Annotated in this window: 48 protein-coding genes, 3 tRNA genes and 3 pseudogenes; 24 read left to right on the forward strand and 30 right to left on the reverse strand. The window is 58.8% G+C overall.

What is annotated here, in order from left to right:
• Positions 1-48 precede the first annotated feature (48 nt).
• From K5E40_RS28330 to K5E40_RS35795, 5 genes and pseudogenes are all read left to right on the forward strand, one after another.
• Positions 49-125: transfer RNA gene (locus tag K5E40_RS28330), tRNA-Pro, on the forward strand.
• A gap of 5 nt (positions 126-130) precedes the next feature.
• A tRNA-Lys gene (locus K5E40_RS28335) sits at positions 131-206 on the forward strand.
• 98 nt (positions 207-304) lie between these two features.
• Positions 305-381 (forward strand) — tRNA-Pro (locus tag K5E40_RS28340).
• Positions 382-544: 163 nt separating this feature from the next.
• Positions 545-1,315, forward strand: a pseudogene (locus tag K5E40_RS35790) (MCP four helix bundle domain-containing protein); the annotation flags it as partial.
• A 129-nt stretch (positions 1,316-1,444) separates the two neighbouring features.
• A pseudogene (locus K5E40_RS35795) lies at positions 1,445-2,170 on the forward strand (methyl-accepting chemotaxis protein); the annotation flags it as partial.
• Between the two features lie 166 nt (positions 2,171-2,336).
• Here K5E40_RS35795 and K5E40_RS28350 read toward each other — a convergent pair.
• The 4 genes from K5E40_RS28350 to K5E40_RS28365 form a co-directional block, all read right to left on the reverse strand.
• Positions 2,337-3,635 carry an NAD(P)/FAD-dependent oxidoreductase gene (locus tag K5E40_RS28350; protein WP_221733554.1) on the reverse strand — a complete coding sequence of 433 codons (1,299 nt, stop codon included), beginning with the start codon at positions 3,633-3,635 and terminating at the stop codon, positions 2,337-2,339.
• A 63-nt stretch (positions 3,636-3,698) separates the two neighbouring features.
• Complete coding sequence (locus K5E40_RS28355; RefSeq protein WP_007909875.1) at positions 3,699-3,872, reverse strand: DUF3094 domain-containing protein; 174 nt, start codon at positions 3,870-3,872, stop codon at positions 3,699-3,701.
• A gap of 51 nt (positions 3,873-3,923) precedes the next feature.
• Positions 3,924-4,451, reverse strand: a complete 528-nt coding sequence (locus tag K5E40_RS28360) for an MOSC domain-containing protein (RefSeq protein WP_221733555.1) — start codon at positions 4,449-4,451, stop codon at positions 3,924-3,926.
• The gene (locus K5E40_RS28365; protein WP_003228301.1) at positions 4,448-5,074 is read right to left on the reverse strand and encodes a DUF1780 domain-containing protein; all 627 of its coding nucleotides are present in this window, start codon (positions 5,072-5,074) and stop codon (positions 4,448-4,450) included. Before K5E40_RS28365 ends, K5E40_RS28360 begins: the two co-directional genes overlap by 4 nt.
• A 130-nt stretch (positions 5,075-5,204) precedes the next feature.
• Here K5E40_RS28365 and K5E40_RS28370 point away from each other — a divergent pair, with 130 nt between their 5' ends.
• From K5E40_RS28370 to K5E40_RS28380, 3 genes are all read left to right on the forward strand, one after another.
• Entirely contained in the window at positions 5,205-5,672 is a 468-nt protein-coding gene (locus tag K5E40_RS28370) for an FAD/FMN-containing dehydrogenase (RefSeq protein ID WP_221733556.1), read from the forward strand.
• Positions 5,669-6,358, forward strand: a complete 690-nt coding sequence (locus tag K5E40_RS28375) for an energy-coupling factor ABC transporter permease (protein WP_221733557.1) — start codon at positions 5,669-5,671, stop codon at positions 6,356-6,358. The genes K5E40_RS28370 and K5E40_RS28375 overlap by 4 nt, the downstream gene beginning before the upstream one ends.
• Positions 6,359-6,423: 65 nt before the next feature.
• On the forward strand, positions 6,424-6,639 hold the full coding sequence (locus tag K5E40_RS28380) for a hypothetical protein (RefSeq protein WP_221733558.1): 216 nt from the start codon (positions 6,424-6,426) through the stop codon (positions 6,637-6,639).
• Positions 6,640-6,645: 6 nt separating this feature from the next.
• On the opposite strand, the gene yacG is transcribed toward K5E40_RS28380, so the two are convergent.
• The 5 genes from yacG to pilB are packed head-to-tail and all read right to left on the reverse strand — an operon-like array spanning position 6,646 to position 11,257.
• On the reverse strand, positions 6,646-6,846 hold the full coding sequence (yacG, locus tag K5E40_RS28385) for a DNA gyrase inhibitor YacG (RefSeq protein WP_221733559.1): 201 nt from the start codon (positions 6,844-6,846) through the stop codon (positions 6,646-6,648).
• Positions 6,843-7,466 carry a dephospho-CoA kinase gene (coaE, locus tag K5E40_RS28390; RefSeq protein WP_221733560.1) on the reverse strand — a complete coding sequence of 208 codons (624 nt, stop codon included), beginning with the start codon at positions 7,464-7,466 and terminating at the stop codon, positions 6,843-6,845. Before coaE ends, yacG begins: the two co-directional genes overlap by 4 nt.
• Positions 7,463-8,335: an A24 family peptidase gene (locus K5E40_RS28395; RefSeq protein WP_221733561.1), complete on the reverse strand. Its 873-nt coding sequence runs from the start codon at positions 8,333-8,335 to the stop codon at positions 7,463-7,465. The genes coaE and K5E40_RS28395 overlap by 4 nt, the downstream gene beginning before the upstream one ends.
• Position 8,336: 1 nt before the next feature.
• Positions 8,337-9,554: a type II secretion system F family protein gene (locus K5E40_RS28400; protein WP_221733562.1), complete on the reverse strand. Its 1,218-nt coding sequence runs from the start codon at positions 9,552-9,554 to the stop codon at positions 8,337-8,339.
• Positions 9,555-9,556: 2 nt separating this feature from the next.
• Positions 9,557-11,257 (reverse strand): type IV-A pilus assembly ATPase PilB, encoded by a 1,701-nt coding sequence (pilB, locus tag K5E40_RS28405; protein ID WP_221733563.1) that lies wholly within the window; start codon positions 11,255-11,257, stop codon positions 9,557-9,559.
• A 226-nt stretch (positions 11,258-11,483) separates the two neighbouring features.
• On the opposite strand from pilB, the gene K5E40_RS28410 reads away from it, so the two are divergent.
• Both K5E40_RS28410 and K5E40_RS28415 read left to right on the forward strand, forming a co-directional pair.
• Positions 11,484-11,924 carry a pilin gene (locus tag K5E40_RS28410; RefSeq protein WP_221733564.1) on the forward strand — a complete coding sequence of 147 codons (441 nt, stop codon included), beginning with the start codon at positions 11,484-11,486 and terminating at the stop codon, positions 11,922-11,924.
• Positions 11,925-12,221: 297 nt separating this feature from the next.
• Complete coding sequence (locus K5E40_RS28415; protein WP_221733565.1) at positions 12,222-12,578, forward strand: BON domain-containing protein; 357 nt, start codon at positions 12,222-12,224, stop codon at positions 12,576-12,578.
• A 179-nt stretch (positions 12,579-12,757) separates the two neighbouring features.
• Here the strand turns inward: K5E40_RS28415 and K5E40_RS28420 are convergent, their stop codons facing one another.
• The 15 genes from K5E40_RS28420 to dksA all read right to left on the reverse strand — a co-directional run bounded on the left by K5E40_RS28420 (position 12,758) and on the right by dksA (position 33,105).
• Positions 12,758-13,054, reverse strand: a complete 297-nt coding sequence (locus K5E40_RS28420; RefSeq protein WP_221733566.1) for a DUF2845 domain-containing protein — start codon at positions 13,052-13,054, stop codon at positions 12,758-12,760.
• Positions 13,054-16,005 (reverse strand): DUF748 domain-containing protein, encoded by a 2,952-nt coding sequence (locus tag K5E40_RS28425; protein WP_221733567.1) that lies wholly within the window; start codon positions 16,003-16,005, stop codon positions 13,054-13,056. Before K5E40_RS28425 ends, K5E40_RS28420 begins: the two co-directional genes overlap by 1 nt.
• 94 nt (positions 16,006-16,099) lie before the next feature.
• Positions 16,100-17,116 carry a class I SAM-dependent rRNA methyltransferase gene (locus K5E40_RS28430; RefSeq protein WP_221733568.1) on the reverse strand — a complete coding sequence of 339 codons (1,017 nt, stop codon included), beginning with the start codon at positions 17,114-17,116 and terminating at the stop codon, positions 16,100-16,102.
• Positions 17,117-17,211: 95 nt separating this feature from the next.
• Positions 17,212-18,081, reverse strand: a complete 870-nt coding sequence (locus K5E40_RS28435) for an oxygenase MpaB family protein (RefSeq protein WP_221733569.1) — start codon at positions 18,079-18,081, stop codon at positions 17,212-17,214.
• Positions 18,082-18,132: 51 nt separating this feature from the next.
• Positions 18,133-20,070: an acetate--CoA ligase gene (gene acs, locus K5E40_RS28440; RefSeq protein ID WP_221733570.1), complete on the reverse strand. Its 1,938-nt coding sequence runs from the start codon at positions 20,068-20,070 to the stop codon at positions 18,133-18,135.
• Positions 20,071-20,221: 151 nt separating this feature from the next.
• On the reverse strand, positions 20,222-21,886 hold the full coding sequence (gene pgi / locus K5E40_RS28445; RefSeq protein ID WP_221733571.1) for a glucose-6-phosphate isomerase: 1,665 nt from the start codon (positions 21,884-21,886) through the stop codon (positions 20,222-20,224).
• Between the two features lie 344 nt (positions 21,887-22,230).
• The gene (gene panC / locus K5E40_RS28450) at positions 22,231-23,091 is read right to left on the reverse strand and encodes a pantoate--beta-alanine ligase (protein ID WP_221733572.1); all 861 of its coding nucleotides are present in this window, start codon (positions 23,089-23,091) and stop codon (positions 22,231-22,233) included.
• A complete protein-coding gene (panB, locus tag K5E40_RS28455; protein WP_221733573.1) occupies positions 23,088-23,888 on the reverse strand; it encodes a 3-methyl-2-oxobutanoate hydroxymethyltransferase in 801 nt (266 codons plus the stop codon). The genes panC and panB overlap by 4 nt, the downstream gene beginning before the upstream one ends.
• Before the next feature lie 399 nt (positions 23,889-24,287).
• Positions 24,288-24,773 carry a 2-amino-4-hydroxy-6-hydroxymethyldihydropteridine diphosphokinase gene (gene folK / locus K5E40_RS28460; protein WP_221733574.1) on the reverse strand — a complete coding sequence of 162 codons (486 nt, stop codon included), beginning with the start codon at positions 24,771-24,773 and terminating at the stop codon, positions 24,288-24,290.
• A 2-nt stretch (positions 24,774-24,775) separates the two neighbouring features.
• The gene (locus tag K5E40_RS28465) at positions 24,776-26,176 is read right to left on the reverse strand and encodes a polynucleotide adenylyltransferase PcnB (protein ID WP_221733575.1); all 1,401 of its coding nucleotides are present in this window, start codon (positions 26,174-26,176) and stop codon (positions 24,776-24,778) included.
• Positions 26,177-26,909: 733 nt separating this feature from the next.
• A complete protein-coding gene (locus K5E40_RS28470) occupies positions 26,910-28,346 on the reverse strand; it encodes a sigma-54 dependent transcriptional regulator (RefSeq protein WP_221733576.1) in 1,437 nt (478 codons plus the stop codon).
• A gap of 22 nt (positions 28,347-28,368) precedes the next feature.
• On the reverse strand, positions 28,369-31,323 hold the full coding sequence (locus K5E40_RS28475; RefSeq protein WP_221733577.1) for a sensor histidine kinase: 2,955 nt from the start codon (positions 31,321-31,323) through the stop codon (positions 28,369-28,371).
• Complete coding sequence (locus K5E40_RS28480) at positions 31,307-31,483, reverse strand: hypothetical protein (RefSeq protein ID WP_003176118.1); 177 nt, start codon at positions 31,481-31,483, stop codon at positions 31,307-31,309. The genes K5E40_RS28475 and K5E40_RS28480 overlap by 17 nt, the downstream gene beginning before the upstream one ends.
• Positions 31,484-31,560: 77 nt before the next feature.
• Positions 31,561-32,457: a tRNA glutamyl-Q(34) synthetase GluQRS gene (gluQRS, locus tag K5E40_RS28485; protein WP_221733578.1), complete on the reverse strand. Its 897-nt coding sequence runs from the start codon at positions 32,455-32,457 to the stop codon at positions 31,561-31,563.
• 204 nt (positions 32,458-32,661) lie between these two features.
• The gene (dksA, locus tag K5E40_RS28490; RefSeq protein WP_221733579.1) at positions 32,662-33,105 is read right to left on the reverse strand and encodes an RNA polymerase-binding protein DksA; all 444 of its coding nucleotides are present in this window, start codon (positions 33,103-33,105) and stop codon (positions 32,662-32,664) included.
• 334 nt (positions 33,106-33,439) lie between these two features.
• Between dksA and K5E40_RS28495 the strand changes: the two genes are divergently transcribed.
• On the forward strand, positions 33,440-34,612 hold the full coding sequence (locus K5E40_RS28495) for a pyridoxal phosphate-dependent aminotransferase (RefSeq protein ID WP_221733580.1): 1,173 nt from the start codon (positions 33,440-33,442) through the stop codon (positions 34,610-34,612).
• Positions 34,612-35,325, forward strand: coding sequence for a DNA/RNA nuclease SfsA (gene sfsA / locus K5E40_RS28500; protein ID WP_221733581.1), 714 nt, complete (start codon positions 34,612-34,614; stop codon positions 35,323-35,325). The genes K5E40_RS28495 and sfsA overlap by 1 nt, the downstream gene beginning before the upstream one ends.
• Here the strand turns inward: sfsA and K5E40_RS28505 are convergent.
• Positions 35,322-35,639, reverse strand: a complete 318-nt coding sequence (locus K5E40_RS28505; RefSeq protein WP_221733582.1) for a Rieske (2Fe-2S) protein — start codon at positions 35,637-35,639, stop codon at positions 35,322-35,324. The genes sfsA and K5E40_RS28505 overlap by 4 nt on opposite strands.
• 282 nt (positions 35,640-35,921) lie before the next feature.
• Between K5E40_RS28505 and K5E40_RS28510 the strand changes: the two are divergent.
• The 3 genes and pseudogenes from K5E40_RS28510 to K5E40_RS28520 all read left to right on the forward strand — a co-directional run bounded on the left by K5E40_RS28510 (position 35,922) and on the right by K5E40_RS28520 (position 38,540).
• A pseudogene (locus K5E40_RS28510) lies at positions 35,922-36,900 on the forward strand (FecCD family ABC transporter permease).
• The gene (locus K5E40_RS28515) at positions 36,900-37,667 is read left to right on the forward strand and encodes a heme ABC transporter ATP-binding protein (RefSeq protein ID WP_221733583.1); all 768 of its coding nucleotides are present in this window, start codon (positions 36,900-36,902) and stop codon (positions 37,665-37,667) included. The pseudogene K5E40_RS28510 and the gene K5E40_RS28515 overlap by 1 nt, the downstream one beginning before the upstream one ends.
• A gap of 21 nt (positions 37,668-37,688) precedes the next feature.
• A complete protein-coding gene (locus K5E40_RS28520; protein WP_221733584.1) occupies positions 37,689-38,540 on the forward strand; it encodes a ChaN family lipoprotein in 852 nt (283 codons plus the stop codon).
• A gap of 232 nt (positions 38,541-38,772) precedes the next feature.
• Here K5E40_RS28520 and K5E40_RS28525 read toward each other — a convergent pair whose 3' ends face one another.
• The 4 genes from K5E40_RS28525 to K5E40_RS28540 all read right to left on the reverse strand — a co-directional run bounded on the left by K5E40_RS28525 (position 38,773) and on the right by K5E40_RS28540 (position 42,135).
• The gene (locus K5E40_RS28525) at positions 38,773-39,567 is read right to left on the reverse strand and encodes a Crp/Fnr family transcriptional regulator (RefSeq protein ID WP_221733585.1); all 795 of its coding nucleotides are present in this window, start codon (positions 39,565-39,567) and stop codon (positions 38,773-38,775) included.
• A 16-nt stretch (positions 39,568-39,583) separates the two neighbouring features.
• Positions 39,584-39,856 carry a TfoX/Sxy family protein gene (locus K5E40_RS28530; protein WP_003228231.1) on the reverse strand — a complete coding sequence of 91 codons (273 nt, stop codon included), beginning with the start codon at positions 39,854-39,856 and terminating at the stop codon, positions 39,584-39,586.
• Between the two features lie 286 nt (positions 39,857-40,142).
• On the reverse strand, positions 40,143-40,487 hold the full coding sequence (locus K5E40_RS28535; protein ID WP_221733586.1) for a pentapeptide repeat-containing protein: 345 nt from the start codon (positions 40,485-40,487) through the stop codon (positions 40,143-40,145).
• A 91-nt stretch (positions 40,488-40,578) separates the two neighbouring features.
• The gene (locus tag K5E40_RS28540) at positions 40,579-42,135 is read right to left on the reverse strand and encodes a bifunctional aminoglycoside phosphotransferase/ATP-binding protein (protein ID WP_221733587.1); all 1,557 of its coding nucleotides are present in this window, start codon (positions 42,133-42,135) and stop codon (positions 40,579-40,581) included.
• Between the two features lie 118 nt (positions 42,136-42,253).
• Between K5E40_RS28540 and mrcB the strand changes: the two genes are divergently transcribed.
• From mrcB to K5E40_RS28555, 3 genes are read left to right on the forward strand one after another with little or no spacing between them, the layout of a single operon-like run.
• Positions 42,254-44,578: a penicillin-binding protein 1B gene (mrcB, locus tag K5E40_RS28545; RefSeq protein WP_221733588.1), complete on the forward strand. Its 2,325-nt coding sequence runs from the start codon at positions 42,254-42,256 to the stop codon at positions 44,576-44,578.
• 16 nt (positions 44,579-44,594) lie between these two features.
• Positions 44,595-45,344, forward strand: a complete 750-nt coding sequence (locus K5E40_RS28550; protein ID WP_221733589.1) for a hypothetical protein — start codon at positions 44,595-44,597, stop codon at positions 45,342-45,344.
• Entirely contained in the window at positions 45,344-45,679 is a 336-nt protein-coding gene (locus K5E40_RS28555; RefSeq protein ID WP_221733590.1) for a YqcC family protein, read from the forward strand. Before K5E40_RS28550 ends, K5E40_RS28555 begins: the two co-directional genes overlap by 1 nt.
• 18 nt (positions 45,680-45,697) lie before the next feature.
• On the opposite strand, the gene K5E40_RS28560 is transcribed toward K5E40_RS28555, so the two are convergent.
• On the reverse strand, positions 45,698-46,114 hold the full coding sequence (locus K5E40_RS28560; RefSeq protein ID WP_221733591.1) for a DUF4124 domain-containing protein: 417 nt from the start codon (positions 46,112-46,114) through the stop codon (positions 45,698-45,700).
• A gap of 399 nt (positions 46,115-46,513) precedes the next feature.
• On the opposite strand from K5E40_RS28560, the gene K5E40_RS28565 reads away from it, so the two are divergent.
• From K5E40_RS28565 to msrQ, 6 genes are all read left to right on the forward strand, one after another.
• Entirely contained in the window at positions 46,514-48,238 is a 1,725-nt protein-coding gene (locus K5E40_RS28565; RefSeq protein WP_221733592.1) for an acetolactate synthase 3 large subunit, read from the forward strand.
• Positions 48,239-48,240: 2 nt separating this feature from the next.
• On the forward strand, positions 48,241-48,732 hold the full coding sequence (ilvN, locus tag K5E40_RS28570) for an acetolactate synthase small subunit (RefSeq protein ID WP_003176102.1): 492 nt from the start codon (positions 48,241-48,243) through the stop codon (positions 48,730-48,732).
• Positions 48,733-48,779: 47 nt separating this feature from the next.
• Entirely contained in the window at positions 48,780-49,796 is a 1,017-nt protein-coding gene (gene ilvC, locus K5E40_RS28575) for a ketol-acid reductoisomerase (protein WP_053123857.1), read from the forward strand.
• A gap of 145 nt (positions 49,797-49,941) precedes the next feature.
• Complete coding sequence (gene pssA / locus K5E40_RS28580) at positions 49,942-50,799, forward strand: CDP-diacylglycerol--serine O-phosphatidyltransferase (RefSeq protein ID WP_053123855.1); 858 nt, start codon at positions 49,942-49,944, stop codon at positions 50,797-50,799.
• A 63-nt stretch (positions 50,800-50,862) separates the two neighbouring features.
• Positions 50,863-51,876 carry a protein-methionine-sulfoxide reductase catalytic subunit MsrP gene (gene msrP / locus K5E40_RS28585; RefSeq protein ID WP_221733593.1) on the forward strand — a complete coding sequence of 338 codons (1,014 nt, stop codon included), beginning with the start codon at positions 50,863-50,865 and terminating at the stop codon, positions 51,874-51,876.
• Positions 51,876-52,499 (forward strand): protein-methionine-sulfoxide reductase heme-binding subunit MsrQ, encoded by a 624-nt coding sequence (msrQ, locus tag K5E40_RS28590; RefSeq protein ID WP_221733594.1) that lies wholly within the window; start codon positions 51,876-51,878, stop codon positions 52,497-52,499. The genes msrP and msrQ overlap by 1 nt, the downstream gene beginning before the upstream one ends.
• The last annotated feature ends 259 nt before the right edge of the window (positions 52,500-52,758 follow it).

Here is a 52,758-nt window from a genome sequence, read left to right on the forward strand (position 1 = left end):
ATCATTGGGTCCCAGGTTCGAGTCCTGGTCACGGAGCCAATTTCAAACCGGGGTATAGCGCAGTCCGGTAGCGCGCCTGCTTTGGGAGCAGGATGTCAGGAGTTCGAATCCCCTTACCCCGACCATTTTTGGGTCGTTAGCTCAGTTGGTAGAGCAGTTGGCTTTTAACCAATTGGTCGTAGGTTCGAATCCCACACGACCCACCATTTTTGAAACCAGTTAGCGCTGGGATCGAATCTTAAGATCAGAGGCCAAAAGCGCTGATCGAAGAAGGCGATCTTTGAAAGGATCGCCTTTTTTTTACCGGGGTATAGCGCAGTCCGGTAGCGCGCCTGCTTTGGGAGCAGGATGTCAGGAGTTCGAATCCCCTTACCCCGACCATATTAAAAATCCTCGTATCGAAAGATACGGGGATTTTTTTTGTCCTCACGAAAGACAAATCCCTTCAAGTCATCGTACAACTTGCCGATAGCCCGCTAACAAGAGGGGGCTGCCATTGCTTTGCCCCTTGATTCTGACCACTACAAGAATAAGGGCGCTCGTCATGTTGCTTCGTCAGTTGAATATTGCTCCTCGAGCAGCATTGGGCTTTGCCCTGATCGCGGTACTGGTGGCATTGCTTGGGGTGTTTGCGCTCGGACAGATGTCGAGTATTCGCGACAGTGAGGTTGCGGTAGAAAATCAGTGGTTGCCGAGCATTCGCGGCGGAGACGAAATTCGCGAACTGATGTTGCGTATTCGCACCATTTCTTTGCGCATGGCGCTGGATCAGGATCCGAAGAACATCGCCACTTACCGCAGCCAGATGGACATCCGTGACAAAGAGTTGAGCGAGAAAATCGCCGCTTACGACAAACTGGTCACCACCCCCGAAGGCCGGCAGATTTATGATCAGTTCAAAAAGACCTTCGCGGCTTACCGTACCGGCATTGCGCAATCCTTCACCTTTGCAGAGCAGGGCAAGCGGGGTGAGCTGACCAAGCTGCTGCTGGTCGATATGAAAACCGTGGTCGACGGCTCCGGTAAACAGCTCAATGATCTGGCGGATCTGTTCGCCAGACAGGTTGCCGTCGAAAGCCAGAACTCTGCAGCGCACTATGAAACGTCGCGAATGATCGTTAGCGTGTTCATCGCTCTGGCAGCGCTGGCGACTGTCGCTTTGGCGATGTTGCTCACCCGCAGCATCGTGCGCCCGCTAAGTAGCGCTGTCAGCGCCGCGGAGAGTGTGGCGCAAGGGGACCTGACCCGCCCCATCGAGACCCACGGCAACGACGAAGTCAGCCGCTTGCTCAAAGCGTTGGCGACCATGCAGCAGAACCTGCGCGAAACCCTGCAAGGGATCAGCGGTTCGGCCACGCAGTTAGCGACCGCTGCTGACGAGCTCAGTGCGGTGACGCTCGACAGCACACAAGGCCTGCAACAGCAAAACAACGAAATTGAGCAGGCAGCGACGGCTGTGAATGAGATGACCACGGCCGTGGAAGAGGTTGCACGCAACGCGGTGTCGACGTCTGACGCCACCCGGCAATCCAGTGAATCGGCGCATCTGGGGCAAGAGCGGGTCAGTGAAACTGCCAGTGCCATCAATGCGCTGGTCGGCGATGTGCAACACACGGGGGATCTGGTGCAGTCGTTGGCCAACCAATCGCAGGACATTGGCAAAGTGCTGGACGTGATCCGGGCGATTGCCGAGCAGACCAACCTGCTGGCGCTCAATGCGGCCATTGAGGCGGCACGGGCAGGCGAGAGCGGTAGAGGTTTTGCTGTCGTCGCCGATGAGGTGCGAGCGCTGGCTTATCGTACGCAGCAATCGACCCAAGAGATCGAGCAGATGGTGCAAGGCATGCGCAACGGTTCGAGCCTGGCGCTCGATTCGATGCAGGCCAGTGCCGCGCGAGCCACGACCACGCTGAAATTGGCTGAGCGTGCGGGTGAGGCGCTACAAACCATCACGTCTTCGGTGCATGAGATCCATGAGCGCAACCTGGTGATTGCCAGTGCCGCCGAAGAACAGGCTCAGGTGGCGCGGGAGGTGGATCGCAACCTGTTGAATATTCGCGACCTTTCTGTGCGTTCCGCTGCCGGAGCCGACCAGACCAGCGCTGCCAGTCATGAGTTGTCGCAACTGGCCAATGCCTTGCAGGGCATGGTGCGGCGATTCCAGTTGTAAGTTGGCCGGCGCAAAGAACGGTGGTGAGCTCAGTCAGGCACCTCGTCTTTCGCTCAACACAAACCCCGTGGGAGCGTGCTTGCTCGCGAAAGCGGTCTATTAGCCAGCACATTGGCCGACTGATCCACTGCCTTCGCGAGCATGCCCGCTCCCACAGGTTTTTACATCAATGCAGTTTCAGGCGAGGCTCAGTCCCGCGGCCAATCTTGCTGCCCAGCATCAGCATCGCCGTGCGGAACGGCCCGTACAGCGCCATCTGGTGCATGCGATACAGCGACACGTAAAACATCCGCGCCAGCCAGCCTTCGAGCATCACGCTGCCGGTCAGATTGCCCATCAAGTTACCCACAGCCGAAAAACGCGACAGCGAGATCAGCGAGCCGTAGTCGGTGTATTTGTACTCCGGCAGGGTCTTGCCTTCGATGCGCAGTTTCAGCGATTTGGCCAGCAGCGACGCTTGTTGGTGCGCGGCTTGCGCGCGTGGCGGTACGTTGCGGTCGGAGCCCGGTTGCGGGCACGCGGCGCAGTCACCGAAGGCGAAGATGTTCTCGTCGCGGGTGGTCTGCAGGGTTGGCAGCACCTGCAGTTGATTGATGCGATTGGTTTCCAGTCCGTCGATGTCCTTGAGGAAGCCCGGTGCACGAATGCCGGCTGCCCAGACTTTCAGGCTGGCGTTGATCACGTTGCCGTCGGCGGTGATCAGGCTGTCCGCCGTCACTTCGCTGACTGCGGCGTTGGTCATCACATTGACCCCGAGTTTCTCCAGGGTCTTGTGCACTGGCCCGCTGATGCGTTCTGGCAGGGCAGGCAACACCCGTGGCCCGGCCTCGATCAGGGTGATGTGCATGTTTTCCGGTTTGATCCGGTCCAGCCCGTAAGCCGCCAGTTCATGGGCGGCGTTGTGCAGTTCCGCTGCCAGTTCGACGCCCGTGGCGCCAGCGCCGACGATGGCCACGCTGATCTGCTCGACCACATCGGTTTGCCCGGCGTGCGCACGCAGATAGTGGTTGAGCAGTTGCTGGTGGAAACGCTCGGCTTGTTTGCGGGTGTCGAGGAACAGGCAGTGCTGCGCTGCGCCCTCAGTGCCGAAATCGTTGGTGGTGCTGCCGACGCTGATCACCAGCGAGTCGTACTGCACTTCGCGCGCAGGCACGAGTTCGATGCCGTTTTCGTCATAGGTCGCGGCCAGCTGGATTTTCTTCTGTGTGCGATCCAGCCCGCTCATGCGGCCCAACTGGAACTCGAAGTGGTTCCATTTGGCTTGGGCGACATAGTTGAGTTCGTCTTCGGAAGAGTTCAGCGATCCGGCGGCCACTTCGTGCAACAGCGGTTTCCAGATGTGCGTCAGGTTAGCGTCGACCAGCATCACACTGGCCGTGCCGCGCTTGCCCAGAGTCTTACCCAGACGGGTAGCCAACTCCAGACCGCCGGCGCCGCCGCCGACAATAACAATACGATGGGACATGGGGATAACTCGCAAGGTTTTTAAAGGAAATCGGTGCGGTTACCCGAGCGAGCGCGATGCAGCTCATAGCGTCAGGTAACTGATAAATCGGCTCAGCAGGCCCAGACCAATGGTCACTGCCAGCACCAGCACCAGGAGCATCCACGGCCGGAAAGGCCGGCGCTCGACTCGGTGTTGGGACAGTTGCAGGTACTCTTCGACATGTTTCTGATCTTCGGGGTTCAGGCGGCTGGTCATAATGGCCTCGTCAGGTAGACGTTGCTGAATGTGCAGAAGCTACAGCGGTTTTCAACCGGGGTTGAACGCAGCATAGCCGCTGTCCGGAACAGGTTCGACGGACACACCGTCGTCGAGGCGAATGATCCCGCTTTGTAACACTCGTGCGGTGATTCCGCCATGCCCGCGCACCGCTTGAAAGGTGCCGGGGCCGAGGTTGTTTTGCAGGCGGGCGCAAGGCTGACACCAGCCCGTTGTCTCGAAAATCGCCTGACCGATGCGAAAGCGTCGGCCCTTGAGGCTGAACAGGTTGATGCCGCTGATAACGAGATTACGCCGCAGATCCTCAGGCTTGACCGGTTGATCGTGCGAGCGCCCCATCAAGGCGCTGATCACGGCGAGATGCTCCCACTGGATCAGCGTCACCTGCCGCGCGTTGCGGATGCCGGGGCGAGCGTGATCGCCAGTCAGTCCGGCTTCCAGCCGCGCTTCCACGGCATCGAGTTCGATCATCGGCCCACGGGATTCTGGTCGCACGCCGATCCAGCGCACACGGCCGGTTTGCGGTACGTCGGCGATCAATTGTTGAAGTGGCGTCACAGGCTGATTCCTACGTCGAAAACGATGCTACGGCCCAGGTTGCTGCGCAGAAAATCCGGTGCATCGGGGTGCGCGAACAACACGCGGGCGAACGTCGGGCCGACGAGGGACAGCGAGCGCCAGCCTTGGCGCAAATATTCGGTGGGGGGCGGAAAGTGGCTGTTGAGATCCAGAACCTCACGCTTGAGGCTGGCGAAAGCGATGATGTCCAGTTCGCCCAGATCCATGCCGCGCTCCTTGTAGTTGTGGGCTTTCTTGCGCAAGGTCGGCGCCAGTCTGAGCAGAAATTCATTGGCCGGAATCCGTCGCGGCTTGGCTTCGCGGCGCACCAGTTGGCTGAGGGAGAATGCACTGCGCCGGCGCTGCAATTCGTCGCGCCATTCATCGTTGAGTCGCCGCCCTTCATCCAGAACGAAGAACACCTCGAAATTGGCATCACGAAACAACACGTCCGGCGGCTCGCCGGCCGGGGCGAACTCGTCGGCGCGGTAGGGAATGTTGAGGCCTTGCAGCAGGCGCTGGCAGACCCAACGCTCACGCTCCCATTTGCGGGCATTGGACAGGAACGCGTTGGCTTGCTCGGCCGCGATGGTCAGCAGGCGTAAATAATCTGAGTCATCCATAGGCCCAAGCTTAGCGTTCAAATGCGACAAGCAGAAAGCCTTGCGTGGCAAAGTGCGTCAGTGGGCAGTCTGGATGGGCGGTGTAGACTGACGGAAATCGTCCATTGAACGTAAACCGAGGGGATTGAACGTGAAATCACGCTGGTTACTGTTGTTCGCTCTTGTTCCGCTGTTGGCTCATGCGCTCGATACCGGCGAGCAACTCGCCCCCTGGACGTTGCTGGATCAGAACGATCAGGCATACACACTCGACAGCACGACCACGACGCTGCTGGTGGCCCGTGACATGGAGGGCGCCAAGCTGATCAAGGAAGCGCTGAAGGATCAGCCCAAGGGCTATCTGGAGGCGCGTCACGCGGTGTTCGTTGCCGACATCCAGCGCATGCCGACGTTGATTGCCAAGATGTTCGCTGTGCCCGCCATGCGTGACTACAGCTATCGGGTCATGCTCGACCGCGAGGGTCGCGTCACGTCGCGCTACCCCGGCGCAGAAGGTCAGGTGTTGTGGCTGCAACTGAAAGATGGCCGATTGCTTGAACAGCATGAATATGCCAACGCCGCCGGACTGCGCGAGGCACTGGAGAACGCGCGGCCATGATCGGCGCCGAGGTGCTGTCGACTGAAAGCCTGGTACTGGGCTGGCTGATTTATTCGCCGGTGCTGCTCTGGGCGATCTTTCGCGCACCTTGGGTCGAATTGTTCAGCGACCGCCGCCGTCAGCATTTGCTGTTCGGCACGGTGTTCGCGCTGTTTCTGTTGTGGCTGGTGCGCAGGGATTTTGACACGGGAGTGTCTTATCACTTCATCGGCATGACGGCAGTGACGTTGCTGCTGGACTGGCCGCTGGCGGTTGTTGGCGGGCTAGTGGCGCAAGTCGGCCTGGTGCTGCTCGGACGTCAGGACCTCGCAGCGCTTGGGGTCAACGGCTCACTGTTCATAGTGCTGCCCGTGCTGGTCACTGAGTGCGTGGCGATCCTCGTCGAGCGTGCGCAACCGCGTAATCCATTTGTTTACATCTTCTGTTCCGGGTTTCTGGCGGCGGCATTGTCGGCGTTGATGTGCCTGCTGTTCAGTCTGACGTTGCTCTGGTACGACGGCCTCTTTGCCATGCCAGAGTGGCTGGAGGACTTCATTGGCTACGTGTGGCTGATCATCTTTCCCGAAGCATTCATCAACGGCATGGTCATCAGTGCGCTGGTGGTGTTCTGCCCGGAATGGCTGGAGACATTCAACCGCACCCGCTACCTTTCGGCGCCGTGGAAGGACGACGATCCCAAATCTTGATCCATATCAAACCCGCCACACGCGGGAAATTTCATGCTCGTGCAAATCCCTTCAGGAGCAGCAGCATGAGTGTTTACGAGTGGGCAAGACATGAGACCCGGCAGAGTCTGGAGATGGCGCAGGAGGTGGGGTTCGATCCGGGTTTGAGCCTGCGCGCCTTGCTCAGCGCAGTGGTGCAACAGAGCAGGACCGTGCGCAACGCCGAAGACCTGGCCGACGAGTTGCGCTTTTTGGCGCAGAACCTCGACGACGATCAGGACTACGGTTTCATGCGGCCCTGAACGGGATCAGTGACGCGGGTCGAAGTCACCGGAAAACAGTTCATCTTCGGCATCCGGGGCGACCGGAATCTTGTGTTCTTCGGATGCCCAGGCGCCGAGGTCGATCAGTTTGCAGCGATCGGAACAGAACGGCCGAAACGTGTTCTCAGGCGTGAATTCAACGGGCGCGCCGCAAGTTGGGCATTCTACGGTTGGGATCTGGCTCATGATTGGCCTCCACTTAAAGTCAGGTAAAAGTCATGCAGACGCTCGACCTCGCTGTGCAGCCAGGCGAGGTCGCGGTCGTTGACCACCACGTCGTCGGCACGGCTCACGCGGTCTTCGCGGCTCGACTGGGCCTTGAGGATCGCCTGAACCTGCTGTTCGCTGGTCTGGTCACGCTGCAAGGTGCGTTCGATTTGCAGTTGTTGCGGAGCGTCGATCACCAGAATGCGCTGTGTCATCGCGTATTGCCCGGATTCGATCAACAACGGCGAAACCAGAATCGCGTAGGGCGATTTTGCCAGCGCTAGATGATGGGCGATTTCCTCGGCGATCAACGGATGGAGCAGGGCTTCGAGCCAGCGGCGTTCTTCGGGGACTTCGAAGATCAGCTTGCGCAGGGCGGCGCGATCCAGCGTTCCATCAGCCTGTAGCACGCCAGCACCGAAGTGCTCGGCAATCTTCGCCAGCGCCGGGCGCCCTGGTTCAACCACCCAGCGCGCCGCGTGATCGGCGTCGACCACATGGATGCCGAGGTCGATGAAGTGCTGGGCCGCGGCGCTTTTGCCGCTGCCGATGCCACCGGTCAGGCCGAGAATCCAGGTTTTTTCCACAGGGGTATTCATTTCAAACCGACAAACTGCCAATAGAAGTCGGTTATTTGACCACCCCAGAGCAAGGCAATCCAGCCGGCAATTGCCAGATAGGGTCCAAAGGGGATCGGCGTCGAGGTTTTCTGCTGACGCAGACGCAGCAAAATCACGCCGATGATTGCGCCCACCAGCGATGACAACAGAATCGTCAACGGCAGAATCTGCCAGCCACCCCACGCTCCGAGCAACGCCAATAGCTTGAAATCACCGTGACCGATACCGTCCTTGCCGGTGATCAGCTTGAACAGCCAGAACACCGACCACAACGCCATATACCCGGCCACCGCCCCCCACAGTGCATCGTGCAACGGCACGAACAGCCCGAAGCTGTTGACGATCAACCCAAGCCACAGCAGCGGCAAAACCAGTACATCGGGGAGCAGTTGATGCTCGGTGTCGATCAGACTCATCGCCAGCAAGCCCCAGGTCAGAAAGATCAACAGGCACGCCGGCCAGCCAAAACCCAGATGCAAAGCGATGAACGCCGAGAGCAGGCCGCAGGCCAGTTCGGTCAGCGGATAGCGTTTGCTGATCGGCGCGGCGCACGCAGAGCAGCGTCCGCGCAGCCACAGATAGCTGAGCAGCGGAATGTTCTCCCACGGGCGAATTCGATGAGCGCAATGCGGGCACTCGGAGTGAGGCAGCATCAGGTTGTAAGTCGACAGCGACGTTTCGCCGGGCAGGCCGAGTACATCCTGAGCCTGCTGGCGCCAATCACGCTCGAGCATTTTCGGCAGGCGCCAGATCAGCACATTGAGGAAGCTGCCGACCACCAGCCCGAGCAGCAGCGCAGTGAAAACAAAGGCCAGCGGATACAGGGCAAACAGTTCGTCGATAGGCATGTCAGATCGCTGAGCCGAGTTGGAAAATTGGCAAGTACATGGCCACCACCAGACCGCCGACGATTACCCCGAGCACCACCATGATGAACGGCTCCATGAGGCTGGTGAGGTTGTCGACCATGTTGTCCACTTCGTCCTCGTAAAACCCCGCGACCTTGGCGAGCATGTCGTCCAGTGCGCCGGACTCTTCGCCGATCGCGGTCATCTGCACCGCCATGCTTGGAAAGACGCCCGTGGCGCGCATCGAAAAATTCAGCTGCATGCCGGTAGAAACGTCCTGACGGATCCGCAGCACCGCACGCTTGAACACCACGTTGCCGGTGGCGCCTGCAACCGATTCGAGGGCTTCCACCAGCGGCACGCCGGCAGCAAATGTGGTTGACAGTGTTCGGGCGAAACGCGCAACGGCGGATTTGTACATCATCGTGCCGACCAAGGGCAGCTTCAGCAGCCAGGTGTCTCGACGGTCACGCAACCCCTGGGATTTTTTCAGCGCATGGCGGGTGCCGAACACCGCCGCCACCAGTGCGCCGAGTACCGCCCACCACCACTGCTGCATGAATTCCGAGAGGTTGATCACCATCAGGGTGAAGGCCGGCAGTTCGGCGCCGAAGCCTGCGAACACCGACTGAAATTGCGGTACCACCTTCACCAGCAGGATCCCGGTCACGACCCCAGCCACCAACACCACGGCGGTCGGATAGGTCATGGCCTTCTTGATCTTGGCTTTCAGGCTTTCGCTTTTTTCTTTATAGGTCGCGACGCGTTCGAGCAAGGTGTCGAGGGCGCCGGACTGCTCGCCGGCGTCCACCAGGTTGCAATACAACTCGTCAAAATATTGCGGCTTTTTGCGCAGGGCGTTGGCGAAACTGTTGCCCGCAGCGACTTCCTGTTTCACGTCGTCGACCAGTTTGCGCATGGCCGGGTTTTCAAAGCCCTCGCCGATGATGTCGAACGATTGCAGCAGAGGGACGCCGGCCTTCATCATGGTTGCCATTTGCCGGGTGAACAGGGCGATGTCCCGGGCCTTGATGCGGTTGCCGAAACTCAGCAGGACAGCTGATTTCTTGCGCACCTTCCCGGGGTTGATACCTTGCTTGCGCAATTGTGCCTTGATCAGCGCGGGATTCTGTCCACTCAATTCGCCGGTGATCTTGCTGCCTTTCCTGTCCGTGCCTTCCCAGGCGTAGACGCTGATTTTCGCTGCCTTGCCCGCCATGTTCAGTCCTTGGTGACCCGGTTGATTTCTTCAAGGCTGGTGATGCCTTGCATGGCCTTGTGCAAGCCTGAGGTGCGCAGGTCGTCGAAGCCGTCACGGCGCATCTGGCTGTCGATTTCCAGCGAGTTGCCTTCGGCCATGATCAGCCGTTGCAGCTCCGGTGTGTTTTTCACCACTTCATAAATCCCCACACGCCCCTTGTAACCGCCGTTGCAATGATCGCAACCGACCGGCTCGTAGATCGTGAAACTGCCAATGCGTTCCTCGGGGAAGCCTTCCTTGATCAGCGTTTCGCGCGGGATCTCGATGGGTTTCTTGCAGTGGCTGCACAACTTGCGCGCCAGCCGTTGCGCAATGATCAGGCTGACCGAGGTGGCGATGTTGAAACCGGGGATGCCCATGTTGTGCAGGCGGGTCAGGGTTTCGGCTGCGCTGTTGGTGTGCAGCGTGGACAGCACGAGGTGGCCGGTCTGCGCAGCCTTGATCGCGATTTCGGCGGTTTCCAAATCGCGGATCTCGCCGACCATGATCACGTCCGGGTCCTGACGCAGAAACGAACGCAGGGCCTGGGCGAAATCCAGCCCTTGTTTCGGATTGACGTTGACCTGATTGATGCCTTCCATGTTGATCTCCACCGGGTCTTCGGCGGTGGAAATATTGATGTCGACGGTGTTGAGGATGTTCAGGCCGGTATACAGCGATACGGTTTTACCCGAGCCGGTAGGGCCGGTGACCAGAATCATCCCTTGCGGCTGTTTGAGCGCGGCCATGTACAGGTCTTTTTGCGCCGGCTCGTAGCCGAGGGCATCGATCCCGATCTGCGCGCTGGACGGGTCGAGAATCCGGATCACCACTTTTTCGCCCCACAGAGTGGGCAGGGTGTTGACCCGGAAATCGATCGACTTGCTCTTCGACAGGCGCATTTTGATTCGCCCGTCCTGGGGTTTACGGCGCTCCGAGATATCGAGGCTGGCCATGACTTTCAGGCGTGCGGCGATGCGCCCGGCCAGTTGAATGGGTGGTTTGGCCACTTCGCGCAGAATGCCGTCGGTGCGTACCCGTACCCGATAGTTTTTCTCGTAGGGCTCGAAGTGCAAGTCGGAAGAGCCGCTCTTGATCGCATCGAGCAGCATCTTGTGGACGAAACGCACCACTGGCGCATCGTCGACATCGAGTCCGCCGATGGCGTCCTGATTGCTGTCATCGATGGCTTCGACATCGAGACCGTCGAGATCGACATCGGCCATGTCTTCAAGGCCTGAGGTGTGGGTGTCGAAGAATTTTTCGATGGCGTCGGTGAGCTTGTCGTCCTCCACCAGAATGGCTTCGGTGCTCAGGCCAGTGCTGAACTGGATGTCATTGATCGCTTGATGATTGCTCGGGTCAGAAATGCCCACGAACAGTTTGTTGCCGCGACGCCACAAGGGCAGGGCGTGGTGCTGGCGCACCAGTTTTTCACTGACCAGGTCTTTGGGCTGGGTTTCCTTGTCCAGGCAATTGAGATCAAGGAACGCCATGCCGAAGTGCTCCGAGGCGATCTCGGCCACCTGAGCGCTTTTCAGCAGTTTGTTCTGTACCAGATAAGTGACCAGCGACAGCCTATCGCGCTGGGCCTGTTGCCAGGCTTGCTGGGCGCTTTTTTCCGTCAGCAGTTCGGCCTGCACCAATTGCTTGGCCAGACCGCTCAGAGCGATGTCATTCATGGGGATTCCGCGCACTTGCCGTTCATGACTTATAGCCTAGTCAAGTGACAGCGCCAAACACGGCCCATGCAGGTGACAAAAAGTGTCAGATAGTGCGGTTACAGGTTGTAGGAAACCGCGCCGCCCGCTGCTCGCGCCCAGTCAGCAGGGCTTTATGGCGATTGGCATGGGCTATGCTCAGTCCTTCTCAGATCATGAGATTTCGACTCATGCATGGAGCGTGTCTATGAAAAAACAACAAGGTTTTACGCTGATCGAACTGCTGATCGTGGTGGCGATCATCGGCATTCTGGCGACCATCGCGTTGCCGCAGTATTCGAAATATCAGGCACGGTCGAAAGTGACGGCGGGGTTGGCGGAAATCAGTGCTCTGAAAGTCCCTTTCGAAGACACCATCAATCAAGGTACTGATCCGTCACTGACGAACGTCGCCGGCAGTGCCACGGCCACCACCTCCAACTGCACGCTGGCCGCTTCGGGTACAGCGTCCACAGGCGCTGGCACCATCACCTGTACTTTGGTGAACGCGCCGGGGCCCGTGTTGGGTAAAATCATCACATTGACCCGCACTGGCGCTGCAACGGGCAGTACCTCTGGCACTTGGAGTTGTGCGTCCACGGTCAATCCCGACTACGCGCCTAAAGGTTGCCCGGGCAGCGGTGCCTGAGGCGTTCAACGGCGTCACGGAATGCCCCGCACAGCGGGGCATTTTTCATGGCGCGGCGCTTTATAAAAGCCTCAATAATTTCAGCATCTTAGGAACTTTTCCAAAAGCCGCAACTTGCATGTGCATATTGCGCAAGTCATGCAATTTGCATGAATCCGAAAATTTGATTTATTTATAAGTTGTTGATTTATATCGTTTTTATTGCGTCATAAAAGTTGGCACAGCGTTCGCAATATCTTCAGTAACCCTGCTGACAAGACATCCAGCAGACTTTCCAGAAAAACAGGAGTTACTCGTATGAAGAAGTTCGCTATCACTGCCGCTGCTGCTACCGCGCTGACCCTGACCATGTCTTTCGGTGCATTCGCACAATCCACCCAGGCTACTCAGGCACCCATGACGCTGGCTGCCGGTGAAATGACCAAGGCTAAAGAAGCTACTTCCGACACTTGGATCACTACCAAAGTGAAAAGCGATTTGGTGACCGAAAAAGGCATCCCAGGCACCGACATCAAAGTTGAAACCAACAAAGGCGTCGTTTCCCTGTCCTCCACTGTTGCAGTGACCGATGCTCAAAAAGAAATGGCTGTGAGCATCACCAAGAAAATCAAAGGCGTTAAAGCGGTGTCCGCTGACGGCCTGAAAGCCGAGTAAGGCAATGGCTTCTCGCCTGGACCGGGAGAAGGCGCGACAGACGGGCCGAGCCATACGTCTGTCGCCACTTTAGAGTTCATGCGACTGGTCACATGGATGTGACCATTACAGGCCCCGACACTTGTGTCGGGGCCTGTTCTATTTCAGGGTGCCAGAAAAAAACTGCGGGGGGCTGTGGATTAATTCCCGCGGTTGCTGTTGATCTGGCGCAGGCGGTTGCCCTCAAAGTGCAGGTATTGGTACATGCCGTTGTTCGGGCCGTAAGTCCATTCCTCGATCTGAAACTCTTCTCGGCCATCGGCGCTGCGCTTGTAGCCCAACAGGTCACGACTGACCGGCTCACCGCACTTCTGAAGCACTTCGCTTGCGCGGTCACCGACGCTGACCAGTTGGCTGCCGCAGCGCAGCGTATCGGACGCCCAAGTGTTTCCGGCAATGAGTGTCAGGGCCATCGCGGCCAGCCATTGTCGCTTCATCACTCAGCATCCAGGTGCATTTGCGTGACCACTCGACCGTCGCTTTCAGCCTCGCCAAGGTTGGCGTCGATGAAGTACACGCGGTCGTCCGCCAACTGGCCCTTGTCCACCAGATAATCCTTGATGCTGCTGGCGCGATCCTGGCCCAACTGGCGCAGCAGCACGTCGCTGCCGCTCCAGAAGTTGATCACGCCCTCGCGCATTTTCGCGGTGCGCTCTTCCTTGCCCAGATCCTTCCATTGAGCCGGTGGCTGGGTTTTCAGACGGGTGCGGTAGATGCCTTCAAGCAGCGGACCTTTCTCGCCATCGGGGACGTTGATCAAGGACGCCTGAGCCGGGACTTTGTCGCCGCGACGCTGGAGCATCTTGTAGTAGTTGTACTGGTATTCACGCTCCAGACGCTGTTCGGCCAGCAATGGGCCATCGCTGCTTTTCGCGGCAGTGCCTTCGATTTCCAAGCGCAGGGCCGGGCGCTCTTTGAGTGCCTGGGACAACTTGACCAGCGCCGCTTCGGCGTCCTTGTTCAGCTCGCTGGAACCGGGGGCAAAGGACACGGTGCCGAGGTCTTGCGAACCACCACCGCTGACCAGCCCGCCAATCAGTTTGAACGGCGCAGCGGCGGCTTTGACGACCAGGTTGCGCAGGGTCTGCCAGACAATCGGCATCACGCTGAACTGCGGGTTGTTCAAGTCGCCCGTTACCGGCAATTCAATGGAGATCTTGCCGTCGACGTCCTTGAGCAAGGCAATCGCCAGTTTCAGCGGCAGGCTAACGGCGTCCGGACTGTCGACTTTCTCGCCTAGCTGCAACTGTTCGACCACCACTTTGTTCTCGGCTTTCAACTGGCCTTTGGTGATCATGTAATGCAGGTCGAGATTGAGGCGGCCCTTGCGGATGCGGTAACCGGCGAACTTGCCGGAGTAGGGCGTCAGCGTGGTCAGTTCGACCCGTTTGAAACTGGTGGCGATGTCGAGGCTGGCCATCGGATCGAATGGGTTGACCGCGCCCTTGATGGTCACTGGCGCATAGCGGTCGACCTTGCCCTTGATGTCGACGCTGGCTGGTTTCGCCTCACGACTGTCGATGGTGCCGATCTGGCCGTTGAGTTGCTGGACGGCGGTGGCGAAGTTCGGGGTCAGGCTGAAGTCGGCGAAGTTGGCCGAGCCGTCATTGATGGCGATGCCGCCGATGTGAATACCCAGCGGTTTGTCTTTGCTGGCCGGTTTGGCTGCTGCGGTTTTGGCGCCACTGTCGGCAGGCTGCGGGATCAGCAAGTCATCGATGTTGGTGGTGCGGTCATCGTTGATCATGAACCGCACATACGGTTGGAGCAGATTGACCTTGTCGATCGACAAGCTGTCGCCGTGCTGATAGTTCAGGCCCTCGACCACTACTTGCTGCCACTTGAGGAAATCGCGGGTTTTCAGGGTGTCCAGGGTGTGCAGTTGATCGATCTGGGCGCGCCCCGTGACGCTGAGTGCCAAAGGCTCGGTGCTCTTGAGGTTGACCTTCAAGTCACTGCCGAGCATGCCGCTACGCAGTTCCAGGCGAATGAACGGGTTGATGTAGGACTGCGCGACACGCAGGTCGATGTCCCGGGTTTTCACGTTGAGCTGGGCAGTAACCGGGGCGAGGTTGACCACGCCGTCGGCCATGACCTTGCCTTGCTTGCCCAGTCCGGTGTCGAGTTTGACCTTGAAGGGTGAGCCGTTGAGGCTGTCGAAATCCTGCAGATCCGCGTTCAGGGGGCCGACATCCAGCGCCACGGGCGGATTGGCCGAGCGGTCAGCCAGGTGCACTTGATAGTTGCGCAATTGCACGTCTTTGAGCAGCACTTGCCACGGCTTGCTCGGTGCGGTGGACTCGGGTTTCGGCGAGTCGGCGGCGGCCGGGGTAGCCTTGGGTTCGGCGGCGGCTTGGGCGGCAGGTTTCGACGGTTGACTGGCAAACAGTTTCTGCCAGTCCAGTTGGCCGTCGGCTTCAAGGGCTGCCCAGGTTTCGAGTTTCTGGCTGCGGATCTTGCCGACCACGACCTGCTGTTTGGCCAGATCGACCGTGGTTTCGCTGACATCGAGGCGTTCGAGTTTCGCCAGCGGGCGTCCGTCCGGCGCTTTGATCGCGAATGGCGCAATGCTCACCGCGACATTGTTGAGCAGCAATTCGGTTTCTTTCGACAGATTGAGTTTGTAGTCGGTACTGAGGCTGACCACGCCGTTTTCCAGCACCAACGGCACCGCGTCTCGCACATAGGGCCAGAAGGATTTCATCTGGCCATCGGTGACTTTCAATGTGCCTTCGGAGGTGAATGGAATCAGGCTGAGGTTGCCTTTCCAGTCGATTTGCCCACCGGCCGGGCCAGCGGCCACCAGCGTCATGTCGGCGTTGTCTTCGGGAAGGGTGCTGAGGTTTTTCAGTTCGAAGTCGAGTTTGTCGTAGAGGAATTCGATGGGCTCGCTGGGCCGCGCGTCTTCAAAGTGGACATAGCCGTCGGCCAGCTTGATCCGTTCTATGCGCAACGGAAACGGCTTGGCATCTGGATCTGCCGGGGTCGGTTCGCTGGCGGGAATGTTGAATAACCCAAGCAGATTGAGCTTGCCGTCCTTGGCGAAGAGGATTTCGGTCTTGGGCTTGTCGAGTTCGATGTCGGACAGGTGCAGCGCTTTTGTCCACAGGCTGTCGAGTTGCAGGTTGGCATACAGGCGCTCGAAGCCGACTTGTTCCTTGCCCGGTTCGCCGATGCCCAACCCCCACAGGGTGACCTCAAGGCTGAACGGATTGAGTTCGATGCGCTGAATATGCGCAGGCACCGTCGCGTAGTTGGCCAGTTGCTGATTGGCCACGCGCAGGGCGATGCCCGGCAAAATCAGAAACCCCAGCAGGCTGTAGAGGGCCAGGGCGGTCAACAAGGCGCCAATCGCGCGAATCAATCCTTTGTGCATGTGCGGCTTCATCTGTCTGAATCGGAGTGCCTTGGAGTATGGCACGCGATTCTGGTTCCGAAGTGCTCACACCTTGCAGCAAGTGTCTGAAAGTTGTGAGTGAGGCTCAGAGCTGCAGGATCAGGGTTTTCAATGGTGGCTGTTGATCCTGCGACGGAAAGTCCCGGCCCGGGGTCATCACGCTCCATTCGCGCACCGGGCGTCCGGCCTTTTCGGCGCAGCGCAAAACCTGTTCGCGCCAGTCATCCATGCTGACTTTTGCCAGGTTGTTGCAGCAGATCAGCACGCCGTTGTCGGCGGTAGTCAGCAGGGCCGGTTTGAGCAGGCTTTGGTAGTCGCGCAGCAGGTCGACGGTGCCGAACGCGCTCTTGGCCCAGGCCGGTGGATCGAGCAGCACCAGATCGTATTGGCGCTGTTCGAGGCGCTGATAGCTGGGCAGTTTCTGCCCTCGGCGCTGACTGATTGGCAGGCCAGCGAGTTGACGGATCGCCGGGAAGTAATCGGACTGGATGAATTGCATCGTCGGCAATGTCGGGTTGAGCAGGCCGTTTTCGCGACCGACCGCCAGATTGCCTTCGGCGAAGTCCAGATTGCATACCTCACTCGCGCCACCGGCAGCGGCACTGAGGCCAACGCCACAGGTGTAGGCAAACAGGTTGAGTACGGATTTGCCTTTGGCGTGATCCTTGACCCAGCCGCGGGTGTTGCGCAGGTCGAGGAACAGCAGCGGATCCTGTCCGGCGTGACGTCCGCGAACGCGATAGTTCAGGCCCCATTCATGACCGACCAGATCGATCAGCGCAGCGTCATCGGCGCGGTAGACGTGATCTTCGCGGTCGATACGCGAGTTGCCACGGGAGCGGTCGTTGTAGACCAGCAGCGTCTCAAGGCCGAGGGTTTGATTGACCATGGCGTGCAGTTGCAGCAGATCGTCACGCTCCAGCGTCTGGTGGAAGCTTTGCACCAGCAATTGTGGGCCGTAGCGGTCGATGGTCAGGCCGCCGGCGCCTTCCTGGCTGCCGTGGAACAGGCGATAGCAATCGGTGCCCTGGCTGTGCAACTCAGCGAGCAAGTCCTGGCGTTGATCGAGGGCGGCGCGCAGCGCCTGATTCAAGGAAGACATGCGGGCGCCTTGCTGGAGGGGATTGGGGCGCGGGAGTTTAGCAGTTACTGGGGGGAAGCTACGAGCTACGAGCTTGCAGCTTACTGCTCTGAGCGTCAGCTCAGCCCCATCCGCCGCTTGGCCCGTTGTACAGAACCATTGCGCATCGCCCAGCGCAGCATCGGCGCGCTGCGCTTGACGCTGGCGCGGATCAGTTGCCGTTGCAGCGTGTTCTGCCGGACATTGAGCATGTCGCTGGCCCAGTCCGGCAGCAGGTCGATACCGGCCTTCATCATCAGATCGCCAAACGGGCGGGCCAGAGCGCTCGGCGCTGGCGCTTCAAGCAGCAGGCGCAGGACTTCACGGCTGCGTTCATCACACAACAACTGCGGGCGCATGCGTTGCAGGTAGTGGGCCACAGCTGCTCGCGATTTCGGTACATCCCGGGCGCCAAGGCGTTCAGCAATCACCGCGATTTCGGCGTAATAACGGTCCTGATCCGCCAGCGACAATTGCGGATTGCGGTAACGCACATGCGCGGCAAGGAAGTTGCTGACTTCTGCCACATGCACCCACGTCAGCAGATCGGGATCGCTGGCCGCGTAAGGCCGGCCATCTGGCGCGGTACCGACCACTTGCAGGTGAATGGTGCGCACTTTCTCGATCAACCAGTCGGCGTCCCGGCGCGAACCGAAGGTCGTGCCGGAAACGAATTGACTGGTGCGGCGCAACCTTCCGAGCATGTCTTCACGAAAGTTCGAGTGATCCCACACTCCGGCCAGTGCCAGCGGATGCAGTGCTTGCAGTAACAACGCGCTGATGCCACCGATCAGCATGCTGCTGAAGTCGCCGTGCACCTGCCAACTGATTGAGTCGGGACCGAACAGGCCGGGATCGCCCTTGGGGTTTTCCAGATCGAGCTGACCGAGAGACAGACCGGTCAGGCTCATGAGTTGGTTTTCGATACGGCGGCGGATGAATTCCATGACCACTCATTAGTGAAGGGCGGGCGCGCTCGGTTGACCGCGCCCGGGATGTTACTGGTTGAGGCGCTTGTCGATCAGGCCTTGCACTACGCTCGGGTCGGCCAGGGTCGAGGTGTCACCGAGGCTGTCGAGTTCGTTGCAAGCGATCTTGCGCAGGATTCGTCGCATGATCTTGCCTGAGCGGGTTTTCGGCAAGGCCGGCGCCCACTGGATCAGGTCCGGTTTGGCGAAGCTGCCGATTTCCTTGCTGACGTGGGCCAGCAGTTCTTTCTTCAGGTCATCAGTCGGCTCGGTGCCGTTCATTGGCGTGACGAAGGCGTAGATACCCTGACCTTTGACGTCGTGGGGATACCCGACCACCGCGGCTTCGGCGATGCTGTCGTGCAACACCAGCGCACTTTCCACTTCGGCGGTGCCGATGCGGTGGCCGGAAACGTTGATCACGTCGTCGATACGCCCGGTGATCCAGTAATCGCCATCCTCGTCGCGACGGGCGCCGTCGCCGGTGAAGTAGTAGCCGGGGTAGGGTTTGAAATAAGTGTCGACCATCCGTTGCGGGTCGCCGTAGACGCTGCGGATCTGCGCCGGCCAGCTCGATTTGATGGCAAGCACGCCACTGCCGGCGCCTTTGATTTCCTTGCCGTGCTCATTGAGCAGCACCGGTTGTACGCCGAACATGGGTTGCGAGGCGCAGCCGGGTTTGATTCGTTGTGCGCTGACCAACGGGCTGAGCATGATGCCGCCGGTTTCGGTCTGCCACCAGGTGTCGACGATGGGGCAGCGCTGTTCGCCGACCACATTGAAATACCATTCCCACGCTTCCGGGTTGATTGGCTCACCGACGCTGCCGAGTAATCTGAGGCTCTGGCGAGAAGTGTCCTTCAACGGTTCGGCACCCTCGCGCATCAACGCACGCAGGGCGGTGGGGGCGGTGTAGAAGATGTTGACTTTGTGCTTATCGATCACCTGCCAGAAGCGCGAACTGTTCGGATAGCTCGGCACGCCTTCGAACATCAACGTCGTTGCGCCGTTGGCCAGCGGGCCGTAGACGATGTAGCTGTGACCGGTCACCCAGCCGACGTCGGCGGTACACCAGAACACTTCGCCGTCGCGGTAATCGAGCACGTACTTGAAGGTCATCGCCGCTTGCAGCAGGTAGCCGCCGGTGGTGTGCAGCACGCCTTTGGGTTTGCCGGTGCTGCCGGAGGTGTAGAGGATGAACAGCGGATCCTCGGCGTCCATCGCCTGCGGCGGACAATCGTCGCTGACCTCGCGCACGGCCTGGTGATACCAGAGATCGCGGCCTTCGACCCAATCGACTTTGCCCTGAGTGCGCTCGACCACGACGACGGTGCTGACGTCGGGGCAACTTTGCAGGGCTTTGTCGACGTTGTTTTTCAGGGGGACGAACTTGCCGCCGCGCACGCCTTCATCGGCGGTGATCACCGTGCGGCAATCAGCATCGAGGATGCGGTCACGCAGGGAGTCCGGGGAGAAGCCGCCAAACACCACCGAATGAATCGCACCGATCCGCGCGCAGGCGAGCATGGCGTACGCGGCTTCGGGGATCATCGGCATGTAAATGCACACCCGATCGCCTTTCTTGACGCCACGGCTTTTCAACACGTTGGCCAGTCGGCAGACATGGTGATGGAGCTTTTTGTAGGTGATTTGCGCCGATTCGGCGGGGTCATCGCCTTCCCAGAGCAGGGCTGTCTGATCGCCGCGTTGTTCGAGATGGCGGTCGATGCAGTTGTAACTGACGTTCAGTTGGCCGCCGCTAAACCAGGAGGCTTCGCCTGTTTTCAGGTCATAACGCTGAACGGTCTGCCACGGCGTGCTCCATTCGAGGAACCGCGTGGCCTGTTCGGCCCAGAAGGCGCTGGGGTGTTCAATGGATTCGCGGTACAGGCGTCGGTAGTCGTCCTGACTCAACTGCGCAGCCCGGCGGACGGCATCGGCTTTGGGGAACGTGCTGATATCGAACATGACGGTTCCTTATTCTTGTTGTGCGAAGAATAAAGATGCGCCGAGCGGTCAACAGGTTCAAGCCAGATTCGGAATCTGATTTTGAATGCACCGGAAACAACTGTGGGAGGGGGCTTGCCCCCTCCCACAGGGTTACAGCGGTGCGTTCAAATCAACCGCGGTGACGACCGCGGAAGTAGTTGATCAGGCCTTGGGTGGATGGATCGTCAGCGGCGGTTTCATCGCTGCCGACCAGACGGTTGTAAACGCCTTTGCCCAGTTCTTTGCCCAACTCCACACCCCACTGGTCGAAGGCGTTGATGCCCCAGACCACGCTTTGCACGAACACTTTGTGTTCATACATCGCCACCAGAGCGCCGAGGCGACGAGGGCTGATGCGTTCAACCACAAGCGTGTTGCTTGGACGGTTACCCGGGATCACCTTGTGCGGTGCGAGTTTGTGCACCTCTTGCTCGCTCATGCCTTTGTCGCGCAGTTCAGCTTCGGCTTCCGGCAAGGTTTTGCCGAGCATCAGCGCCTGACTCTGCGACAGGCAGTTGGCGTACAGCCACTGATGGTGGTCGGCGACCGGGTTGAAGCTGACGATCGGCACGATGAAGTCGGCCGGGATCAGTTGGGTGCCTTGGTGCAGCAACTGGTGGTAAGCGTGCTGACCGTTGCAGCCGACGCCACCCCAGATCACCGGGCCCGTGTCAGTCGACACCGGGGTGCCGTCCTGACGAACGCTCTTGCCGTTGGATTCCATGTCCAATTGCTGCAAGTGCTTGGTGATGTTACGCAGGTAGTGATCGTACGGCAGGATCGCGTGGCTTTGCGCGCCCCAGAAGTTGCCGTACCACACGCCGAGCAGGGCCAGCAATACCGGCATGTTCTGTTCGAACGGTGCGGTCTGGAAGTGCTGGTCCATGGTGTAGGCACCGGACAGCAGTTCCTTGAAGTTGGACATGCCGATGGCCAGGGCGATCGGCAAACCGATGGCCGACCACAGCGAGTAACGGCCGCCGACCCAGTCCCACATCGGGAAGATATTTTCTTCACGGATACCGAACGCCACGGCTGCCGCATTGTTGCTCGATACGGCAATGAAGTGACGATACAACTCGGCTTCCGAACCACCCTGAGCCAGGTACCAGGCGCGTGCGGCCTGAGCGTTCTTGAGGGTTTCGAGGGTGTTGAACGATTTCGACGAAACGATGAACAGCGTGGTTTCGGCGCGCAGCTTTTGCGTCAGTTCGTGGAACTCACTGCCGTCGATGTTCGCCAGATAGTGGCAACGCACGCCTTTCTGCGCGTACGACAGCAAGGCTTCGGAGACCAGCTCAGGGCCGAGGAACGAGCCACCGATGCCGATGTTCACCACGTCGGTGATTGGCTTCTCGGTGTAACCGCGCCACAGACCGTCGTGGATGCGGCCGACCAGATCGGTGATCTGGTTCAGTACCTTGTGAACTTCGGGCATCACGTTGACGCCATTGACCGACAACTTGTCGCCCACCGGGCGGCGCAGGGCAGTGTGCAACGCCGGGCGGCCTTCGGATGAGTTCACCATTTCGCCGTCGAACAGCGCTTTGATCGCGCCCTTCAGATCGACTTCATTGGCCAGATTCACCAACAGATTGCGGGTCTGGGCGTTGATCAAATTCTTTGAATAGTCGAGAAACAGTCCGCAGCTGCTGAGGGTGAACTGATTGAAGCGCTGCGGATCGGCGTTGAAGGCTTCGCGCATGCTGAAATCCTGCATGGCTTGGCGGTGATCTTTCAACGCTTGCCAGGCAGGCAGAGCGGTAACGTCGTGAGGAGTGCGGTAGTACGCCATCGCTGCGGTTTTCCTTTTTACTTGAACGGCCTTTTGAACACTGATCAGGCCATAACGCCTTGGTGGGCGCAGGCCAACTGCGTCAACACGGTTTTTGGACACAGGGCGAATACAGTAAACCTCGCGCTGCGTTCTGTCTTGACTTTGTCTGACCCATTCCCTGTACTTTTTTAACATTGATACCGGGAATGAGGCGACAAACGGAGAGTAGTGAGGCCGAATTGGGCACACACGACTGTGGGAGCGAGCTTGCTCGCGAAGGCGTCATGCCAGTCGACATCTTGGTCATCTGACAGATTGCATTCGCGAGCAGGCTCGCTCCCACAGGTTGTATTGCAGTGTTTTCAGGTCGGGCTATCGAGATTCAGGTGCAGGTTGTCGATCAACCGTGTGGTGCCAAGGAACGCCGCCACCAGAATCACCAGATCGCGGTCTTCAGCCGACGCTGGGCGTAAGGTCAGCGCATGGCGAATGTCCAGGTAATCCGGGCGCAGGCCAGCGGCTTCCAATTGTTGCAATTGAGCAGTGATCAACGCCGGGAAGTCGCGATTACCTTGTTTGATCGACTCGGCAATCGTGCTCAGGATGCGATAGACCACTGGCGCTACGGCACGTTGTTCTTCGCTGAGGAAACCGTTGCGCGAGGACAGCGCCAAGCCATCGGCGGCGCGAACCGTCGGCTCGCCGATGATCTGGATCGGCATGTTCAAGTCATGCACCAGTGCGCGTATTACCGCCAGTTGCTGGTAATCCTTCTGGCCAAAAATCGCCAGATCCGGCTGGACCATGTTGAACAACTTGCTGACCACCGTGGCCACGCCTTCGAAGTGCCCCGGACGGCTGGCGCCGCACAGGCCTTCGGAAAGTTGCGGCACGCTGACCCGGGTCTGCCCGGCCATGCCGTCGGGGTACATTTCTTCGACGGTCGGAGCGAAGAGCAGATCGCAACCGGCTTCCAGCAGTTGTTCCTGATCCGCAGCGAGGGTGCGCGGGTACTTGTCGAGGTCTTCGCCGGCGCCGAACTGCAGCGGGTTGACGAAAATGCTCGCGACCACGAAATCGACCCGTTGCGTGGCTTTGGTGATCAGTGCGACGTGGCCGCTGTGCAGGTTGCCCATGGTCGGCACGAAGCCGATGCGCTTGCCTTCACTGCGGGCGCGGGCTACGGCGGCGCGCAGTTCGCGTACGGTTTTTACGGTGTTCATGCAGAGAATCCGTGTTCGATACCAGGAAACGTGGTGGCTTTGACTTCGCTGACGTAAGCCTTCAAGGCCGACTGGATGCTGTCCTGACCGTTCATGAAGTTCTTGACGAATTTCGGCACGCGGCCGGTGATCGACAGGCCGAGCATGTCGTGCAGCACCAGAACCTGGCCGTCGGTGGCGTTACCGGCGCCGATACCAATGACTGGAATCTTCACGGCCTGGCTGATTTCTGCAGCCAGTTCACTCGGCACGCATTCAAGCAGCAGCATCGCCGCACCCGCCTGTTCCAGCGAGATCGCGTCGGCACGCATCTGCCGCGCCTGGTTCTCGTTACGGCCCTGCACTTTATAGCCACCGAGAATGTTCACGGCTTGCGGGGTCAGGCCCATGTGGGCGCAGACCGGCACACCACGTTCGGCCAGCAGGCGGATCGACTCCGCCAGCCACAGCGCACCTTCAACCTTGACCATGTGCGCACCGGCCTGCATCAGCAGGGCGCTGTTGGTCATGGTTTGTTCGAGAGTCGCGTTGGCCATGAAGGGCAAGTCGGCCAGGATCAGGGCATCGGTGTTGCCGCGTTTGACGCAGGCGGTGTGGTAGGCCATTTCCGCAGTGGTCACTGGCAATGTGCTGTCGTGACCTTGCAGGACCATACCGAGGGAGTCGCCCACCAGCAGCACTTCGACACCGGCCTCGTTGCAGGCGTGGGCGAAGGTCGCGTCATAGCAGGTCAGCATGGTGATCTTTTCACCTTTTTGCTTGAGGCTCTGGAGCGTGGTCAGGGTGATGGCTGGCATGTAAAAAATCCTCGTTCAGGCGCTATGGAAACTACTGCGAGTAACGCGCGTGATTCTTCATTTACTCAGGCGCACGGTCTTTTGTCGTGCTTATAAGGCCTGGATGGCGCCCGTATGTGCCGGGTTGGCGGCAGCGGGACGCCTATAGTCGTGATGAGCCAACAGGAAGTCAATTGCGTGTGTTACCGCGTTGTTACGAGGGGAGTGTTACCGGCGTTACTGATCCGATTCAGCGGCGTGGTGGGGCTGACTCGAGGCTTTATTGTCCGACAAAAACCGAATGAGGAATCGGCAATGTGCGAGTCGGCTTGCTCGCGAAGGCGTCGTGTTCGTCAGCATTTGAGTCAACTGATACAGCGCTTTCGCGAGCAAGCCCGCTCCCACAAGGGGGAATTGATTTTAAGTTTTGGAGAGGCGTTCCAGGCCGACGAACGGGCACGCGGCCAGCAGGTCGGAGAGAATGCGGCCATCGGCCAACCGCAGATCTTGCGGGGCCAGTTCTGCGAGTGGATACAGGACGAACGCTCTTTCCTGAATCTGGTAATGCGGGACTTTCAGCCGTGGTTCGTCGATCAACCGATCACCGAACAGCAGAATATCCAGATCCAGTGTACGCGGACCCCAACGTTCCAGGCGTTCGCGGCCTTGATCGTTTTCAATCGCTTGCAGCGAATCGAGCAGATCCAGCGGCGCAAGATCGCTGTCGAGCGCCGCCACGGCGTTGGTGTAGCGCGGTTGGCCCGGCAGCAATGAGTCGCTTTGATAGAAGGCGGAAACACCGGCGACCATGGTGTGCGGCAATTGCCCCAGCGCCCCGACGGCGCTGCGCAATTGTTCGGCCGGGTCAGCGAGGTTGCTGCCCATGCCGATGTAGATCCGTTCCATGTTTATTCGCCTGTTGTGCTCGGTGCACCGGCACGTTTGCGCTTGGAACCGCCGCTGCGACGACGTTTGCGCGGCGCGCCGCTGGCGTCATCACCTTTGCCACTGAGATCGCGGATCATGTCACGACGCTCGCTGTCGTTGGCGTCCTGATAGTCCGTCCACCATTCGCCCAGGCCATCCGTCTGCTCGCCCGCGCTTTCACGCAGCAGCAGGAAGTCGTAACCGGCGCGGAAACGTGCATTGTCCAGCAACAGATCGGCACGTTTGCCGCTGCGACGTGGCAGGCGTTCCTGCATGTCCCAGATCTCGCGGATCGGCATGGTGAAGCGTTTCGGAATCGCGATGCGCTGGCACTGCTCGGCGATCAGCTCGTGCGCCGCTTCCTGCATCGCCGGGATCGGCGGCATGCCACGCTCTTGCAGACGCAGCACACGGGCCGGCAGGGCAGGCCAGAGCATTGCGGCAAACAGGAACGCCGGGGTCACCGGTTTGTTCTGCTTGATGCGCAAGTCGGTGTTTGTCAGCGCTTCGCTGATCAGCGTGTGGGTGTAATCCGGGTTGTGATCCAGTGCGTCGGCGCTGGCCGGGAACAGCGGGGCGAACAGTTGCAGATCGACCAGCATTTCGAAGGTGATCGCGCCGTGGCCGGAGAGGAACAGCTTGAGCACTTCTTCAAACAAGCGTGCCGAAGGGATCTCGCGCAACATCGGCGCCAGTTCGCGGATTGGCTGAACCGTGTGTTTCTCGATGCCGAAATTGAGCTTGGCCGCGAAACGCACGGCCCGCAGCATGCGCACCGGGTCTTCCTGGTAACGCTGCTTTGGATCGCCGATCAGGCGGATCAGGTGATTGCGGATGTCGTGCACGCCGTTGGCGTAGTCGAGGATGCGCTCGCTGACCGGATCGTAATACAGGGCGTTGATGGTGAAGTCGCGGCGTTGCGCGTCTTCTTCCAGGGTGCCGTAGACGTTGTCGCGCAGAATCCGCCCGCTTTCGTTACGCGAAGACTGATTGCTGTCTTCATCGTCTTCATTTATCGGGTGGTTGGCGCGGAAGGTCGCGACTTCGATGATTTCGCGACCGAAATGAATATGCACCAGTTTGAAGCGACGACCGATGATCCGCGCATTGCGGAATTCGGCGCGCACTTGCTCGGGCGTGGCGCTGGTGGCGACGTCGAAATCCTTGGGCGTAATGCCCAAAAGCATGTCACGCACGCAGCCACCGACCAGATAGGCCTGGTAACCGGCGCCCTGCAAGCGTTCGACGATATTGACCGCATAGCGGCTGAATTGCGTTTTCTGCAGCGAATGTTGGCCGCTGTTAAGCACTTCAGGGGTGCTGCGGATGTGTTGCGTACGACGCACGGGAGTTCGGAATGACTGGAACAACTTCTTCAGCATGGGATGCACTGTTTGAAGGAATGTTCGGCCATACCAAAGAATGACCGCATGATGGGCGCAGATTCTAGCATTTAGTCGGGGGATGGTGTAGGACACGGCAGATTTGAGCTGTAAGCCGCAAGCTGCAAGGGTCGAGGAGGGCAAAACAGCAGGATTTCCCGGATGGGAGAAACTACAAGGGGAGCCGAAGCTCCCCAAGAAGTAGTTGCGTGCTCTTTTTATTATTGATTCGGGCTTCTTGTTTTTGTTGAGTGCCCTCGTCACGAAGCTTTTGCTTCGTGACCCTCCCAATCGGGAGCCAAGAGCAAACGGATTGCTTTGGTCGCTGAATTGCAGTGATCTCTCGATCCAACCAGTACAGGCTCTGTCTTAGGACAGTTTTTGTTGTTCTCGGCCTGGTCGTGGGGCAAGCCCCAAATACAACGCCTCTCCAAAAGAATCAGTTAGCTGCGCCTCTCGCCGTCTTGTTTTTATTGTGCGTGAGTCGATTCGTCTTATTTTTATTGTCTTGTGCATTGCTTGTTATTGTTCTTGTACCAAACATATAGCAGGTGCCGTGCCAACTTTTGCGAAGCCCAACAAAACAAGGGGTTAGGTCGATCTGAGCCTTTTGTCAGGGCGAAAAAAAGCCGGGGTTTCGTTACCGATAACCCCGGCTTCTGTTACGTGGAAAGACTGAGGTAACAGTTTTTTCACATCTTCAAGCGTTACCCGCACACTCGACAGGTAACGTTCAGCTCTCGCTGGCGACCCCGGTCTTGCGCCGTGGAATGCCCAGGCGCTGACGCCGCTCCCACAGGCATTTACGGCTGACGCCCAGTTTGCGCGCCAGTTCGGTCTCGGTCATGTGGTCCTGATGCTCGAGGACGAAATGCTGGAAGTAGTCTTCCAGCGACAAGTCTTCGGTGGGTTCGTGGCTGCTGTTGCTGGCGTTACCTGAGGTTTGCGGCGGCAGACCAATGAATTCGTCGTCGTCCAGGTCGCTCAGCTCGATGTCGATACCCAGCAGTTCAGCAGAGATTTCCGGGCTCTCGCTGAGGATCACCGCGCGCTCGACCGCGTTTTCAAGTTCACGGACGTTACCCGGCCAGGAATAGTGACGGATGGCCTGCTCGGCATCCGCAGCAAATTTCAGGTCGGTACGGTTGATCCGCGCACTCTGGCGAGCGAGGAAAGCATTGGCGATCTCGTTGACGTCGGCACCGCGCTCGCGCAGGGCTGGCAGTTTCAACGCGATCACATGCAGACGGTAATAAAGGTCTTCCCGGAACTGGCCGACTTTCGCCAGGCTCTTGAGGTCTCGGTGAGTCGCCGCGATCAGACGGACATCGACCTTCTGCGATTGCACCGAGCCCACACGGCGAATTTCACCTTCCTGCAACACGCGCAGCAGGCGGGCCTGGGCTTCCAGCGGCAGCTCGCCGATTTCATCGAGGAACAGCGTACCGCCGTCCGCCGCTTCCACCAGACCGGCACGCCCGGCGCTGGCGCCAGTGAACGCGCCTTTTTCGTGGCCGAACAGTTCGGATTCGATCAGGCTTTCCGGGATGGCGGCGCAGTTCACCGAGATCATCGGTGCCTTGGCGCGTTTCGACAGGTTGTGCAGGGCGCGGGCCACCAGTTCTTTACCGGTGCCGGACTCGCCCTGAATCAGCACATTGGAATCGGTCGGCGCGACTTTACGGATCTTGCTGTACAGATCCTGCATCGGTGGGCAGGAGCCGATGATGCCGATTTCGCCGTTGCTGTTGTCGGTGGCGGTTTTCCCGCTGCCATTGGCAGGTTTGCTGGCAACGGCTTCGCCCGCTGCCGGCGCCGATTGGCGATCACGCAGGATCCGCGCAACGGCCTGAAGCATTTCATCGTGGTCGAAAGGCTTGGCGATGTAATCCACCGCGCCCATCTTCATCGAGTCGACCGCCGAGCGCAGGCTGGCGTAACTGGTCATGATCAGCACCGGCGTGCCCTGGCCGAGCTTGATCAGCTCGGTACCTGGAGCGCCCGGCAGGCGCAGATCGCTCACGATCAGATCGAACGTAGGAATGGTGAAGCGTTCTTGTGCTTCCTGCACTGAACCGGCTTCGCTGACCTGGTACTGGTTGCGTTCCAGCAGGCGGCGCAAGGCGGAGCGGATAATGGTTTCGTCTTCGACGATCAAAATGTGCGGCATTGATTCGATACTCTCGACGGTCTCAGTTCACAGCGGACGTCGCTTCGACATGACGCGGTAAGGTCACCCGGATACGGGTGCCGCGCTGGCTTTGTACATCAGCCGGGCTGTCGATGGTGATTTGTCCATAATGCTCTTCAACGATGGAATAGACCAGTGCAAGGCCCAGACCGGTACCTTCACCAGGATCCTTGGTGGTGAAGAAAGGTTCGAACAATCTGTCCATGATGTTCTTCGGAATACCACTGCCTTCGTCCTCAACGATCAGGTCGACCGTATGTTCGCCGGCTTCGCTCTTGACCCGCACGGCACTGCCGGCAGGCGAGGCGTCACGAGCGTTGGAGAGCAGATTGATCAGCACTTGGGCAAGGCGTTGTGGGTCACCTTCGACCCAGTGATCCGGGTCGCACAGGTTGTAGAACTGCACTTCGAAATTGCGCCGGTTCAGCGCCAATAGCCCGATGGCATCCTGGGCCACTTCGGCCAGACAAACGGGCTCGTCGTTATGCTGATGACCACCGGCATGGGCAAAACTCATCAGCGACTGAACGATGCGTGACACGCGCTTGGTCTGTTCGAGAATCTGTCCGCTGATCTCAGTCAGCTCGTCGTCCTCTTCGCGTTCTTCGCGCAGGTTCTGCGCCAGGCAAGCGATGCCGGTGATCGGGTTGCCGATTTCGTGGGCGACACCTGCGGCGAGGCGACCGATGCTGGCCAGACGCTCGGAGTGGACCAATTTGTCTTCAAGCATCTGGGTTTCGGTCAGATCTTCTACCAGCAACACCAAACCGCTGTTACCCGGGGCCAACGGCTCATCGATTGCCGCTTTGTGCAGGTTCAGCCAGCGAGTCTGTCCGTCGAGTGCCAGATGCTGTTTGTGCAAGTGTTCGTCCGGCAAGTTGATAAAGCCCTGGAGCAATTCTTTCCATGGATTGCCAATGGTGCTCAAGCGCGAGCCGACCACGCGCTGCGCGGCGATCCCGGTCAGCTCTTCCATAGCCTTGTTCCACATCAGGATCTCTTGGTCCTTGGCCAGCGAGCAGACGCCCATTGGCAGTTCCTGAAGGGTCTGGCGGTGGTAGCGGCGCAGTGCGTCGAGTTCGGCGGCCAGGCCCGTGAGGCGCGAGTGGTAATCCTCAAGGCGGCTTTCGATGAAGTGGATGTCTTCGGTGACGTAATTTTCGCCGCCGGCCTTGTACGGCAGGAAGGTTTCGACCATGTCCTGCGCCACACTCGGACCCATCAGCCCGGAGAGGTTGGCTTCAATACGGTCGCGTAATCGGCGCAAGGCGTAAGGCCGACGCTCATCGAAGGGTAGGTAAAGGTCGCGCAAGGCCTGTTCGACTTCTTTCTGCGCCGCTTTGGCGCCGAGCGGTTTGGCCAGTTGTGTGGCGAATTCCTGCGGCGAGGCGGCGTGCAGCTCGCGGCGTTGCGGACGGCGTACGTTATCCACCGCGCAGGCTTCCGCGGCGCTGGCCTCTTCGGGGCTGGCATTGGTGAACAGCGAAATCAAGGTGAACATCAGCACGTTAGCGGCCAGCGACGCGATGGCCGCCATGTGCCAACTGGTGTCGTCCAGCACGTAAATCATGTTCAGCAGCGGAATGTAGAAACCCTGCAGATTGCCGACCAGCGGCAAGAGCATGGTGATGACCCAGACCAGAATCCCGGCCAGCAGCCCGGCGATAAAGCCGCGCCGGTTGGCGGTCGGCCAGTACAGCACCGACAACACGCCCGGCAGGAATTGCAGGGTGGCCACAAACGCGACGATGCCGAGGTTGGCCAGATCCTGCCCGGCGCCGAGCATCAGATAGAAGCCGAAACCGGCCATGATGATCGCGACGATCAGTGCGCGGCGGGTCCATTTCAGCCAGCGGTAGATATTGCCTTCGGCGGGCGGCTGATAGAGCGGCAGCACTAAATGGTTCAACGCCATGCCTGACAACGCCAGGGTGGTGACGATGATCAGTCCGCTGGCGGCCGACAGGCCGCCGACATAAGCAAGCAAGGCCAAGGGTTTGCTGTTGGCGGCAATGCCGATGCCGAGGGTGAAGTATTCCGGGTCGGTGGTGGCACCGAGCTTGAGGCCGGCCCACAGGATCAGCGGCACCGCTAGGCTCATCAACAGCAGGAACAGTGGCAAGCCCCAACTGGCGCTGACAAGTGAGCGCGGATTGAGGTTCTCGGTAAAGGTCATGTGATACATGTGCGGCATCACGATGGCCGACGCGAAGAACACCAGCAGCAGCGTACGCCACGGGCCTTCTTGCAGCGGCGTGTGCAAAGCGGCGAGGGCGGTCTGGTTTTGCAGCAGCCACAGTTCAAGCTGTTGCGGGCCGTCGAACACGCCGTACAGCGCATACAGGCCAACGCCGCCGAGAGCGATCAGTTTGATCACCGACTCGAAGGCAATCGCGAACACCAGGCCTTCGTGCTTCTCGCGGGTGGCGATGTGGCGTGAACCAAAGAAAATCGTGAACAAAATGATCAGCGCACAGAACGCCAGCGCCACACGGCTCTGAATCGGCTCGCCAGTGAGAATGCCGATGGAGTCGGCTACTGCCTGAATCTGTAACGCCAGCAACGGCAGCACACCGATCAACATGAAAATCGTAGTCAGCGCGCCTGCCCAGGTGCTGCGGAAGCGGAAGGCAAACAGATCCGCCAGCGACGACAGTTGATAGGTGCGGGTTATTTTCAGGATCGGATACAGCAACACCGGCGCCAGCAAAAACGCGCCAGACACCCCGAGATAGCTGGAAAGAAAGCCGTAGCCGTACTGATAGGCCAGGCCCACCGTGCCGTAGAACGCCCACGCACTGGCGTAAACCCCCAGTGACAGGGTGTAAGTCAACGGATGGCGAATGATCGCCCGCGGGATCATGCCCCGTTCGCTGATCCAGGCAACACCGAACAGCACCGCCAGGTACGCGGCGCTGATCAGGATCATCTGGGTCAGGCTAAAGCTCATCGGCATCTTTTTGGCTCTGCAGGATGAAGGTCACGACAATCAGGATCAGCCAGAGCAGATAGGGGCGATACCAGGCGCCCGTAGCGTCGATCCACCAATCCATGATGGCGGGAGAAAACAGATAGATCCCCACGACCAAAAGCAGGACCAAGCGATAGATGTACATCCCGGCCTCTCTTTTTTATGCGCGTGCCCGAAAACGTGCGGCGATGGTAACGGATGGCGGCGCGACTGCAAGTGTCGTCATCGCAGTTGCGCCTCGGGCAGGGTCAGTGTGCGCGGGATCTTCGTGGCGTCCCAGTGGGCGCTGCCCCAGTTGAGCAGTTCCTGCGGCGTTGCATGTTCGAGTTCGGCGCCGGGGTTTTGCCCCAGTGCGCGCAGGGCCCTTAGCAGCAACGGCGTGGCTTGATCAGCTTGCAGTGGCGGCGAGCGGTAGGACTTGCCCAGTTTGTTGCCGTCCGGCTGGGTGATCAGCGGCAGGTGCAGATAACGCGGCTGACGCAGCCCCAACAGTTCCTGCAGATAGAGCTGGCGCGGTGTGGAGTCGAGCAGATCGGCGCCGCGCACGATGTCGGTGATGCCCTGCCAGGCATCGTCGAGCACCACCGCCAGTTGATAGGCATAGAGGCCATCGCGACGGCGAATGACGAAATCGCCGACATCGCGGCCCAGATGCTGGCGGTATTCGCCTTGCACCCGGTCGATGAAGTGATATGCCAGCTCCGGCACACGCAGGCGTATCGCCGCATCCTGCTGGTCGTGGCCGGCATTGCGGCACAACCCCGGATAAATCCCGTGATACGGCTCCAGTTGTTTGCGCGAGCAGGTGCAGGCGTAGGCCAGGCCATGGTTGAACAGGCTGTTGAGGACTTCGGCATAGGCATCGTGCCGATCACTCTGGCGCACCGTCTCGCCGTCCCATTCGAAACCATAGCTTTCCAGCGCCTTGAGAATCGCGCTTTGCGCACCCGGCTCTTCACGGGGCGGATCGAGATCTTCCATGCGCACCAGCCAGCGACCGCCCACAGAGCGGGCATCGAGATAGGAGGCAAGCGCTGCGACCAGCGAGCCGAAATGCAGGTGGCCACTGGGGGTTGGGGCGAAGCGGCCGATGTAGGCAGGGGAGGTTGTGGCAGTCATGGGAGCAATATAACTTTTCAGGTTTCGCGCACATTACCTTTGCGTGAGGGGGCTTGCTGCCGCATGCGGTTTATTAGTCAACATCTCTGTTTATGACACACCGTATTCGGGAGCAAGCCCCCTCCCACAGAGGCAGAGAAGGCAGGCAAAAGGCAGAAACAAAAACGGAGCGTTCGCACGCTCCGTTTTTCGTTCAGGTCGAGATTACTTGCCGACCTGCTTTTCCTTGATTTCTGCCAGGGTCTTGCAGTCGATGCACAGATCCGCGGTAGGACGGGCTTCGAGGCGCTTGACGCCGATCTCGATGCCGCAGGACTCGCACCAGCCGTATTCTTCGTCCTGAATCAGCTCAAGCGTCTTGTCGATCTTCTTGATCAACTTGCGCTCGCGATCGCGGGCGCGCAGTTCGAGGGCAAATTCTTCTTCCTGGCTGGCACGATCTGCCGGGTCAGGGAAGTTGGCCGCTTCGTCTTTCATGTGATCAACAGTACGGTCGACTTCCTGCATCAAGTCCTGTTTCCACTTGTTCAGGATCTTGATGAAGTGCGCGCGCATCGGGGCGCCCATGTACTCTTCGCCGGCCTTCGGAACATAAGGTTCGAAGCTGCTGATCGTCGCTTGCTGCTGTTGCTTTGCTTGGGTGGGCATGAAATGGACCGCCTCTACTCTTGTAATCCATTGCGCAGGATTGCTCCATCACCGACACCTGCCGGCCCTGCGGCTGCAAGCGGGCGAACTTACCAGATCAATTCGGCCTGCGCTACTCCCGGATGTCGAGGCCCCGGCGGGTGGCGCTTGCAAATGTTTGGCAAGCCGTGTCTGGCGGTGTGGAAGACCTGTTCAATCACTGATTTTAGTCAATCCTGGAGCGTACGCTTGTGTCGTTACAATCCAGTGTTCTTGAGGCTGTGACCTCTGTGGGTTCTCGCTCGTTCCGGCAGATGGGTAGAATCGTTTCTTTTCCCTCGTCGAAGGAAGGCCAATGGCTCAGCCCTACAGTGCGCGCAGTCGTGCGATCGAACCGTTCCATGTGATGGCACTGCTGGCGCGGGCCAATGAATTGCAGGCCGAGGGGCACGATGTCATTCACCTGGAGATTGGCGAACCGGACTTCACTACCGCAGAGCCAATCATCCGTGCCGGCCAAGCCGCGCTGACGGCGGGCAAAACGCGTTACACCGCTGCCCGTGGTATTCCTGAACTGCGCGAAGCAATTTCCGGTTTCTACCAATCGCGTTATGGCTTGAACATCGATCCGCGGCGCATTCTGATCACCCCGGGCGGCTCCGGCGCGCTTTTGCTGGCCAGCGCCTTGCTGGTCGATCCCGGCAAGCACTGGCTCCTGGCGGACCCCGGATACCCGTGTAACCGCCACTTTCTGCGCCTGGTCGAAGGCGCTGCGCAGCTAGTGCCTGTCGGGCCGGACGTGCGTTATCAACTGACTCCGGATCTGGTCGAACGGCATTGGGACCACGATAGCGTTGGTGCGCTGGTTGCTTCACCAGCCAACCCGACGGGGACTATTCTGACGCGCGATGAATTGGCCGGTTTATCCACAGCCATCAAGGCCCGGCACGGCCATCTGGTGGTAGACGAGATCTATCACGGCCTGACGTATGGCACCGATGCGGCGAGCGTGCTGGAAGTCGATGACAGCGCATTTGTCCTCAACAGCTTCTCGAAATATTTCGGCATGACCGGTTGGCGCCTCGGTTGGCTGGTGGCGCCGGATGCAGCGGTCAGCGAGTTGGAGAAGCTCGCACAGAACCTCTACATCAGCGCACCGAGCATGGCGCAATACGCGGCGCTGGCCTGTTTTGAAGCGGACACGATCGCGATTCTGGAAGAGCGCCGCGCCGAATTTGGCCGTCGCCGCGACTTCCTCCTGCCGGCGTTGCGTGAACTGGGTTTCAACATCGTCGTGGAGCCCGAAGGCGCGTTCTATCTCTATGCTGATATCAGCCAGTTCGGCGGCGATGCCTTCGCGTTCTGCCAACATTTCCTCGAAACCGAGCACGTTGCGTTTACCCCGGGGCTGGATTTTGGACGCTATCAGGCCAGTCACCATGTGCGTTTTGCCTACACGCAAAACCTACCTCGCTTACAAGAAGCGGTGGAGCGGATCGCGCGTGGCTTGAAGAGCTGGCAAGGCTGATGCGCTTTGATCCTCCTCTGGAAGAGGCGCGGCTAATCCGCCGTTACAAGCGTTTTCTCACCGATATCGAAACCGTTGGCGGCGAGTTGCTGACGATTCACTGCCCAAACACCGGCTCGATGCTCAATTGTCAGGTCGAGGGCGGGCAGGTCTGGTTCAGTCGCTCGAATGACCCGAAACGCAAATTGCCTGGCACTTGGGAAATCGGCGAAACCCCGCAGGGCCGTTTGTTTTGTGTCAATACCGCGCGCGCCAACGGGCTGGTCGAAGAAGCCTTGCAGGCTGGCGTCATCACCGAGTTGAACGGGTTTACCGCGTTGAAGCGCGAAGTGGCTTACGGACAGGAAAAAAGCCGCATCGACTTTCGCCTCGAATACCCGAGCGGCCCGGCGTATGTCGAAGTGAAAAGCGTCACCCTGGGCTTTGATGGCACGAATGTGGCGGCGTTTCCCGATGCCGTGACCCAGCGTGGCGCCAAGCATTTGCGTGAACTGGCGCATCTGGCGCGGGACGGGATTCGTGCGGTGCAGTTGTACTGCGTGAATCTCACCGGGATTGAGGCGGTGCGTCCGGCCGTGGAAATCGACCCGGCCTATGCCGAGGCGTTGCGTGAAGCGCTCGCCAGTGGCGTTGAAGTACTGGCGTACGGCGTGCGGTTGAACCATGAGGAAATGGTCATTGATCGTCGGTTGGAGGTACTGCTCAACGGCTAAAGGGTGATCCACACACCCTGTACGTCTTCCCGGCAAGGGATGTGGGTCAACGATTGCCCGGCGCAGGGCCCTGCGACGCACTCACCGTCCTCAATCAGAAACAGTGCGCCATGGGTGGCGCACTGGATCAGGCTGTTGCTGGGGTCGAGAAATTGGTCCGGCTGCCATTCCAGGCCAACGCCTCGATGCGGGCAACGATTGAGGTAGACATAGACCTGGCCGTTGCGGCGCACGGCAAACAGTTTTTTCCCGTCGACATCAAAACCGCGACTGCCGGCCTCGGCCAGATCGGCACCCGCGCAGAGAAACTTCATGACTATCCTCTAATGTTGGCTCGTGTTCGGATATGTTCGAGCTTGACGTTTAAATGCAAGCAATTATCAAATGGCGGCCTTCGCCCACAGGCGTTTGCCAGATGCCGAGGATACTTGGCCTGCCACCCAGACGCCCGGGAAACCTTGTTAAAGGAAGCTGTGTATGCGCCTGAGTCCCCGCGTTGTGAAAACCCTGTCTGACGGTTTCTACCCGGCCAAGAGCAACCCATGACCACACGGGTCAAACCCCGAGGCTTGTTCATTGGCCTGACGCTCCTGTGTGTGCTGGCGATCTGGCTGTCATTGGCGCTCGGCCCGGTCAGTCTGCCGCTGTTCGATACGTTACGCGCGGCTTTGCGCCTGATCGGTGTGCCGCTGGCGCCGGAGGGGCTGGAGCAGGCCGAACTGATTCTCGGGCAGATTCGTCTGCCGCGAACGTTGCTCGGGCTGGCGGTTGGCGGTGTACTGGCGTTGACTGGCGTGGCGATGCAGGGGCTGTTTCGTAATCCGCTGGCGGACCCAGGGCTGGTCGGTGTTTCCAGTGGCGCGGCGTTGGGGGCGGCGATAGCGATTGTCGGCGGCTCTTTTTTTGGCGGTTTGCCTGAATCGGTCGGGCCTTATCTGTTATCGGTGTGTGCGTTCCTCGGCGGGCTCGGGGTGACGGCGCTGGTCTACCGACTTGGCCGGCGCGACGGACAAACCCATGTCGCGACCCTGTTGCTGGCGGGGATCGCACTGACGGCGCTCGCCGGTTCGGCGGTCGGACTGTTCACTTATCTTGCGGACGACGCAACCCTGCGCACGCTGACGTTCTGGAACCTGGGCAGCCTCAACGGCGCCAGTTATGCGCGGTTGTGGCCGTTGTTGATCATCAGCGCCGGCGTTGCGCTGTGGCTGCCGCGTCGGGCGAAAGCGTTGAATGCCTTGCTGCTCGGTGAATCCGAGGCGGGGCATTTGGGCATTGATGTCGAGCGGCTCAAGCGCCAATTGGTGTTCTGCACGGCGCTGGGTGTCGGCGCGGCAGTGGCGGCGGCAGGGATGATCGGTTTTGTCGGGTTGGTGGTGCCGCATCTGGTGCGGCTGTTGGCAGGTCCCGATCATCGAGTGTTGCTGCCAGCCTCCGTGCTGGCCGGGGCGAGTCTGTTGTTACTGGCGGATCTGGCGTCTGGCGCTGGCGCCGGCGGAGTTGCCAATCGGTATTGTCACGGCGTTTATCGGTGCGCCGTTCTTTCTTTATCTGTTGTTGCGAGGGCGTGCCTGATGTTGCGTGCGCACAACCTGCATATCCTTCGCGGCCGCAAGACTGTCCTGAGCGGGGTCAGCGTGGAGCTCAAACCGGGCGAAGTGCTCGGCGTGCTGGGTCCCAATGGCGCCGGTAAAAGTACCTTGCTCGGCGCTCTATGCGGCGAGTTGACGGCCAGTGAGGGCGAAGTTTCCCTCGACTGCGAAGCCTTGAGCCATTGGAGCGGTACGCAACGCGCTCAGCGCTTGGCTGTGTTGCCGCAGGTGTCGACGCTGGATTTTGCCTTTCGCGTTGAAGAAGTGGTCGGCATGGGCCGTTTGCCTTATCAAAGTGGTCGGGTGCGTGATGACGAGATTGTTGCTGCGGCGCTGGCAGCCGCTGATGCCAGGCATCTGAGCGGTCGCAGCTACCTGGCGTTGTCGGGCGGTGAGCGCCAGCGGGTGCATCTGGCGCGGGTGCTGGCGCAACTCTGGCCCGGGCAGGCCGGACAAACGTTGCTGCTGGACGAACCGACCTCGATGCTTGACCCACTGCATCAGCACACAACCTTGCAGGCTGTGCGCGAGTTTGCCGATCGCGGCGCAGCCGTGCTGGTGATCCTGCATGATCTGAATCTGGCGGCGCGTTATTGTGACCGCGTGTTGCTGCTCGAAGGTGGGCGTCCGGTCGCACTGGATACGCCTGAACAGGTTTTGCGTCCGGATATGCTCAAAGCCGTGTTCGGTCTTGAAGTATTGGTGCAACCGCACCCGGAGCGTGGGCATCCGCTGATCATCGCCCGCTGACGTTCTCATTGAGGTGATTGCATGCGTGGGATGTGGCTGTTGGCCGTGTTGTTGCTAGTGGGTTGCCAGCATGTTGTCGCACCGCCGCCGGTCGGTGGCGAGATTCGCGACCTGCACAGCGGCCAGACGCTGACGGCGCAGCAATTGCTCAGCCGTCTTGCTGAACCGCAGCGAGTGATCATCGGCGAGCAGCATGACAACGCCGATCACCACGCCGCGCAGTTATGGCTTCTGAAGTCTCTCGGCAAACGGCGGCCACAGGGCAGCCTCTTGCTGGAAATGCTTACGCCGGATCAGCAGCCGAAAATCGACGCGCAGCGCCAGTCTGCGTCGCCATCCGCCGATCTTCCCAGAGCGCTGGCCTGGCAGGATGGCTGGGACTGGAATCTCTACGGGCCGATTGTCCGCTTCGCCCTTACACAGCCATATCCGTTATTGGCTGCCAATCTTGATAACGGGGAAATTCGCAGCCTCTATCGCAATCGGCCGGTGTTGAGCGGAGAGCGCAGCATGGCTGAATCGGTGAAGACGACTTTGCTGGAGCAGATCAGCGATTCCCATTGTGGCCTGCTACCCGAGTCGCAGACGCCGGCGATGTTGGCGGTTCAGCAACAGCGGGATCGACGCATGGCAGAACGTCTGTTGGCTGCACCGACACCCTCGTTGTTGCTGGCGGGGGCATGGCATGCACGAAACGATGTGGGCGTGCCGCTGCATCTGCTGGATCTGGGCGCGACTGAGACGCCCATCGTGCTGATGCTGGCGGAGCAGGGCGCTGAAGTCACAGCCGCGATGGCCGATTTCGTCTGGTACACACCCGCTACGGCGAAGCGCGATTATTGCGAAGAGATGCGCAAACAGTTCGGTAAATGACTTTTCCACAGGCAAAAAAAGACCCGGTAAAAACCGGGTCAAATAACCGTGATTAGCCTGATGAGGAGATAATCTGAGAGTCCGAACCAAGGGCTTTTCAGAATATCGACCGATCTCGCGATCAGTTGTGATAATCATAGCGATTCTCATTACCGAGTCAACCACTGTTTTTCCATTTGCCTGATTTCATCTCGTCAATGGGCGCCAAGCCCAGAGAAAAGTGGGCTTGGCGTTAATTTCGGTTCGAGCTCAATTGGGTAATCTGCTTGTTCAGTTGATCGATGCGCCGCGCCATGCTTTCGATCAGGCTGTGGGCGATCTTCGGATTGGTGCGGGTCAGGCTCAAAAACTGATCACCGGGAATCAACATCACCGTACTCGGTTCGCGGGCGATGACCGTGGCATTGCGTGGCTCGCCGGTGAACACCGCCATGGCACCGAAAATCTCGTCCTTGGGCACCTCGCCGACCTTGTGCCCATCGACAAAGGCTTCGGCATGCCCGTCGATGATCACAAACACGTGATCGGCGGCATCGCCTTGCTGAATCAAGGTTTCTCCAGCGTCGACCCGTTTAAAACCATTGGTGCTACGAAACTCCCGAGGTTTCAACTCAGCCACCGCGTGAGCCAGGATCGCCATTTGTCCCAGCAAATACTCGAGAAACTGATCCGCCCGGCCCGGTTCTGTATACAAATGCTGGAACACATCACGGCGCCGATAGGGCAGCAAACGCACTGGTCCATCGTTGCGCAAACGGCAATCGGCCCAATCGTTACCGCGCTGCAGGCCGATCAAGTCACCTTCCTGCCAGTAAAACAACGCCCGGTTGCCTATGCAGCCGTTGATCACGCCATCGGTCAGCAGAAACATCTGATCGCCGGGTAATTGCGCCATCAGGTCATCCGTCGCGCCCAACTCCAAGGTTTCTGCGCACGGCGCTAGACCTTCCAGCCATTGCGCCGGCAAGTTCTGCAAACGATTGATCAGTGCGTCGGCAAACGCCGATTGTTCCCCTAGCAGGTACATAACGGTCAGCGCCTGTTCAATTCTTGTGACGCGAGGAAATGGCTTCAAGTTGCTTGTTCAGGGCGTCCTTGCGCTCGGCTGGGATGTCGTTCCAATGCACATCCATGAGCGCGCCCTCGATCGCATACAACAACACCTTCGATGCGCGAAACCCGCGGGTACGCACGGCCCGGTAGGCGTCCACCGCGCCCAGGCGACGCAAGTCCGAGGCGCTGTGGATGCCCACGGCATGCAGCCATTGCGCCGACGTCTTGCCAAGATTCTTCAGGTGTTGCAGTTCATCATTCATCAAGCCTCCTTGCGACGGCCGAATGGTGCGTGGGCGAGCTTCTCAGGAGTGTAGCCATCAGTAGGAAAAGCGTGGTTGTTTGGTCGCAATCAACGCAAACGCTTCTAAGAAACGACAATCGGACGGGGTGAAAGGCCTGCGAACGCAGAAAGAAGGGTGCAAACAAATATCAAATGTGGGAGCGAACCTGCTCGCGAAAGCGGTCTGACTTTCACGATCAGGGTAACTGACACTCCGTCTTCGCGAGCAGGCTCGCTCCCACAGAGTGGGCGTCGTGTCAGAGATATCAGCGGGTGCGATAACGCAGGCGCGTCCCGAAATTCATCGACATCAGAATCTCGTCAGCGCTGAGCTCCGGCGGGAAGTACGCACCGGAAATCTGTGCGTGGGCCAGGCTTGCACCCTCCAGCGAAGCGTGCCGGAAATCGATGCCACGCAGATCGGCGGAACGGAAATACGCGTCCCGGAAATCCACGCCATCGGCGTTCAGTTCACGCAGGTCGAGACCGCGGAAGTCGCCGCCGACCATGTCGATCGGCCCGTCTTTCGGGCGTTCCTTGTTGAAACCCGTGATGTCATCTTTGTGCAGTAAGGCATACAGCGGGGTGTCGAGAAGTTTGGGTTGGCTCATGTCACATCACCTGTTGGTTTTATGACGCCAGTATAGTGCCACTATTTGACGGCCGTGAAGCGAGCGAGGGCTTCACGGCCGAAATAGTTTCTTACAGGCCTGGCAGGCGTTGGCGGATCTGCGCCACCACGGTGTCCAGCGTGCCGGATTCATTGGTCTGCACGCGTTTGCTACGCAGGATCTCCTCCGGCGTCAGCGCTTCGCGATTGGCTTGTTGAGCTTCGATCACGGCCAGCGTAGCGTCGGACGGATCCTGTTTGTCTGCCTGACGAATGGCCAGCCAGCTCTCGATCACCGCTTGCGGCGCATTGCAGTCGAGGATCAGGAACGGCGTGCCAGTGGCTTCGGCGATTTTTGCAGCGTTGTCACGTTGCTCGCGCTTGAGGTAAGTGGCATCGATCACCACTGGATAACCGGCGTGCAGGATCACTTCAGCGATTTCATGCAGGCGTGAGTAGGTCGCGGTGCTGGCGTCGGCACTATAAATGCCGGCCTGCACATCATTGGCGACGGTCTGCTCACCGAACAAACGCTTGCGCTCAACATCGGAGCGCAGACGAATTGCCCCCAGTGCTTCGACCAGGCGCATGGCTACGTGGCTTTTGCCAACGGCGGAAACACCGTGGGTAATTGCCATGAAACGTGAAGGAATGGTGCTGTAGCTTTCCGCCAGGTTGGCGTAGTTGCGGTACTGGCGCAGGGTGGTGGCGCGCTGCACCGGGGTCGCGTCTGCCGGCATGCTGAACAGTGCTACTTTTGCGCGAACCAGTGCACGGTAGGCTTTATAGAAGTTCAGCACTTCCATGCCTTGATAGTCGCCGGTCAGTTCCAGGTACTGGCTGATGAAGCGGCGGGCCAACGATTTCAGGCCACGGTCTTCGAGGTCCATCGCCAGGAAACCGGTGTCAGCCCAGACGTCGGTGAAACGAAACGGTTCGTTGAACTCGATGCAGTCGAAGATCACCACTTTGCCGTCGATGACAGTGGCGTTGCCCAAGTGGATATCGCCGTGGCACTCGCGAGTGAAGCCTTCGGCCTTGCGCTGGGCGAACAGTGGCTTGAGGCGGGCGAAGCTGCTTTCGGCCCAGGCTTTAAGTGCCTCGAGTTGCAGCAGATCGTTTTTGTCACTGAGGAACGGCAGAATCTGTTCGAAGTTTTGCGATACCGGTGCCATCACGCTGTCCGGGGTGCCGGCATCATGCTCGGCCGGGACTTTCGGGGCGGCGAGGTGGAATTTGGCGATCTGCTCGGCCATTTCATCGATGTGCTGAGTGGTCAGCTCGCCGTTGGCTTGCAGGGTGCTGAGCAAACCGGTTTGCGGGAACTGGCGCATTTTCAGCAGGTATTCGATAGCCGGGCCATCGCCGCCCAGTTGTGGCGCTTCGACGCTGCCAGTGACGGGCAACACTTCCAGGTACAAATCGTTGGTCAGACGCTGGTTCAGACGCAGTTCTTCAGCGCAGAAATGTTCACGCGCTTGGAGGTTGGTGAAGTCGAGGAAGCCGAAATTCACCGGTTTCTTCACTTTATATGCAAAGGGGCCGGTGAGGATCACCCACGAGATATGGGTTTCGATGACCTGAAACCCTTCGACGGGGTGCGGGTAGAGGGCCGGGTTTTGCAGGGCAGCGATCAGTGACTGGCTCACGGGCGATCCTTCAGAGACTGGGGGAAATTCGAGGTCGCCATTATGGCCGCTCGCCAGCCCGACGCAAACCTCGGAGCGCTTCTGTTGAGTATGAATAAAGTGCGTATAATCCGCCGCCATGACTCGAACTCGATCTCCCCGTACCAAGAAAAAACCACCTTCCAAGGGCCTGCGCCCTTGGCTGGGTTGGGCCATTAAACTCAGTCTGGTCGGCCTTGTGGTGCTGGCCGGATTCGCCGTTTACCTCGATGCCGTGGTGCAGGAGAAGTTCTCCGGCAAGCGCTGGACCATCCCGGCCAAGGTCTACGCGCGTCCGCTTGAGCTGTTCGTCGGACAAAAGCTCAGCAAAGACGATTTCCTCACCGAACTCGATGCCCTGGGCTATCGCCGCGAAGCCGTGAGCAATGGTCCGGGTTCCGCAGCGGTCAACGGCAATACCGTCGATCTGAATACCCGTGGCTTCCAGTTTTATGAAGGTATGGAGAAACCGCAGCCGGTGCATGTGCGCTTCTCCGGTGACTACGTTGCTGAGCTTTCGGCAATCAACGGTTCGAAATTGTCCGTGGTTCGCCTGGAGCCGCTGCTGATCGGCGGGATTTACCCGAAAAACCTTGAAGACCGCATTCTGATCAAGATCGATCAGGTGCCGCCGTATCTGCTGGAAACCCTCGTTGCTGTAGAAGATCGCGATTTCTACAGTCACTGGGGCGTATCGCCGAAGTCGATTGCCCGCGCCATTTGGGTCAACACCTCCGGCGGCAAGATGACTCAGGGCGGCAGTACGCTGACCCAGCAGTTGGTCAAGAACTTCTACCTGACCAATGAACGCAGCCTGACCCGTAAGCTCACCGAAGCAATGATGGCGATGTTGCTGGAATTGCATTACGACAAGAAAGACATCCTTGAGGCGTACCTCAACGAAGTCTTCGTCGGTCAGGATGGCCAGCGTGCGGTGCATGGTTTCGGTCTGGCGAGCCAGTTTTTCTTCGGCCAACCCTTGTCCGAGCTGAAACTGCATCAAGTAGCGTTGCTGGTCGGCATGGTCAAAGGCCCGTCCTATTACAACCCGCGTCGCAACCCCGAGCGTGCGCTTGAGCGTCGCAACCTTGTGCTCGACGTGCTTGAGCAACAAGGCGTGGCAACGGCGGAGCAGGTCGAAGCTGCGAAGAAAATGCCATTGGGTGTGACCACTCGCGGCAAATTGGCGGACAGCTCGTTTCCAGGCTTTATGGATCTGGTCAAACGCCAGTTGCGCGAAGACTATCGCGACGAAGACTTGACCGAAGAAGGCCTGCGGATCTTCACCAGTTTCGACCCGATTCTGCAGATGAAGGCCGAGGCTTCGGTCAATGACACCTTTAAACGCCTGTCAGGGCGCAAAGGCTCCGATGATGTGGAAGCGGCCATGGTCGTGACCAACCCGGAAACCGGTGAAGTGCAGGCGATGATCGGTAGCCGGCAGGCAAGTTTTGCCGGGTTCAACCGGGCACTCGATGCCGTGCGTCCGGTGGGTTCGTTGATCAAGCCGGCGGTGTATTTGACCGCGCTGGAGAAACCGAGTCAGTACACACTGACCAGTTGGTTGTCTGATGAACCGCTATCGGTCAAAGGAGCCGACGGTCAGGTGTGGAAACCGCAGAACTATGATCGCCGCTCCCATGGCACCGTGTTCCTCTATCAGGGCCTGGCGCATTCCTACAATCTGTCGACCTCGCGTCTCGGTCTGGAAGTGGGTGTGCCCAATGTGCTCAAGACCTTGGCGCGTCTGGGTGTGACGCGTGAGTTCCCGGCATACCCGTCCATGTTGCTGGGCGCCGGCGGCATGACCCCGATCGAAGTGGCGACCATGTACCAGACGCTGGCCAACGGCGGTTTCAACACGCCAATGCGCGGGATTCGCAGCGTACTGACCGCCGAAGGCGAGCCGCTCAAGCGTTATCCGTTCCAGATTCAGCAGCGTTTTGATCCGGCTTCCATCTATCTGATTCAGAACGCCATGCAGCGCGTGATGCGTGAAGGTACCGGCAGATCGGTTTACAACGTGCTGCCGAAAACCCTGACCCTGGCCGGCAAGACCGGCACCAGTAACGATTCTCGCGACAGTTGGTTCGCAGGCTTCAGTCAGGACTTGCTGGCGGTGGTGTGGCTGGGGCGTGATGACAACGGCAAGACGCCGTTCACCGGCGCCACCGGTGCGTTGCAGGTCTGGACCAGTTTCATGCGCAAAGCCGATCCGCTGCCGCTGGACATGCCGCAACCGGACAACATCGTGCAGGCGTGGGTCGACTCCCATACCGGGCAAGGCTCCGATGCCAACTGCCCGGGTGCGGTGCAGATGCCGTATATTCGCGGCAGCGAACCGCCACCCGGCGCCTCGTGTGCGGGCGAAACGCCTGCTACAGGCGAGTCGGTGATGGATTGGGTCAAGGGCTGGATGAATTAAGCGAAGAGGGTTTCAAGTGAACAAGTGGTTGATTCCAGCGGTGACCGCCGTAGCTTTGCTCAGCGGCTGCTCTACCGTACAGCGTGGTTCGATCCCGGTGGTTGATTCCGGTACGGCCGTGTCCAACAGCGAACGTATTTCGGCCAATGGCGGCTTCCGCCAAACCACGGTCAAGCGTCCTGTTCAGGGCCAGACTCAGGCCATTCCACAAGGTGACTCTGGCGTAGTTGTGATGGTGCCGGGTGGCGGCGCGACCACCTCGACGCCGATCAGCACTTCACCGATCGTGCCGGGTCCGGCGTCCGGTGGCATCACGCCGGGGCCGTACAACCCTTCGCCAGTGGAATCGGCGCCGATCAACTCCGGCAGCTACAGCATGCCTTCGACGCCAAGTGGCATTCCTTCGGCCAACAGTGGCGGTGGCTTGTCTGCGGATGAGCAACTGGACGGTCCGGTTCTCGCCTTGCTGACCACCGCTCAACAGCAACAGGCCGGTGGCGACCTCAACGGCGCGTCTTCCAGCCTGGAGCGCGCGCAACGTGTGGCCCCGCGTGAACCGCAAGTGCTTTATCGCCTGGCGCAGGTGCGCATGGCTCAAGGCGATGCGCCGCAGGCCGAACAGTTCGCCCGTCGTGCCTTGACGCTGGCCAACGGTCGTCCGGATTTGCAGGCCAGTCTGTGGGAGCTGATCGCTCAGTCCCGTGAGAAGCAGGGTGACTCCGCTGGCGCCGCTCTGGCCCGTCAAAAGGCCAAGGTTTCGCTGTGATGGATAGTCGTTTTCCGAAAATCGCCGATCAGCTTTTGCTGATCGAGCGTGAACTGCGTACGCAGGGCATGTGGGATGAAGTCTCGCCGTCCGCCGAAGCCTTGAGCAGTGTCGAGCCGTTTTCGGTCGACACGCTCGACTTCGAGCAGTGGTTGCAATGGATTTTCCTGCCACGCATGAAGATGATCCTCGAACAGGATCTGCCGTTACCTAATGCCTCGGGCATTCAGGAAATGGCTGAAATGGTCTTCGCCCAGCGCAATCTGCAGGGCAAGGATCGGCAGCTTCAGGTATTGCTCAAAGAGTTCGACTTGCTGATTACTGCTTCGCGCTGAACCGGAAGCTGCCAGTCATTACTGGCAGTTTTGCGCTATCTGCTTCTGCGCTTCGCTGATGCGTTCCTGACGTTGCGCATCATCAAGCCGCCGCAATTGTCCCTCTACTTCCTCCCGCAAGCGCGGATTGTTCTGCAATTGCGCAAGGTTGGTGCGTGCCTGTTCACAAAATGCTTTGAGCTGCGCTTGCTGGTCGGCGACCTGTTTCTTGACCTTGGCATCGATGGCTTTCTGATCGCCGAGTACGCCGTTACCGGGCATTGCCGCAGGTTTCGGCGCGGGCGAGGAGGGTGTCTGCACAGAGGTGGACGGCTGGCCTTGGGGAGGTTGTGCATCGAAATGCGTGACACCTTGGGCGTCGACCCATTTGTAGATCTGAGCGGCCGAGCACCAGGGGCTGAGGCCGATCAGCAGTGTGAGGAGGAGCGTTCGCATGCTGATTCCTTGGCAAAATTGCGCAATTGACGCTAACAGAGTAGCGGTTTTCAGGTTTTTTCTTGCGTTCTCATGTGCTTACCCACAATTAAGCACACAGACGACTTGACTTGGAGAGGGCGAAACAGAAGAATCCAAAGTCCGCTGTAGAGGGACTGCCAGAAGCAGACCCTCTCGGTAGATCATGAGGCGCACATCCGCGCCGACCTGTTACACCCGCAACGCGTTACCTCGCGCTGGGTGGGAAAGGCCCGCAACACTTGGGACGATCCCAATACTTGCTCAGTCAGTGCTGACGTAGTCGGCGACCACCGTCGCTCATGCTCTGCCGAGAAGTAAACCTATTAAGACCCGCCCCTATTTTGTGGACGGTATTCTGGCGTTTTAGAGGTGAACAACGTGGAGCTTTTATCTGGCGGTGAGATGCTCGTCCGCTTTTTGCGTGACGAAGGCGTCAAATATATTTACGGGTACCCGGGTGGTGCTCTCCTGCATGTTTACGATGCCCTGTTCAAAGAACCGGAAGTGACCCACATCCTGGTTCGTCACGAACAAGCGGCTACCCATATGGCTGACGGCTATGCTCGTGCCACCGGTAAAGCCGGCGTGGTATTGGTAACTTCCGGTCCAGGCGCCACAAACGCCATCACCGGTATCGCCACGGCCTATATGGATTCGATTCCAATGGTGATCATTTCCGGTCAGGTGCCAAGCACCATGGTCGGTACCGATGCGTTCCAGGAAACCGACATGATCGGTATCTCCCGGCCGATCGTGAAGCACAGCTTCATGATCAAGCACGCCTCGGAAATCCCGGAAGTCATGAAGAAAGCCTTCTACCTGGCGCAATCCGGTCGTCCGGGCCCGGTCGTGGTCGATATCCCGAAAGACATGACCAACCCGGCCGAGAAGTTCGAATACGTCTTCCCGAAGAAAGCCAAGCTGCGCTCCTACAGTCCAGCCGTTCGCGGTCATTCCGGGCAAATCCGCAAGGCAGCAGAAATGCTCCTGGCGGCCAAGCGCCCAGTGCTGTACTCCGGCGGCGGCGTGATTTTGGGCAACGGTTCCGCACCGCTGACCGAATTGGCGAAAATGCTTAACCTGCCAGTGACTAACACACTGATGGGCCTGGGCGGGTTCCCTGGTACCGATCGTCAGTTCATCGGCATGCTCGGCATGCACGGCAGCTACACCGCTAACCTGGCGATGCACCATGCTGACGTGATCCTGGCTGTCGGCGCGCGTTTCGACGATCGCGTGATCAACGGCGCGGCGAAGTTCTGCCCGAATGCCAAGATCATTCACATTGATATCGACCCGGCTTCGATTTCCAAAACCATCAAGGCCGACGTGCCTATTGTGGGTCCGGTAGAGAGCGTCCTGACCGAAATGGTCGCGATTCTCAAGGAAATCGGCGAGACCCCGAACAAGGAGTCCGTGGCCAGTTGGTGGAAGCAGGTTGATGAGTGGCGCGGTGATCGCGGCCTGTTCCCTTACGATAAGGGTGACGGCAGCAAGATCAAGCCGCAGACCGTGATCGAAACCCTGTGCGAAGTGACCAAGGGCGATGCCTTTATCACCTCTGACGTGGGTCAGCATCAGATGTTCGCTGCGCAGTACTACACGTTCAACAAGCCTAATCGCTGGATCAACTCCGGTGGCCTGGGCACCATGGGCTTCGGTTTCCCGGCGGCCATGGGTATCAAGTTGAGCTTCCCGGAAGACGACGTTGCCTGCGTCACCGGTGAAGGCAGCATCCAGATGAACATCCAGGAACTGTCGACCTGCCTGCAATATGGCTTGCCGGTGAAGATCGTCATCCTGAACAACGGCGTTCTGGGGATGGTTCGTCAGTGGCAGGACATGAGCTACGGCAGCCGTCACTCGCACTCCTACATGGAATCGCTGCCTGACTTCGTCAAATTGGCTGAAGCATATGGTCACGTTGGCGTGCGCATCACCGATTCGAAGGATTTGAAGTCGAAGATGGAAGAGGCGTTCGCCATGAAAGATCGCCTGGTGATAATCGATATTTCGGTCGACACCAGCGAGCACGTCTACCCGATGCAGATCAAAGACGGCTCCATGCGCGATATGTGGCTGAGCAAGACGGAGCGTACCTAATCATGCGTCACATTATTTCCTTGCTTCTGGAAAACGAACCCGGTGCTTTGTCTCGTGTAGTCGGCCTGTTCTCGCAGCGCAACTACAACATCGAAAGCCTGACCGTGGCCCCAACCGAAGACCCGACACTGTCGCGTCTGACGCTGACCACTGTTGGTCACGATGAAGTCATCGAGCAGATCACCAAAAACCTGAACAAGCTGATCGAAGTGGTCAAGCTGGTGGACCTGTCGGAAAGTGCTCACATCGAGCGCGAGCTGATGCTGGTCAAGGTCAAGGCCACTGGCGCCCAGCGCGCCGAGATCAAACGCACTACCGATATTTACCGTGGACAGATCGTCGATGTCAGCGCGAGCGTGTATACCGTTCAATTGACCGGTACCAGCGACAAGCTCGACAGCTTCATTCAGTCCATCGGCACCGCATCGATTCTGGAAACCGTCCGTAGCGGCGTGACCGGTATTGCTCGCGGCGACAAAGTACTCAGCATCTAACCAAATTAGCGAAGGGCCTGAACGGCCAGGATATATAGGGGAATTTCATGAAAGTTTATTACGAAAAAGACTGCGACCTGTCGATCATCCAGGGCAAGAAAGTTGCCATCATCGGTTACGGTTCCCAGGGCCACGCTCAAGCGTGCAACCTGAAAGACTCCGGTGTCGACGTTACCGTTGGTCTGCGTAAAGGTTCGGCCACTGTTGCCAAAGCCGAAGCTCACGGCCTGAAAGTGACCGACGTTGCTTCCGCTGTTGCTGCTGCCGACCTGGTCATGATCCTGACCCCAGACGAGTTCCAGTCCTCCCTGTACAAAAACGAAATCGAACCGAACATCAAGAAAGGCGCCACTCTGGCCTTCTCCCACGGTTTCGCGATCCACTACAATCAGGTTGTTCCGCGTGCCGACCTCGACGTGATCATGATCGCGCCGAAAGCTCCGGGCCACACCGTACGTTCCGAATTCGTGAAAGGCGGCGGTATCCCTGACCTGATCGCGATCTACCAGGACGCTTCGGGCAACGCCAAAAACGTAGCGCTGTCCTACGCGGCTGGTGTGGGTGGCGGTCGTACCGGCATCATCGAAACCACCTTCAAGGACGAGACTGAAACTGACCTGTTCGGCGAACAAGCCGTTCTGTGCGGCGGTACCGTTGAGCTGGTGAAAGCCGGTTTCGAAACGCTGGTTGAAGCTGGCTATGCGCCGGAAATGGCTTACTTCGAGTGCCTGCACGAACTGAAACTGATCGTTGACCTCATGTACGAAGGCGGTATCGCCAACATGAACTACTCGATCTCCAACAACGCTGAGTACGGCGAGTACGTGACTGGTCCTGAAGTGATCAACGCCGAATCCCGTCAGGCCATGCGCAACGCCCTGAAACGTATTCAGGACGGCGAATACGCCAAAATGTTCATCAGCGAAGGCGCAACCGGCTACCCTTCGATGACCGCCAAGCGTCGTAACAACGCCGCTCACGGTATCGAAATCATCGGCGAGCAACTGCGCTCCATGATGCCGTGGATCGGTGCCAACAAGATCGTCGACAAAGCCAAAAACTAAGTCCTCGTCTCTTGTACGAAAAACGCGGCCTCGGCCGCGTTTTTTCGTTTGAGGCGGTGGTTCTGGTATAAAGCTGCATCGTTTGTGGCCGAACCGTCGTCACAGACACAGTCGATTTTTTCCAAACCGTTGCAAGGTAATGTCCATGAGCGAACGTCCCGAAGAGCCGAACAAGGCTTCTGACGCCGAAAGCCTGCTGCCCATCGATGAACACATCGAAGAAGGGCACGACGCAGAAGGTCGTAAAGTCCGGCATCGTGGTATCTATCTGCTGCCGAACCTGTTCACCACTGCAAACCTGTTCGCAGGTTTTTATTCCATCATCAATTCGATGAGCGCCCAGGCTGCGTTGAGCGCCGGCGATTCAGTGAACGCGAGCAAGTATTTCGCCTTCGCAGCGATTGCCATTTTCGTCGCCATGGTGCTCGACGGCCTTGATGGTCGTGTCGCGCGCATGACCAATACGCAAAGTGCGTTCGGTGCCGAGTACGACTCGCTGTCGGACATGGTTGCGTTCGGTGTTGCGCCGGCCTTGCTGGCGTTCGGCTGGGCGCTGGGCGACATGGGTAAAGTCGGCTGGATGGTCGCCTTCATCTATGTGGCGGGCGCGGCCTTGCGTCTGGCGCGCTTCAACACCCAGGTCGGTACCGCGGATAAACGCTATTTCATCGGTTTGGCCAGCCCGGCAGCCGCTGGCGTGGTGGCGGGCATTGTCTGGGCGTTCAGCGATTACGGCATTCAGGGCTCGAAGATGTCGTTTCTGGTCGCGTTGATGGTGGCGGCTGCCGGCATGCTGATGGTCAGCAACATCAAGTACAACAGCTTCAAGGAGCTGGACTTGAAAGGGCGCGTGCCTTTCGTGGCGATTCTCGCGGTGGTGCTGGTGTTTGCCGTGGTCTTCAGCGATCCACCGCGCATTCTGCTGCTGGTTTTCCTCGCTTATGCGGCGTCCGGCCCAGTGCAATACCTGTTGCATCTTCGTCGGCACAAAAAGGCCGAGTGATGTAATTTCCCGCATACTCCGCAGTCTATGGGTGCATCTGTCCTCCAAAGCTGCGGAGTTGCCATGCTGATCAAAGTCCCTCAAACGTCTGACTGCCATGAGTCGGATGTCACGCCTGAATCCATTTACCTCTCTCGCCGCCAATTGCTTGGGGCCACTGCTGCCGGTATCGCCGTCAGTAGCCTGCCGCGCTGGGCGAGTGCCGACGATGCCGCTCGCTATGCTGATGTCGAGGCGAGTAAAGCGCCTGCCTGGTTTGCTGAAAAGCTTCCTTCTACTAAATGGGGAGCGGTCAACGTCAAGGATGAGGCGATTACGCCTTACAAAGACGCGACCCATTACAACAACTTCTATGAGTTTGGTACCGGCAAGGGGGATCCGGCTGCAAATGCCGGTTCGCTGAAAACCGAGCCGTGGAGTGTGGTCGTTGATGGGGAGGTGGCTAAGCCCGGCCGTTACGCGCTCGAAGACTTCATGAAGCCGTATCAGTTGGAGGAGCGCATCTATCGTCTGCGCTGTGTTGAGGCTTGGTCGATGGTCATTCCGTGGATCGGTTTCCCTATTTCGGCGTTGCTCAAACAGGTCGAGCCGACCTCCAATGCCAAGTACATTCGCTTTGAAACTCTACAGGATCCCAAGAGCATGCCCGGGCAGCGCTCTGGTTTTGCCCTGATCGACTGGCCTTATGTAGAAGGTTTGCGTCTGGATGAGGCGATGAATCCTTTGGCTATTCTGGCGGTTGGCATGTATGGCCGTGAGTTGCCCAATCAAAACGGTGCTCCACTGCGCTTGGTAGTGCCATGGAAGTATGGGTTCAAGAGTGTTAAATCCATTGTGCGTATTAGTCTGGTCAGTGAGCAGCCGAAGACAACCTGGCAAAGTATCGCCGCCGATGAGTATGGATTTTATGCGAACGTGAACCCGACGGTTGATCACCCGCGTTGGACGCAAGCTCGGGAGCGGCGCTTGCCCAATAGCCTGTTCAAGCCGAACGTGCGCGATACGCAGATGTTCAACGGCTACGCGGATGAAGTCGCTTCTTTATATACAGGGCTCGATTTGCGGAAGAACTACTGATGCGATTCCCGTTTTGGCGTATAGGCGTTTTCATGGCGGCGGCGGTTTTGCCCTTGCTTTGGTTCTATCAGGCTTTTGCGGATTTGCTTGGTCCCGATCCCGGCAAGGTGCTGGTTGATCGGTTAGGGCTTGGTACGTTGGTGTTGTTGCTGATCACCTTGAGCATGACGCCTTTGCAGAAGCTGACCGGTTGGGCGGGGTGGATCGCAGTTCGTCGGCAGTTGGGGCTTTGGTGTTTTGCCTATGTGGTTCTACATCTAAGTAGCTACATGGCATTTATTCTGGGTTTCGATTGGTCCCAGCTAGGGGTAGAGCTGCGTAAGCGGCCGTACATTATTGTCGGGACGCTGGGATTCCTCGGATTGCTGGCTTTGGCGGTGACTTCCAATCGCTACAGTCAACGCCGTTTGGGTGTTCGATGGAAGAAGTTACATCGGCTGGTGTACCTGATTCTGGGGCTGGGATTGCTGCATATGCTGTGGATCGTGCGGGCTGATCTCAAGGAGTGGGCTGTCTATGCTTTTATAGGTGCTCTGCTTCTGTTGCTGCGCGTTCCTCCTGTTGCTCGTCGAGTCCCGCGTTTATTGGCTAGAAAGCAGATTCTGAAAGAAAAACGAAATTAACGGTTGACGGCGAATTCCAGACGTCTATAATTCGCCCCACTTCCGGCGCAGTCGAAACGGAAAACTCCTTGAGATTCAATGAGTTATGATGTTTTCGGCGGTGGGTTGCTTCAGGTTATCGAAGCCAGAAAGAAGTTGAAAAAGAGGTGTTGACAGCAGCGTGTAACGCTGTAGAATTCGCCTCCCGCTGACGAGAGATCGGAGGCGCAAGTGGTTGAAGTTGTTGAAGAATTCTTCGAAAGCTTCTGAAAATAATCAC

The sequence above is a fragment of the Pseudomonas baetica genome (assembly GCF_019733355.1).
GTDB classification, from domain to species: Bacteria; Pseudomonadota; Gammaproteobacteria; order Pseudomonadales; family Pseudomonadaceae; genus Aquipseudomonas; species Aquipseudomonas baetica_A.

Bases quoted from the DNA above. Each gene is read 5' to 3' on its own strand.
- K5E40_RS28350 (WP_221733554.1), bottom strand. From the start codon at position 3,635: ATGTCCCATCGTATTGTTATTGTCGGCGGCGGCGCCGGCGGTCTGGAG.
- K5E40_RS28355 (WP_007909875.1), bottom strand. From the start codon at position 3,872: ATGACCAGCCGCCTGAACCCCGAAGATCAGAAACATGTCGAAGAGTAC.
- K5E40_RS28365 (WP_003228301.1), bottom strand. From the start codon at position 5,074: ATGGATGACTCAGATTATTTACGCCTGCTGACCATCGCGGCCGAGCAA.
- K5E40_RS28375 (WP_221733557.1), top strand. From the start codon at position 5,669: ATGATCGGCGCCGAGGTGCTGTCGACTGAAAGCCTGGTACTGGGCTGG.
- K5E40_RS28380 (WP_221733558.1), top strand. From the start codon at position 6,424: ATGAGTGTTTACGAGTGGGCAAGACATGAGACCCGGCAGAGTCTGGAG.
- yacG (WP_221733559.1), bottom strand. From the start codon at position 6,846: ATGAGCCAGATCCCAACCGTAGAATGCCCAACTTGCGGCGCGCCCGTT.
- coaE (WP_221733560.1), bottom strand. From the start codon at position 7,466: ATGAATACCCCTGTGGAAAAAACCTGGATTCTCGGCCTGACCGGTGGC.
- K5E40_RS28395 (WP_221733561.1), bottom strand. From the start codon at position 8,335: ATGCCTATCGACGAACTGTTTGCCCTGTATCCGCTGGCCTTTGTTTTC.
- K5E40_RS28400 (WP_221733562.1), bottom strand. From the start codon at position 9,554: ATGGCGGGCAAGGCAGCGAAAATCAGCGTCTACGCCTGGGAAGGCACG.
- pilB (WP_221733563.1), bottom strand. From the start codon at position 11,257: ATGAATGACATCGCTCTGAGCGGTCTGGCCAAGCAATTGGTGCAGGCC.
- K5E40_RS28410 (WP_221733564.1), top strand. From the start codon at position 11,484: ATGAAAAAACAACAAGGTTTTACGCTGATCGAACTGCTGATCGTGGTG.
- K5E40_RS28415 (WP_221733565.1), top strand. From the start codon at position 12,222: ATGAAGAAGTTCGCTATCACTGCCGCTGCTGCTACCGCGCTGACCCTG.
- K5E40_RS28420 (WP_221733566.1), bottom strand. From the start codon at position 13,054: ATGAAGCGACAATGGCTGGCCGCGATGGCCCTGACACTCATTGCCGGA.
- K5E40_RS28425 (WP_221733567.1), bottom strand. From the start codon at position 16,005: ATGAAGCCGCACATGCACAAAGGATTGATTCGCGCGATTGGCGCCTTG.
- K5E40_RS28430 (WP_221733568.1), bottom strand. From the start codon at position 17,116: ATGTCTTCCTTGAATCAGGCGCTGCGCGCCGCCCTCGATCAACGCCAG.
- K5E40_RS28435 (WP_221733569.1), bottom strand. From the start codon at position 18,081: ATGGAATTCATCCGCCGCCGTATCGAAAACCAACTCATGAGCCTGACC.
- acs (WP_221733570.1), bottom strand. From the start codon at position 20,070: ATGTTCGATATCAGCACGTTCCCCAAAGCCGATGCCGTCCGCCGGGCT.
- pgi (WP_221733571.1), bottom strand. From the start codon at position 21,886: ATGGCGTACTACCGCACTCCTCACGACGTTACCGCTCTGCCTGCCTGG.
- panC (WP_221733572.1), bottom strand. From the start codon at position 23,091: ATGAACACCGTAAAAACCGTACGCGAACTGCGCGCCGCCGTAGCCCGC.
- panB (WP_221733573.1), bottom strand. From the start codon at position 23,888: ATGCCAGCCATCACCCTGACCACGCTCCAGAGCCTCAAGCAAAAAGGT.
- folK (WP_221733574.1), bottom strand. From the start codon at position 24,773: ATGGAACGGATCTACATCGGCATGGGCAGCAACCTCGCTGACCCGGCC.
- K5E40_RS28465 (WP_221733575.1), bottom strand. From the start codon at position 26,176: ATGCTGAAGAAGTTGTTCCAGTCATTCCGAACTCCCGTGCGTCGTACG.
- K5E40_RS28470 (WP_221733576.1), bottom strand. From the start codon at position 28,346: ATGCCGCACATTTTGATCGTCGAAGACGAAACCATTATCCGCTCCGCC.
- K5E40_RS28475 (WP_221733577.1), bottom strand. From the start codon at position 31,323: ATGCCGATGAGCTTTAGCCTGACCCAGATGATCCTGATCAGCGCCGCG.
- K5E40_RS28480 (WP_003176118.1), bottom strand. From the start codon at position 31,483: ATGTACATCTATCGCTTGGTCCTGCTTTTGGTCGTGGGGATCTATCTG.
- gluQRS (WP_221733578.1), bottom strand. From the start codon at position 32,457: ATGACTGCCACAACCTCCCCTGCCTACATCGGCCGCTTCGCCCCAACC.
- dksA (WP_221733579.1), bottom strand. From the start codon at position 33,105: ATGCCCACCCAAGCAAAGCAACAGCAGCAAGCGACGATCAGCAGCTTC.
- K5E40_RS28495 (WP_221733580.1), top strand. From the start codon at position 33,440: ATGGCTCAGCCCTACAGTGCGCGCAGTCGTGCGATCGAACCGTTCCAT.
- sfsA (WP_221733581.1), top strand. From the start codon at position 34,612: ATGCGCTTTGATCCTCCTCTGGAAGAGGCGCGGCTAATCCGCCGTTAC.
- K5E40_RS28505 (WP_221733582.1), bottom strand. From the start codon at position 35,639: ATGAAGTTTCTCTGCGCGGGTGCCGATCTGGCCGAGGCCGGCAGTCGC.
- K5E40_RS28515 (WP_221733583.1), top strand. From the start codon at position 36,900: ATGTTGCGTGCGCACAACCTGCATATCCTTCGCGGCCGCAAGACTGTC.
- K5E40_RS28520 (WP_221733584.1), top strand. From the start codon at position 37,689: ATGCGTGGGATGTGGCTGTTGGCCGTGTTGTTGCTAGTGGGTTGCCAG.
- K5E40_RS28525 (WP_221733585.1), bottom strand. From the start codon at position 39,567: ATGTACCTGCTAGGGGAACAATCGGCGTTTGCCGACGCACTGATCAAT.
- K5E40_RS28530 (WP_003228231.1), bottom strand. From the start codon at position 39,856: ATGAATGATGAACTGCAACACCTGAAGAATCTTGGCAAGACGTCGGCG.
- K5E40_RS28535 (WP_221733586.1), bottom strand. From the start codon at position 40,487: ATGAGCCAACCCAAACTTCTCGACACCCCGCTGTATGCCTTACTGCAC.
- mrcB (WP_221733588.1), top strand. From the start codon at position 42,254: ATGACTCGAACTCGATCTCCCCGTACCAAGAAAAAACCACCTTCCAAG.
- K5E40_RS28555 (WP_221733590.1), top strand. From the start codon at position 45,344: ATGGATAGTCGTTTTCCGAAAATCGCCGATCAGCTTTTGCTGATCGAG.
- K5E40_RS28560 (WP_221733591.1), bottom strand. From the start codon at position 46,114: ATGCGAACGCTCCTCCTCACACTGCTGATCGGCCTCAGCCCCTGGTGC.
- ilvN (WP_003176102.1), top strand. From the start codon at position 48,241: ATGCGTCACATTATTTCCTTGCTTCTGGAAAACGAACCCGGTGCTTTG.
- ilvC (WP_053123857.1), top strand. From the start codon at position 48,780: ATGAAAGTTTATTACGAAAAAGACTGCGACCTGTCGATCATCCAGGGC.
- pssA (WP_053123855.1), top strand. From the start codon at position 49,942: ATGAGCGAACGTCCCGAAGAGCCGAACAAGGCTTCTGACGCCGAAAGC.
- msrP (WP_221733593.1), top strand. From the start codon at position 50,863: ATGCTGATCAAAGTCCCTCAAACGTCTGACTGCCATGAGTCGGATGTC.
- msrQ (WP_221733594.1), top strand. From the start codon at position 51,876: ATGCGATTCCCGTTTTGGCGTATAGGCGTTTTCATGGCGGCGGCGGTT.